Below are 56,097 nucleotides of genomic sequence, written 5' to 3'. Positions count from 1 at the left end.
GCAGGAGATCCGGCGCCTGGCCGAGCCGGTGGGCACCTATGGCATCTGCCAGCCCCTGGATGATGGCCAATGGCGTTATGTGGCCGGCCTGCCAGTGGCCGCCGATGCGCCCCTGGTAGCCGGCATGGTGGAGCTGGAAATCCCCGCCCGCCACTACGCCCGGGTCGAGCACCATGGCACCGTGCAAACCCTGCCGGAAACCTTCCGCGCGGCCTACAGCGAATGGCTGCCCGCCGCTGGCCTGGTGCCCGTCGATGCGGTGGAATTCGAGTACACCGGTGAACGCTTCCTGGGCCCGATGCACCCCGACAGCGTGGTGGAACTGTACATCCCGCTCGACGCCTGAGGCTCTGGCATCGGGGCGACCGCTGGTCACCCTCGATGCGCCCTGTCTTGCCTGTCAGCAAAAGTGCCTCGGATACCGCTATGCTCTGCAGCCATTCCCAGGTTACCGAGCGAAGGTCCGATGAGTTTCCAGGCAGGTGTGTTGAACCAGATATCCGGCATCCGTCATGCGTTTTCGACCCTCGGCGCCGCCCTGCCGGCCAACCTGTTCTTCTGCTCGCAGATCCACAGCGGCGAGGTGGTGGAAGCCAGCACCACGCTGCCCAGCGGAATCATCCGCGGCGATGCGGTACTGACCCGTTCCAGCCGGCCCATTGCCGTGGCCACCGCCGATTGCCTGCCGATCCTGATCAGCAGCGACGACGGTTCCTGGGTCGCGGCTGTCCATGGCGGCTGGAAAGGCCTGCACGGCGGGATCATCGCCAATGTGCTGCAACACTTCGCCAGCAAGGGCATCACCCCACAGCAATTGCGGGTGGCCATCGGCCCGTCGATCAAGCCCTGCTGCTATGAAGTCAGCGCCGACTTCATCGACACCCTGTCCGCCACTCAGGATCCGCTGTGGCCGGCCGCACAGGCACCCTGGAGCCGTGAGCAACCGGCCCCGCTGCTGCCGCCGCAGATTCCGCCACCGCAACCGACCCAGGCCGATTCCCTGTGGTTCGACCTCAGCCGCTATGCCGTGCACTTGCTGCACGCCGCCGGAGTCAGTGATGAACAGATCGAAATCAGCGAACTGTGCACCTACTGCTCGACCCCGACCCTGGCCAGCTATCGGCGACGCGTGCACCGGGGTGAAGCCAAGGCCTTCCAATACTCGTGGATCGGCCGGACATGAGCCTCAAGATTGCTCTGCTTGCGACCACCACCCATGACCTGGAAACCCTGGTGCAGATGCGTATTGCGGCCATGCGCGAAAGTCTTGAGCGCATAGGGCGCTTCGATCCGCAGCGCGCCCGGGAGCGTTTTGTCGCAAGCTTCGCGGCCGAGCGCTGCCACTTCATCCTCAGTGATGGACAGCCCGCGGGCTTCATCCAGAGCGAATCACACGGCGATCATCTGCGTCTGCAACACCTGTATGTCATGCCGTCATTCCAGGGGCGGGGCATCGGTGCCAAGGCCCTGGAGCAGCTTTTGGAACGCTCCGCCAACGAGCAACTACCCATCCACCTGGATGCGTTGCGCGGCAGTGACTCGAATCGTTTTTATCGACGCCTGGGTTTTGTTCAGGTGGGTGAAAGTGAATGGGATATTCACTACGTTCGGCCGGCGGATCCACCCCGGGCCTGAACCCGGTTCCGATCGGCCACCCAGACCACGCTGGTTCTTGGCCGGCAACCTGAGCTAACGTTGCGTCCCCTCTTCAGACCCAACCCAAGGAGTGCCCGTGTCTGAAAACCTCTATGCCCCGCCCCAGGCGGACCTGGCCGCCCCCCTACCACAAGCCAAGCAGCCGCCGTTCTACGTGGTATCCCGGGGCAAGTTCCTCACCCTGTTCATCCTCACTTTCGGTCTCTACCGGGTGTACTGGGCCTACAAGAATTGGAAGCAGTTCAAGCAGGACAGCGGTGGTGAGATGTGGCCGGTGGCCCGGGCGATTTTTGCGATCTTCTTCACCCATGCGCTGTACCGCGAGGCCGATGCCCGGCTCAAGCGCGATGGCCAGGACTTCAAATGGGAGCACGATGGCCTGGCGACCATGTTCGTGGTCGTATCGGTGGCCAGCAATATCCTGGACAGCCTGGCACGCAAGAACATCGGTTATCCGCTGGTGGATATCGCCAACCTGCTGTTGATACCTGCCCTGGCCTGGATCACCTGGCTCGGCCAGCGCGGCCTGAACGCCGCCGCGGGAGATCCCGAAGGCCGCAGCAACGCCCGTTTCACGCCGCTGAACTATGTGTTCATCGTGCTCGGGGCGCTGCTGCTGGCCCTGGCGTGCATCGGGGTGATGCTGCCGCCGGAGTGAGGCGAAGACTCAGGCGCTGACGTAGACCCAGGCCTGGATGCCGGAAGACAAGGTCACGCTGACCCGCTTGTAGTCCGACACCTCGTAGCGATCGGCGGCCGCCAGCTCTTCGGCCGTGATGCGAAACACCCTGCCGGGGATCGGTGCACTGTCCGCCGACCCTGGACGCAAGATCGGGTGGTGGGTCTTGCCACTGCTGGCCAACACCTGCGGGTCGGTGATCTCCACCCAGTGCTGTTCGTAGCCGAGCATGGCGTCAGGGCTGCCCTCCAGCTCGCGCCCGAAGTTGGCCAGTTGCACCGCCTTGTCCTGCAAGGTGCCGTAGGAAAAAAGAAAGACCGATGCTGCTGTTGCCGCACTCATCCGTAATGTCCCGACCAAGGTTGTGATCCGCTTCAGCGGTTGACTTTCAACGCCTGGCGCTGCGCGTGCCGTTCCTGCGCCAGCTCGATCAGCCGGCTGACCAGCTCGCTGTAGGTCATGCCCGCGGCCTGCCACAGCTTGGGGTACATGCTGATGCGCGTGAACCCCGGCAAGGAGTTGACCTCGTTGATCAACACCTGGCCACTGTCGGTGAGAAACACATCGACGCGGGCCAGTCCGGAGCAACCCAGCACCTGGAAGGCCTCGATGGCCAGGGCACGAATCCGCTCGCTGGCGTCAAGGCTGATAGCCGCCGGCACCATCACCTGGGCGGCCTGCTCGTCGATGTACTTGCTGTCATAGGAATAGAAGCCGTTGCCGACCACGATCTCGCCACAACCGCTGGCAATCGGCTGGTCGTTGCCCAGCACTGCGCATTCGATCTCCCGGCCACGCACGGCCGACTCCACCAGCACCTTGTGGTCGTAGCTCAGGGCCAGTTCCACCGCCGCCAGGTACTGGGCCTCGTCCTCCACCTTGCTCACCCCCACGGACGAGCCCTGGTTCGCCGGTTTGACGAACAACGGCAAGCCAAGCGCCGCCTGGGCCTGGGCAAAGCCATGGCGCTCGCGGGTGGCCCGGGTCAAGGTGAGAAATGGCGTCACCTCCAGCCCGGCATCCCGCAGCAGGCGCTTGCTGATGTCCTTGTCCATGCACACCGCCGAGCCCAGCACGTCGGAACCGACGAAGGGCAGGTCTGCCATGCGCAGCAGACCCTGCAGGCAACCGTCTTCGCCCAGGGTGCCGTGGACGATGGGGAAGATCACATCGACATGCCCCAGCAGTTCCTGGCTGGAGGTTTCCACGAGTTGCCCGCTGGCCTTGCCCGGCACCACGGCCAATTCGCGGTTGGACTGGTTGAGGGCGATCAGGGCCGGGTTTTCCTGGTTGATCAAAAAGTTCGAGGTGTCGTTGAGGTGCCAGTGGCCCTGTTTGTCGATACCGATCAGCACCGGTTCGAAACGCGAGCGATCCAGGGCATCGACGACATTGCGCGCCGATTGCAGCGACACCTCATGCTCGGCCGAACGGCCACCAAAGATAATTCCGACCCGCACTTTACTCATGAATGGTTTCCGTATTGAAAGAAGATTCCCGGCCTCAGCCTGGGCTGTAGCGCAGGTGGATCAGCGCCACCCGCTCCTGTTGCTTGTCCTTGCGCTCCTCGATGGCAAAGGGCACGAACCCCAGCTTCGGATAGAGCAACAGCCCCGCCACGTTGCTACTGAAGCACGACAGGGTCACATCGCTGGCCTGGTGCCGGCTGCGGGCGATGTGGATCATCTGCCCGATCAACTGCGCGCCCAGCCCGACACCACGCACCTGCGGGTCGACGATCACGTTACCGATGGTGCAGGTGCCGCCCTGCTCCCAGCGATAGAAATTGGCAAAACCGGCCACCTGCCCATCATGTTCGATCACCGTGGAATCGCAACGCTGGGCGATGGAGTCGCGCAACTGTTCACGGGTCAAGGGCCAGGTGGCCGCGGGAAAGAAGAAAAACAGCTCCTGGGCATCCCGTACGAAACCGCAGATACGCGGGATGTCGGCGTCTGCCACAGGGCGGAAAGTCACGGCCATGTTCGGTCTCCTGCTGGGGACTTGGCGTCCTTGTCAACGTTTGCATCGGGCCGGGTCCAGGCACTGGCCACCCGCACCCGTGGCGCGCAGGGGACGCTACTCCACTCGCTGCGCCCAGGCAACCGCCGACCGGGCCGCAAGCTATGCTCAAGAAACCGGCTGCCACGTCGTCGGAGGGCAATCATGCACGGCTACCTGGTGACCTTCTTCACCCAGCAGAATCGCCGCTACCAGGGTCGGATGCTCGGCGACTGGATCATCGACCTGGCACGCGACATGGGCTTGAGCGGCGCCACCCTGTCCGGCGCGCTCGAGGGCTTCGGTCACTCCCGGCACCTGCATCCGGTGCACTTCTTCGACCTCGCCGACCAGCCCCTGGAAATCCGCCTGGCCATCAGCGAAACCGAATCAACTCGGCTGTTCGAGCGCCTGGCGCAGGAAGACTTCTCGCTGTTCTACACCAGGACGCCCATCGAGTTCGGCCACCTGGGGCGGCAAGCACCACCGCAAATGTCTGATGCATCGGGCGAGACAGCCGGCACGGCCCCGGGTTAACGTGCGCTCTTCGGTTACCTTCTCCAGGATTGCCCCATGGCCGGACCTGCCACCCCCTCCGACTGGGTACACCGCGCCCCGCCCGTCCAGGGACTGGAGCGCATCGAGGCGTACTTCGCCGGCCATGGCTACGACATGCACCGTCACGACACCTACGCCATCGGCCGCACCCTGCGCGGGGTGCAGAGTTTCCAGTACCGCGGCGGCTGGCGCCACAGCTTGCCGGGCGCAACCATGGTGCTGCATCCCGACGAGGCCCACGATGGCGAGGCCGGCACCCACGACGGCTTTCACTACCGCATGCTGTATGTCGAGCCGGCGCTGATCCAGCAGATTCTCGGCGGCCGGCCACTGCCCTTCGTCCATGGCGGGCTGTGCAACGACCCCAGGCTGGGCGCCGCCACCGATGCCCTGCTGCGCGGTGTCGATCAGCCCCTGGACCCACTGGAGCAGGAAGACGCGCTGTTCGAACTGGCCCACGCCCTGAACGATGTTTGTGGGGTCATCACGCCCCGGCGGCCCATGGACTATGTGGCGGCCGAACGGGCTCGCGAATACCTGCACAGCGCCCTCGATCGGACGGTGACCCTGGAAGAACTGGCCACTCATAGCCAGCGCGATCGCTGGAGCCTGTCGCGGGACTTTCGCCTGCTGTTCGGCACCAGCCCCTACCGCTACCTGAGCATGCGCCGCCTGGACCTGGTCCGCGCCCTGCTGGTGCAGGGCCAGCCCCTTTGCGAAGCTGCACTGATCGCCGGCTTTGCCGACCAGAGCCACATGACTCGCCAGTTCCGCCAGGCCTACGGCCTGCCACCGGCACGCTGGCTGAAGATGCTCGGTCGCTGAGCCGCGCACGATCGTTCAAGAATCCCGGCCCGTCGCTGTTTACCCTCGGTGCTCACTCATCACTTCCAAGGCACCGACCATGCACAGCTCCGCATCATCCACCGCGCAAGCCAGCTACCAGAGCATCAACTTCGTACAGAAACTCGGCCTGTTCAGCGAACACTGGACCCCCAAGGTGATCGCCGAGATGAACGACTACCAGTTCAAGATCTCCAAGTTGCAGGGCGAGTTCGTCTGGCACTCCCACGCCGATACCGATGAAACCTTCATCGTCCTCGACGGCCAGCTGTACATCGATTTTCGCGACGGCCGGGTGGCCATCGGCAGCGGCGAGATGTTCGTGGTGCCCAAGGGCGTCGAGCACAGGCCCTGGGCCGAACAGGAGGTCAAGCTGCTGCTGATCGAACCCAAGGGCGTGCTCAACACCGGCGACCAGGGTGGCGAACGCACCGCCCAGAACGACGTCTGGATCTGACCCTCGACGCTGAACCTGGGAGACGGAAAAAGGAATTTCTGCCTCCTCAACGAAGTCAGAACCAGCAACACGTCATCGATCAACTACTCTTGCCGACCAGTGGCGCGTCAAAAACTGTACGTCGGTGCAAAAAGCACAGGTAGAGTGACGCTCTCATTTTTCTGTGCGATGGCTCTAGTGCAGGGACTACAGCCTAGTCCCGGCTTTCGATGACGCCCATGGCGCGTCCATTACCTGTTGCGACCCTTGACTCCTGAATGCCCAAACCGCACCAAGACATCGTCATTTCCCCCCTGCTCCAAGACCTGCGCGCCGCGACCGCAACCCTGCATGTGGCCCTGGAGCAGCGCCTGCCGTTCTTCTCCGAGCATCTGGACGCCGCCTGGTACCGGCGCCTGGTCCAGGCCTACTACGGTTTCTACCAGCCCTTGGAGGCAGCCCTGCATGCCGGCGGGCTGGTCCCGACAGGCTACGAGCTGCAGCTGCGGCGCAAGACCCCAGCCCTGAACGGCGACCTGCTTGCCCTGGGCCTGGGCCAGGCCGAGATCGACAGCCTGCCACGCTGCGGGCAACTGCCACGCCTGGACAGCCCCGGCGCCTGCCTGGGGACGCTCTACGTGCTGGAAGGCGCGACCCTGGGCGGACAGATCCTGCGCCGTGAAATGACCCGCCGCCTGGGGCTGGACGCAGGCAATGGCGGGGCCTTTCTCGATGTCTACGGTGCGGCCACCGGCCGGCGCTGGAAGGATTTTCTCGAGTACCTGGGGCGCCTGCCCAGCCACGCCAGCGCCCGCCAGCCGGTGATCAGCGCTGCGCAATCCACATTTGCCTGCTTCGAGCACTGGCTCGACAGCCGCGAGGTGCTGCTATGACTCCACAAGACTCCCAGGCCTTCGAACAACTGCTGGCCAACTGCGCCAATGAACCCATTCGTTCCCCGGGCGCGATCCAGCCCCACGGCGTGCTGCTGACCCTGTCCGAGCCGCACCTGCACATTCGCCAGATCAGCGCCAACGTCGAGCCCCTGCTGGGCCTGGCTGCCGAACGGGTCATCGACCAGCCCCTGGAAAGCCTCCTGGGGGCCGAACACGCCCAGCGCATTGGCCAACTGCTGCAACTGGAACGCCTGATCGATGCCCCACCGCTGTACCTGGAGCTCAATGGCGCGCGGTTCGAAGTCCTGCTGCATCGGCACCAGGACGTCCTGATCCTGGAACTGGAGCGCCAGCTCGAACAACACAGCTCACCTGAACTCAAGCAACGCACCGAAAACCTCGGACGCCTGCTGCGCCGCCTGCAAACCGCCAAGTCGCTGCAAGAGCTGTACGCCATCAGCGTCAGCGAGATCCAGGCCATGACCGGCTACGACCGGGTGCTGATCTATCGCTTCGAGGAAGAAGGCCACGGCCAGGTGATCGCCGAGGCCACCCGGCCGAGCATGGAAGTGTTCAACGGCCTGTTCTTTCCCGCCTCGGACATTCCCCAGCAGGCCCGCGAGCTGTACCGCAGCAACTGGCTGCGGATCATCCCCGATGCCGACTACCAGCCGGTGCCACTGGTGCCGAGCCTGCGCCCGGACAACGGCCAGGCCCTGGACCTGAGCTTCGCCACCCTGCGCAGCGTGTCGCCGATCCACTGCCAGTACATGAAGAACATGGGCGTGCTGTCATCCATGAGCATCTCGCTGCTCAAGGACGATCAACTCTGGGGCCTGATCAGCTGCGGTAATCGCCAGCCCCTGCATGTACCCCACGAGCTGCGCATTGCCTGCCAGACCATCGGCCAGGTGCTGTCGCTGCAGATCAGCGCCATGGAAGCCCTGGACGTCAGCCGCCAGCGCGAGGAAAAACTCGCCACCCTGGCCAGCCTCAACCAGGTCATGGCCACGGCGTCCGGCAGCGTGTTCGAGGGCCTGGCCCAGGTTCCCGGACAACTGCTGGAACTGACCGGGGCCGGTGGCGTGGCCATCATCGAGGACCGCGCCCTGCACTGCTTCGGCAACTGCCCGCCGGAGGCTGAAATCCGCGCGCTGCACCACTGGTTGCAAGCGTCCGGGCAACCGGTGTTCGCCAGTCATCACCTGGCCAGCGTCTACCCGCCGGCCGCGAGTTATCAACAGGTGGCCAGCGGCGTCCTGGCCATGAGTTTGCCCAAGCCTGTGGATAACGGCGTGCTGTGGTTCCGCCCCGAGGTGAAGGAAAACATCAACTGGAGCGGCAACCCGCAAAAGCCCCTGGACCTGGAAAAGTCCGCTACCGGCCTGCGCCTGCGGCCGCGCACCTCGTTCGAGATCTGGAAGGTGGAAATGGCCGGCATCTCCAGCAAATGGAGCCATGGCGACCGCTTCGCCGCCAACGATCTGCGCCGCTCGGCAGTGGAACACGACCTGGCGCGCCAGGTCGTGCGCGAACAACAAGCCGTGCGCGCCCGGGATGAGCTGGTGGCGGTGGTCTCCCACGACCTGCGCAACCCCATGACCGTGATATCCATGCTCTGCGGCATGATGCAGAAAGCCTTCAGCTCCGATGGCCCGCACACTTCACGGCGGATTTCCTCGGCCATCGACACCATGCAGCAGGCCGCCAGCCGCATGAACAACCTGCTGGAGGACCTGCTCGACACCTCGAAAATCGAAGCCGGGCGCTACCACATCGCCCCGCAGCCGCTGGATGTCAGCCAGATCTTCGAAGAAGCCTATTCGCTGCTGGCGCCCCTGGCGTTGGACAAGGCCATCGACATCAGCTTCCACGCCGAACCGGACCTGAAGATCAGCGCCGACCCCGAGCGGCTGTTCCAGGTGCTGTCGAACCTGGTGGGCAACGCCATCAAGTTCACCCCCAAGCAGGGCAAGGTCGGGGTAGTGGCGATGTCCGACGGCGAGCAGATCGTGTTCAGCGTGCGCGACTCCGGGGAAGGCATCCCGGCCGAACAGCTGCCGTTCATCTTCGACCGCTACTGGACCATGAAGGAAGGCAACCCCAACGGTACCGGCCTGGGCTTGTACATCACCCAGGGGATCGTCCAGGCCCACGGCGGCACGATCCAGGCCCACAGCGAAGTGGGCAAGGGCAGCGAGTTCCGCTTCAGCGTGCCCCGGGCCTGAGGCTCATTCGGCGCCTTCGGCCACCAGCCAGTCATGGAACAACTGGCCGCTGGCCGACAGCCGTCGATGGCGCAAGTGCACCAGGAAATCCGCCTGGCCGGTGCGCAAGGCCCAGTCGCCCACCCGCCGCAACTCGCCCTGGGCTACCCCTTCGCGGGCCATGAAATCCCACCCCAGGCCCACCCCAAGCCCCTGCTGCACGGCACTGAACATCAGGGTCAGCTGATTGAAGCCCAGGGCGCCCGGCGGTGCGTTGTAGTCCAGGCCGAAATGCCGGAACCAGTCCCGCCAGTCGATGCAGTTCCAGGCCGAGGCATCCAGCTGGATCAGTGGCAAGTCGGCCAGTTGCGCAAGCTCGCTGACCTCCGGCAACTCCAGGCGCCGGCTGGCGATGGGATAGACGATCTCGGCGAACAGTGAGGTGGCCATCAGCGACGACCAGTGCCCCGGGCCATACAGGATGCCGAAGTCGTGCTCGGCCACGCTGGACTCGTCCATGTCGTTGTTGGCATGGATGCTCACGGTGATCTCAGGATGCTGCTTGTTGAACGCCAGCAAGCGCGGAAACAGCCAGAACTGCGCCACCGCATGGGTGCATTGCACGGTGATGGTGTTGGCGTCGCGCCCGGCCCGCAAACGCGTGACGCTGCGCAGCAGGGCTTCGAGCTGAGTGCTGACCTCGGCGAACAGCGAGGCGCCGCTGGCCGTGAGTTTCACCCCGCGAGCCTGGCGCTCGAACAGCTCGGTCTTGAGTGACAGTTCCAGGGCGCGGATTTGCTTGCTCACCGCGCTCTGGGTCAGGCACAGCTCGGTGGCGGCCCGGGTGAAGCTGGCATTGCGGCCCACCGCTTCAAACGTCACCAAGGTTTCCAGGGGTGGCAAATGCCGGGCGAATCGACTCATCAGGTATTCCCCAGGAGAATAGGTAGGTGCCTATATATCCTTTGTCCATCCGGTCAGCAATGACTAGCCTGCGCACTTTGCTGAATCCCTGCGAGTGTGTACATGAAACGCGGAGTTGCTTATGCAGTCCTGGCCGGTGCGGTCTGGGGCCTGGCCATTGTAGTGCCCAGCCTGTTGCCGGAGTTCAGCCCGCTGATGCTCAGCTGCGCCCGCTTCACGCTGTACGGCGCATTCTCCCTGTTCCTGGCTGCGCCCCAGGCTCGCGAGTTGCTGCAACGCCTGACCTGGAGCGACGCCCTGCTGCTGGTGAAACTGGCCCTGACCGGCAACCTGATCTACTTCATGCTGCTGGCCAGCGCCATCCAGTGGGCTGGCGTGGCCAGCACGGCGCTGATCGTCGGCCTGCTGCCACTGACCATTACCCTGGCCGGGCGCGGCGATGCCGACGCGATACCGTTGCGCCACCTGCGCTGGCCGCTGCTGCTGGTGTTCGGCGCAATCTGCTGCATCAACCTCGACACCCTGCTCACCGCCCAGGGCGATTCGCCGGAACTGGGCCAGCGTGCCCTGGGCCTGCTCTGTGCCTTCGGTGCCCTGCTGTGCTGGACCTGGTTCGCCAGGGACAACGCGCGCTACCTCAAGAGCAGCCGTTTCGACAGCGGCCAGTGGTCGACCCTGTGGGGCATCACCACCGGCCTGATGAGCGCCCTGGTCTGGCTGCTGGCCCAGGGCCTGGACCTGCCCGGCACCCGGGTCGAGGCCAGCGAACAGCGCTGGATGCTGTTCTGGGGCCTGAGCCTGGCCAGCGCGGTGCTCGGTTCGTGGTTCGGCAATCGCATGTGGAATGCCTCGACCCGGCGCCTGCCGCTGACCCTGAGCGGCCAGTTGATCGTGTTCGAGACCCTGTTCGCCCTGCTCTACGGCTTCATCTGCCTGCAGCACCTGCCCAACCTGCTGCAAGCCAGCGCCGCGCTGCTGTTGCTGGCCGGCGTGCTGTGGGCGGTGCGCCGCCACCTGCCCCAGGCCCACTGACGAGCCTCAGCCCGAGGACACGGAACAGGCCGCCAAAAAGCCCGGTGAACGGGGCAGGCGCAGCGCCAGCAAGCCGCCCAGCAGCGCCAGCAGGGCACTGGCGGCGGTGGCCATCTGGATGCCATGAGCCTGGTTGCCCCCAGGGTCCAGGGTGTTGGCCAGGGACACCAGCAAGGCCAGGCCCAGGGCACCGCCAATCTGCTGGCTGGTAGACGCCACACCTGCCGCCACCCCCTGCTCGGATGCCGCAATGCCCTGCCCCGCCGAGATCCACATGGTGTTCCAGGTCATGCCCTGGCCAATGCTCATGATCACGATCCCCGGCAGCAGGCCGACAAAACCGTCGCTGCCGGGCAATGCCAGGCAGATCATGCCGATCCCCAGGGCCCCGGCCAGCAGGCCACCGACCAGGACCGCCCGCAGGCTGAAACGCCGCAGCGCCCGCTCTCCCAGCCAGATACCAAAGGTGCAGAGCACCGTCGAGGGCAGGAAGGCCAGGCCGCTCTGCAACACGCTGAACTGGTAGACCTGCTGGAAATACAGGCTGAGAAAGTAGTACTGCACGCCGAAACTGCTCATGAACAACGCCGTGATCAGCATCGCCATGCGCAGCTGTGGATAACCCAGCAGGCGCAACGGCATCAACGGATCGTGTCCTCGCTGCTCGATGCGCAGGAACAGCCCGAGCAAGGCCAGTGCCAGCAACAGGCAGGCCAGGGTTGCCGGCGCGCTCCAGCCCCATTCCGGCCCCTGGACGATGGCGAACACCAGCAACGTGCCGCCCAAGGTCACGGCCAGCGCGCCAGGCAGGTCGAACGGGCGGCCATGCTGGCGTGGCGGATCGGCGGGAATCCAGCGCCGGGCCAGCAGTGCGCACGCGCCGGCCAGGGGCACGTTGACCAGGAACACCGCCGCCCAACCCCAGTACTGGGTCAGCACGCCCCCCAGCAGCGCCCCCAGGGCCAGCCCGGCCGCCGACGCCGCGCTCCAGACGGCAAAGGCCCGGTTACGCGCCGGACCTTCGGCGTAGTAGGTATTGATCAGGGCCAGGGTTGCGGGGAACAGCATCGCACCACCCACGCCCTGCACTGCGCGGGCCAGCACCAGCAGCAGGGCACTGCCCCCCAGGCCCCCCGCCAGGGACGCCAGGGCATAGAGCCCCTGGCCGATGATGTAGAAACGCCGCTTGCCCAACAGGTCTGCCGCCCGGCCGCCCAGCAGCAGGAAACCGCCGAAGGCCACGCTGTAGGCACTGACCACCCATTGCAGTTGCTGCGCGGAAAAGCCCAGGTGCTGGCCGATCTCCGGCAGGGCAACGAACACGATGGTGGCGTCCAGGGCAATGATCAACTGGGCAGTGGCCAGCAAGAGCAGCATCCAGCCCGACGGCTTGACTAACGGGGTGGCGGACATCGCGGGAATCCTCGAGTGAAATGATCGGCGGCCAGTTTCATCGATGCGATTTAAATGATAAACAAGCTTATTCCTCTTTCAGTAATGACTTTAATCATGGATCTGAATGCTCTGCGCCTCTTGGTCCGGGTCGCCGAAACCCGCAGTTTCACTCGCGCCGCCGCAGACCTGGGGCTCACCCAATCCGGCCTGTCCCGGGCTATCTCGCGCCTGGAGCAGCAGTTGGGCGTGCGTCTACTGCAACGCAACACCCGCAGCGTCAGCCTGACCCCCGATGGCCAGGTACTGGTGGAACGCGCCGGCCCCTTGCTGGCAGAACTGGCCCAGGCCGAGAACCTGCTGCTGGAACGCCGCAACTCGCCCACCGGGGTGCTGAAGATCAGCACCCCCTCGCTGTTCGGACGCAAGGTGGTGATGCCGGTGATCGGCGGGCTGACCGAGCAGCACCCGGCCCTGAGCATCGAGGCCGTGATGACGGACCGGATAGTGGACATCGTCGACGAAGGCTTCGACGCCGTGCTGCGCACCGGCATCATCCAGGACCAGCGCCTGATCGCCCGAGCACTGCCGCCCCTGCGCTGGGTCACCGTGGCCGCACCGGCCTATCTCGAGCGTCACGGCACGCCCGGGGAGCTGGCGGACCTGCAGCGACACAACTGCCTGGCCGTGCGCAACCTGCGCAGCGGCCGACTGGTGGACTGGCAGTTCATGGACCAGGGCAAGCCTCTGGACCTGGCGGTCCAGGGCCGCCTGATCTTCGATATCGGCGATGCCCTGGTGGACGCGGTGCTCGGGGGGTTCGGCGTGGCCCAGCTGATGGAGTTCGCGGTGCGCGAGGCCCTGGACGATGGCCGCCTGGTGCCGATTCTCCAGGCCCATGGCGGACGCAGCCGCGAGCTGTCGCTGGTCTATCCACCGTCGCGCCAGTGCTCGGCCAAGCTCACGGCGTTCGCCGAGGCCCTGGGCCAGGTGAGCTGGTAAGCCACTGTTAGTCCTCGACCACTACAGGCGCACCCGCTCCAGCAGGAAATCGATGAACACCCGGACCCGCGCCGGCAGATGTCCGCCCCGCCCTATGTAAACCGCGTAGAAGCTTTCCACCGGCGCCTGGTTGAACGACTCCAGCACCGGGACTAAACGGCCCGCCGCCAAGTCATCGGCAATGGTGAACGCCGCCAGTTGCGCCAACCCGACCCCATGCAGCGCCAGATGCCGCAGGGCTTCTCCATCGCTGGCCTGTACTCGGGCCTGGGGTTGCACATGCCCCGAGTGCCAGCCCGGCAGCGCCCGGGCATAGTCGAAGCCCAGCAGGCAATGCCTGGAAAGTTGCTCCAGGGTCTGCGGAGTGCCGCAACGAGCCAGGTAGGCCGGGGAGCCGACGATAAGGCTGCGGGTCTGCCCTAGCTTGCGCGCCACCAACTGCGAATCCGCCAGGGGCCCGGTCCGGATCGCTACATCGGTGTGCTCGCCCAGCAGGTCCACTAGTGCATCGCTGTGGATCAGGTCCAGGGAGACCGCCGGATACCGTTGGACGAACTCGGCCACCAACGGCGCCAGTACATGCAGACCAAAGGAGGCGCTGGTGTTGACCCGCACCCGCCCAGTCGGTGCTCGACCGCTGCTGGCCTCGCCCTCGGCTTCGCGCAGGTCTGCCAACAGGCGCAGGCTGTTGTTGTAGAACCCCAGCCCTTCGGGAGTCAGTTGCAGTTGCCGAGTGGAACGGTTGAGCAGGCGCACTCCCAGCCGCGCCTCGAGCCGGGCCAGCAGCTTGCTCACCGAAGAGGGTGTCACCCGGCGCAGCCTGGCGGCCGCCGACAAGCCTGCGCATTCCACCACGGCGACGAAGGTTTCCATCTCGGCAAATCGGTTGATCTCGCTGCCCGACATATGAATTCAACTCATAGATACTGTTCCACAAGACAGTCTATTTCACGCCAAGGCACAACTCTATGCTGGGGTTCCTTCTTTTCGAGGCACTGGCCATGAGCATTTCCCCTTCTCCTGTGCGGCACCTGCTGGTCATCGGTGGTTACGGTGTCGTCGGTACTGCGGTGGTCGAGCTGTTGGCGGCAACGCCGGGTTGGCGGCTAACCACCGCCGCTCGCCGCAGCCCGCCGACGACCCTGCTCAACGGTAGCCCGGCGCCTGCCCACATCAGCGTCGATCTGATGGACGCCGAGGCCAGTCGGCATGCCTTCGCCGATCTGGGGAGCGTCACCGACCTGGTGTTCTGCGCCTACAGCGAACGCCAGACCATGGCCGCCACTGTCGCCCCGAACCTGGCGCTGCTCGAACACAGTCTCGAGGCCCTGCGCCAGGCCGGGGCACGGCTGGGCCAGGTGGTGCTGATCGGTGGTGGCAAGTCCTATGGCGAACACCTGGGCCCTTACAAGACCCCGGCCAAGGAAAGCGACCCGCGGTTCATGGGCCCGATCTTCTACAACGACCAGGAAGACCTGCTGTGGCACATGGCCGAGCGCCAAGGGTTCACCTGGACCGTGCTGCGTCCGGACGGGGTCATCGGTCCCAGCCTCAATTCGCCGATGAACCTGCTGACCGGCCTGGCCAGCTTCGCCGCCATCAGCCAGGCGCTGCACCTGCCGCTGCGCTTTCCCGGTAGCCTGGGCGCCTGGACGGCCCTGCACCAGGCCACCGACTCCCGGGTACTGGCCCAGGCGGTGCTGTGGGCCCTGCAATCGCCCAACGCCCGACAGCAAGTGTTCAACGTCACCAACGGCGATCATTTTCGCTGGCAGCAACTCTGGCCCGAGATCGCCGGATTCTTCGGCCTGGACAGCGCAGTGCCGCAGCCGATGAACCTGGAGTTGCAGATGGCCGACAAGGCCGCCCTGTGGCAAAGCCTCGTCAGGGATCACGGACTGCGCCAGACGCCCTGGGAGCAGATGGCCGCATGGCCTTTTGTCGATGGTTGGCTCAACGCCGGGTACGACATGGTGCAAAGCACCATCAAGATCCGCCAGGCGGGGTTCCAGGGCTGCATCGACAGTCACCAGAGTGTCCTCGAGCAACTGCAGCGCCTGCGCGACTACCGGCTGATCCCCTGACTCACAGAGCGTCGGCCAAAGGCAGCTGGCGACCGTCGACACTGTCGCCGATGGCCAGGAAATGCCCACCCGCCACATGGTGCAGAGTGCGCAGTCGATCATGGCCGTCGAAATGCCAGCGGCCCTCGCTGAACACCCGCGAGTCGGCCTGGGCGGCAATCACTTCGCCGAGGAACAGGTCGTATTGCTGGTGATTATGCGGTTCGGGCAGCAGCCGGCATTCCAGCCAGGCCACGCAGCCCTCCAGCAGCGGCGCCGCCAGGCTCTGGCCGGAGAACGTCGCCAGGCCATAGGCGGTGAACTTGTCGCGACCAGCCTGGTTCAGTTCCAGGCCGGAGCTGTTGCCCAGGCTCTGGGTGATATCGACCTGGGCGACACAGGGCACGTTGAGCACGAAGCTGCCGGAAGCTTCCAGCAGTTGCCGGGTCCAGGTGGTCTTGTCGAGCACCACCGCGACTTTCGGTGGCTGGAAATCCAGCGGCATGGCCCAGGCCGCCGCCATGACATTGCGCTGCCCGTCATGGGCGGCGCTGACCAATACGGTGGGACCGTGGTTGAGTAGACGATAGGCCTTGACCAGGGGGACCGAACGGCGAAATGCGGGCATGGCAGGCTCCTGAAAAAAAGCGATTGTAGCGCCATCGTCGATGGTGGCAGGCACGCCGATTGGGCGAATTTCCTGGATGATCCGTCCAGCCCCCGGCGGCTTATCCGCAGCGCGCCAGACACTAGACTCAGGGTTCATTTCAAGCGTTGAAGGATGCACACCATGGTCGACCATTCCCTGAATGACAAAGTCGTGCTGATCGCCGGTGGGGTGAAGAACCTCGGCGGCCTGATTGCCCGCGACCTCGCCCGCCACGGCGCCCGGGCCGTAGCCGTGCACTACAACAGCGACGCCAGCCACACCGATGCCCAGGCGACCCTTGCAGCGCTCGAGGAACTGGGGGTCCAGGCCCACGCCTGGCAAGCCGACCTGACCAGCGCCGACGCCGTAGAGCGTCTGTTCAACGAGGTCAGGGCGCGCTTCGGCAAGATCGACATCGCCATCAACACGGTGGGCAAGGTCCTGAAGAAACCCATCGTCGAGATCAGCGAGGAGGAGTACGACCAGATGTTCGCGGTCAACGCCAAGAGCGCCTTCTTTTTCATCAAGGAGGCCGGCAAGCACCTGGAAGACAACGGCAAGCTGGTGACCCTGGTGACGTCGCTGCTGGGCGCCTTCACGCCGTTCTATGCCGCCTATGGCGGGTCCAAGGCCCCGGTGGAACATTTCACCCGGGCGGCTGCCAAGGAGTTCGGCACCCGGGGCATCTCGGTGACCGCCGTGGGGCCGGGGCCGATGGACACACCATTCTTCTACCCGGCCGAAGGTGCCGACGCCGTGGCCTATCACCGGAGCGCCGCGGCGCTGTCGCCATCGAGCAAGACCGGCCTCACCGACATCGAGGACGTGGTGCCCTTCATCCGCCACCTGGTGACCGAGGGCTGGTGGATCACCGGCCAGACCTTGCTGATCAACGGCGGCTATACCACCAAGTAATCCGCTCGTCCAAGGGGTACATTGGCCTGCCGGACCGCCGCGACGGTCCGCCCCCAGGCATTGCCGAACCAGGACAGTGGTGACCATGGATAAACTTGAGCAGTACCGGGTGTTCATCCAGGTGGCCGACATGGGCAGCTTCATCAAGGCCGCCCATGTCCTGGAGTTGCCCAGGGCCACGGTGTCGTCGGCGGTGCAACAGCTGGAAACCGGCCTCGGCACTCGCCTGCTGCACCGCACCACGCGCCAGGTACAACTGACCGCCGATGGCGCCATTCTGCTGGAACGGGCGCGGCGCCTGCTGGCTGATGCAGCGGAACTCAACCAGCTGTTTCATCATCGCCAGGTGGATGTCAGCGGCCGCCTGAACATCGACGTGCCCAGCCGGATCGCCCGCCGCCTCATCGTCCCCGCGCTGCCCCAGTGGCTGGCGCAGTACCCCGGCCTGCAACTGGCCCTGGGCGCCTGCGACCGCAGCATCGACCTGGTCCAGGAAGGCGTCGATTGCGCGATCCGCGTCGGCAGCCTGGCCGACAGCAGCCTGATCGCCCGCCCCCTCGGGCAACTGGCGCTGATCAACTGCGCCAGCCCCGCCTACCTTGCCAGCCACGGCGAGCCCCATGGCCCCCAGGACCTGCAGAACGGCCAGTGGATGATCGGCTACGCCTCCCCGGATACCGGCCGCGAACAACCCTGGGAATACCTGCTCGAAGGTCGCGAGCACCTGGTGGGGCTGCCTAGCCGAGTGATCGTCAACAACGTGGAAAACTACATCGCTTGCTGTCGCCAGGGACTGGGCCTGATTCAGGTCCCGCGTTTCGATGTGCAGCACTTGCTGGACCGTGGCGAGCTGGTGCAAGTGCTGCACCAGTTGCCCGTGGCACCCATGGATATCTGCGCGCTCTACCCCGATCGGCGCCACCGCTCGCGTCGCCTCAATGTGTTCATCGAATGGTTCGCCGAACTGATCCGGCCGCACTTGCAGTCATGACCGGCAGGCTTGCCCAACTGCGGTGAATCATGAGATGAAAGCGCCCCCAACGGATTGAGGTACCCGGACCATGGCGCACCTGCTGATCGCCGCTCCCCAGCTCGACGACCTGAATGACCTGCTGAGCTTCGAGGAGGAAAACCGCGCATTCTTCGAGGCCTCGATCAACGCCCGTCTTCCTGGCTACTACTCCAGCGAAGGCGTCGCCGAGGCGATCGTCCAGGCGCAACAGGACGCCGAGGCGGATCGGGGCTATCAGTTCTTGATTCGCGAAGAAGGACTGCTGGTGGGACGCATCAACCTGCACCGGGTCCAGCGCCCCTACTTCAATTGCGCCGAACTGGGCTACCGGGTCGGTGCCCGCTTCACCGGCCGGGGCATCGCCAGGGCGGCGGTGTCCCAGGTGTTGCAGCGGGCCTTCGGCGAGCTGCGCCTGAGCCGTATCGAAGCCAATGCCCGACCGGAGAACCTCGGCTCGATCCGCGTGCTCGAGACCTCCGGGTTTTCCCGCTATGGCCACTCACGCCGCAGCTTCCTGCTCCACGGCCAGTGGTTCGATCGCCTGCACTACGAGTGCCACGTGCCGTTGCAGCCCTGACCTGGGGGGCACCCATCGCATCGACGGGCGCCCTTGGCAAGGCAAGGCTCAGGTCGACAACTGGTTGGCGAACTGCCCCACTGCGCTGACCACCTTCTGCGCACCGTCCTGGATTTCAACGATCACCGTGCCGGCCTCCGCCGCCAGGGCCAGACCCTGTTCGGCCCGCTGCTTGCCCTCGGCCATCAGCTCCACCGCCGTCCGGGCCATGTCCTGGTTCTGGCGCACCACGCCGACGATCTCATCGGTGGCATTGCTGGTGCGCGAAGCCAGTTGCCGGACCTCGTCGGCCACCACCGCGAAGCCACGGCCCTGCTCACCGGCTCGGGCCGCTTCGATGGCGGCGTTGAGCGCCAGCAGGTTGGTCTGCTCGGCAATTCCGCTGATGGTCTTGACGATGCTCGCGATCACCAGGGACTGCTCGCTCAGGGCCTCGATGCCATTGCCCGCGTCCTGCATGTGCCTGGCCAGGTCCTGCATCACCGTCACCGCCTCGGTCACCACCGTGGTGCCACGCTGGGCGCAGGTGTCGGTCTGCAGCGAGGTGTTGTAGGCAATGCTTGCGGCCTCGGCCACCGCCAGCTCCTGGTTCACCTGGTCGGTGATCACGGTGGCGAACTTCACCACCTTGTAGAGCTTGTTGTTGGCATCGAGCACCGGGTTGTACGAAGCCTCCAGCCACACCACCCGACCATGGGCATCGATGCGCTTGAAGCGCTCGGCGATGAACTCGCCGGCGTTCAGGCGCCGCCAGAACTCCTGGTAGGCCGCGCTGTTGTACTCCTCCGGCTCGCAGAACATGCGGTGATGCTTGCCCTTGATCTGCGCCAGGCTGTAGCCCATGCCGGCGAGGAAACGCTCGTTGGCGTTCAGGACGTTGCCATTGAGGTCGAACTCGATCACGGCGGTGGAACGCACCAGGGCGCCGATCAGGTTCTCGTGCTCGCGGGACGCCTCGATGGTGCGAGTCAGGTCGCTGGAGAAAATCGCGAAGTACTTGATCCGTCCCTCGGAATCGCGCACTGGCTGGGAGATCGAACGCAGCCAGGCTTCCTGGCCATTGCCACGCAGCAGGCGCACGGCCCCGGCAAAGTGCTCGCCCCGGGTCAGGGTGTTCTTGAACCGCCGGTGGAACTCATCCTGCTTGACGTGGGCCGGGACGAGGTCTTCCAGAGGCCGCCCCACCAGGTCGCCGCTCCTGTAGAGCATTTCCTGGGCGAAGTTGTGGTTGACCGATTGAATCCGTCCATCGGCGCCCAGGTTGATCACGAGCATCTCGCTTTCAAGGCTTTCCTTCACTTGCTGAAGGCTCGACAGTTCTTCTCGAAGAGTCGCCAACTCTTGCTTCAAGCGTTTATTGAACATGGGGATGCACCGGGGGACTGAAAAAATAGGCTGCTTTGGGCCTAACATCGGCCCTGAAATTCATTTCTTAATAGCCGCCTGGAGTTGTCCGACGAAAATAATTCAATGGACGCCAGGGCCCCATAAAACGGGGCTTTGGCCGGGGATTGTGCGTCCGCCGGCAACGGGTATAGTGCGATTTCGCGAAATTCACTGGCGATCGACGGAGTTGGACCATGGATGCATCACGCAAGGCACTTTTCCTTCAAGCCGCAGCACAGGTCGGCCACAGTTTCGAAGGCGAGATGCGCATTGGCGGCAACTACGTGACGGCAGTACGGAACGGTGACGAGGTCTACGTCAGCGGGCAAATCCCGCGGGTGGACAACACCGTAATGGTGGTGGGCCGGGTCGGCGCCGAAACCTCACTGGAACAGGGCCGGCACGCGGCGCAGATCTGCACTTTGAGGGCCCTGGCGATTCTCGAGCAGACGCTGGGCGATCTTGAGCGAATCAAGCGCATCCTGCGGATCAATGTCTACGTCCAGAGCGCGGCGGACTTCACCCAGCAGAGCGAAGTGGCGGACGGTGCCTCGGAGATCCTGTATTCGGTGTTTGCCGAAGCCGGCGTGCATACCCGAACCTCGATCGGGGTTTATCAGTTGCCCAAGAACGCTTCGGTGGAGGTCGACATGATCGTGGCCCTGCACCCCGGATCAGCGCCGGACTGAGCGACACGCTGCCGACCGGGCCTGCGCGTGGGCCCGGCCAGCAGCGGCGGACAGGACAGGATATCGACCCGCCATGGCTCAACTGCCATTGGTACGGCACTGGCCCATGACCTGGTACTCGATGGTCCTGAGCTGGCCAGTGGAGTCTTCGTAGGTCATGCGTGAAGGCACCACCTGGCAAGACTTGATCGGCGGGGTGACGCTGACCACCCGGACGATGTCCAGCTTCATGCCGTAGCTGTAGTTCTGCACCACTGGCGCCTCCTTGCCCTGCTTCATGGCATAGCGCTGCATGGCCTTTTCATTTTCCAGCATGGCCCGGGCAAAGGTGCGGTCACCGCCGCCTTCGGCCAGGGCCAGGGTGGACATGGCCAGCAGCAGCGCGGCGATGGTCAGTTTGAGCGGTTTCATGATCGTCTCCTCGTTCGGTTGATGCCTACGAGGATAAAAAACCGACCCTGTCAGAATGATCGCTAGCGCATTACTTATCTGTAAGGCGCTCTTCGCACGCCCGGGCTGCAGCGGGCGACCCCCGTCCCACAAGGGCTACAGCCCGCCTGGACGACTACCTGTCAGGCACTTTCTTGCGCAATTGTAATCGCCGGGTCACCCCGTCGTTATCTGCGGTTTGCAACTATCGACAACGGTTTCCAGGGCACCCCACGCCCTGGCGGCCAACCCCATAAGAACGCCTCAGGCGACATAAAAATCGATAGCTGCACACTCAGGAGCGCCCACCCATGCGTATCAACCCTCCTCTGTCCCTGTCCGTGCTCGTCACGGCACTGGGGCTCGGTCCCATGGTGGCGACAGCCGCCGAGGAACGTCCCGAAGGCTTTATCGAAGGCAGCAGCCTCAACGTGCTGCTGCGCAACTACTACTTCAATCGCGACGATCGCAAGGGCCAGTCCAGCCCCACCGGCAACGGCTACTCCGAAACCTGGGCCCAGGCCGTGATCGGCAAGTTCGAATCCGGCTTCACCCAGGGCACCGTGGGTTTTGGCCTCGATGCCTTCGTCATGCAGGCCTTCAAGCTTGATGCCGGCACCGGACGCAGTGGCGGCAAAGGCTCATTCGGCATGATGCCGGTGAACGGCGCCAACGAACCGCTCGACAGCTATGGCAAGGTCGGTGGAGCGGCAAAACTGCGGGTCATGGATACCGTGGTCAAAGTCGGCGACGTGTTCCCCATGACGCCCGTGGTCCACTACGGCGATTCGCGCCTGATGCCGCAGAGCTTTCGCGGCTTCACCCTGGAGAACACCAGCATCAGCGACCTGAAGCTGCAGGGCGGGCGCCTGCATGCCATGAGCCAGCCGAACCAGAGCAGCTTGCGCGACGGTTTTGTCACCTTCTACAAGGGCAAAGTGGACTCGCCCTGGGTCGGCTACTTCGGTGGCGACTACCAACTCAACCCCAACCTCAGCTTCAGCCTCTATGGCAGCCGCCTCAAGGACGCTTGGGACCAGCGCTACTTCGGTGTCTCCGGCAAGTACCCGCTGTCCAGCGAGTTCACCCTGTTCAGCGCCTTCAACTACTACAACGTGGTGGACGAGGGCAGGAAACAGCTGGGTGACTTGAACAACAATATCTGGAGCGCCAAGGTCGGCGCCACCTTTGGCGCCCACACCCTGGCCCTGTCCCATCAACGCAACAATGGCAGCAACCCCTTCGACTACCTGCGGCAATCGGACTCGATCTTCCTCGACAACTCGGTCCAGTACAGCGACTTCAACGCGCCCAAGGAGCGCTCCTGGATGCTGCGCTACGACCTGGACATGCAGACCCTGGGGGTCCCTGGACTGACGTTCATGGCCCGCTACGGGCGCGGTCGGGGCGCCGACTACAGCGGCGCCAACGCGATGTACATGCAGCGCGACGCCGCGGGCGACCCGTTGACCGGCCAGCGCCGCTGGGAACGGGACATCGAGGCCAAGTACGTGTTCCAGAGCGGGCAGCTCAAGGACCTGTCGTTGCGCATCCGCCAGGCCACTGTGCGCTCCAGCCGGTTCGAGTCGGACCTGGAGGAATTCCGGCTGATCGTCGAGTACCCCCTCGCCCTGCTCTGAGGGCCCTGGCCGGGCAGGTTGCGGCCTGCCCGGTGTTAAAACTTCTTCACAGACTCTTGTCTTTCAGAACTGTAATATCGGCCTCACCTTCTCGTTAGGTTGAGCTCCTTATACTCCCGAACATACTCGGATCCGCGGTGTTCTTCCCTGCGGCCGGCCTGTCAGGAGAGACCTCATGCACCCAAGCCAACTGTTGTTGATCGGCCTTCTGGCCACTGCCTGCTCCGCCGCGTGGGCGGCTGATGGCAGTGAACGCCCGCAACAAGCCCGCGACGCCTTCCTGGCCAGCCAGGAACAGATACACGGCGAGCCCGACCAGCCGACCCGGACCGTCGCCACCGATGCGCCTGCAACACCCAGCCAGGCCGGCGAAGATATTTGACGCCACTGGCCACAGAGCACATTCATCTCTTGAAGCGTTTTTCATGATGCTCCTTTGGAAAGAGATGAATTTTCAGCGCCCCATCGGGGCGCTTTTTTTTGCCTTGCCGGCGCCCCCGCCGATCGCGTTGTTCGCAAAACCTGAATATGACCTGTAGCCGCTGTCGAGCCACGGCGAGGCTGCGCCAAGGTCCGCAGGACCTTCATCTACTGCCATTGCGAGCCTGCGGCAGCGGCTACACGAAGCTGGCGGACACAGACGCTAACCGGATACATCTGTTAACAGCCCCGGACAAGGCTAGGTTGAAACGAATCGTTCAACCTGAGGGAGCACAAGGGAATGTGGGGCCGACCTGATGGTTATCGCCTGTTCAAGGGGCGACGTTCGGAGATTGGCAGGATCTACTCGGTGACGGTTGTTACTGAGCACCGACGCAGGGTATTCGATGATTTCCATCTCGGCCGCCTGGTGGTCGAGCAACTCAGAGCCCAGCACGATGCAGGCCTGACCCGAACCCTGGCCTGGGTTGTGATGCCCGACCACCTGCATTGGTTGTTCCAACTGCGAAAGTGCTCGTTGGACGAAGCGTTGTGTCGGCTCAAGTCCAGAAGCGGGCGCAACATCAATCTGCACCTGAGCAACCGTGGCCGCCTCTGGCAGAAGGGCTACTTCAAGCAAGCCGTGCGGCGGGAAGAGAACCTTAAAGCGATTGCTCGCTACATCATTCTCAACCCGGTCCGTGCCGGTCTGGTCCAGCGGGTCGGCGACTACCCACTTTGGGATGCGGCCTGGCTCTGACCTGTAGCCGCTGCCGAGCCTGCGAGGCTGCGACAAGGCCCGCAGGGCCTTCAGCGATCGACCGAGCCCCCTGTCGCGGCCGCTGCGCGCCCGTGCGCGGCCAGCGGCAGCGGCTACACCAAGCCTCACGGCCCAGCGGCAACAGGTATCAGTCCTCCCGGCGGTAGGCCCATTGGTACAGCGCAGGCAACACCAGCAGGGTGAGGACGGTGGACGACAGGATGCCGCCGATCACCACCGTGGCCAGGGGCCGCTGCACTTCGGCGCCGGTGCCAGTGGCCAGGGCCATGGGCACGAAACCCAGGGATGCCACCAGCGCCGTCATCAGCACCGGGCGCAGGCGCGTCAGGGCGCCCTCGCGAATGGCCACGGGCAGCGACCGCCCTTCCTCTCGCAGGTTGCGGATGAACGCGATCATCACCAGGCCGTTGAGCACCGCCACCCCCGACAAGGCGATGAAACCGACCCCCGCGGAGATCGACAGCGGAATGTCCCGCAACCACAGGGCCATGATCCCGCCGGTCAATGCGAAGGGAATGCCGGTGAACACCAGCAGCCCGTCCTTGAGGTTGTTGAACATCATGAACAACAGGCCGAACACCAGCAGCAACGCCACCGGCACGACCACCTGCAGGCGTCGGGACGCTTCCTGCAACTGTTCGAACTGGCCACCCCAGGTGGTCCAGTACCCCGCCGGGACCTTCACCTTGTCGGTGATCAGGGTCGCGGCCTCTTCGACAAAGGAGCCAATATCGCGGCCACGCACGTTGGCACTGACGATCACCAGGCGCTTGCCGTTTTCCCGGCTGATCTGGTTGGGCCCCAGGACCAGGTCGAGGCTGGCCACCTCCGACAGGGCGATGAAGCCGATCTGCCCGTTGACGCTGCCCGCCGTCGGCGGGATCGGGATCAGCAGCCGCGACAGTCCCTCGATGTCGGTACGCAATTGGTCGGACAGGCGCACCACCATGTCGAAGCGCCGGTCGCCCTCGTACAGGGTGCCCGCCTGGCGCCCGCCCACGGCCACGGCAATGGTGTCCTGCACATCCCCGACGTTCAGGCCGAAGCGTGCGGCCTTGTCGCGGTCGATGTTGATGGTCAGCACCGGCAGGCCGGAGGTCTGCTCGACCTTGACCTCCGAAGCACCGGACAGGCCCTGCAAGGCGCTGGCGATCTCGTTGGCGGTCTTGTTCAGCACCGTCATGTCGTCACCGAAGACCTTGACCGCCACATCGCTGCGCACCCCGGAAATCAGTTCGTTGAAGCGCAGCTGGATCGGCTGCGAGAGCTCGTAGGCACTGCCGGGCACCTGGGCACTGGCACGCTGGATATCGGCGATCAGCGCCTCCCGCGACTTGCCCGGATCAGGCCACTGCGCCTTGGGCTTGAGCATCACGTAGCTGTCGGAAATGTTCGGCGGCATCGGGTCCGAGGCGATCTCCGCGGTGCCGGTCCGGGCGAACACCCGCTCCACTTCCGGCACCTGGGCCAACAGGGTCTTTTCCAGGCGCTGCTGCATGTCCACCGATTGGGTCAGGCTGGTGCCCGGCACTCGCAGGGCCTGCAGGGCGAAGTCGCCCTCGCTGAGGCTGGGGATGAATTCACTGCCCATGCGGCTGGCCACCAGGCCGCTGCCCAGCAGGATCGCCCCGGCCAGGGCAAACGTCAGCCCGCGACGCTGCATCACCCAGTCCAGCACCGGCGCGTAGCCGCGCTTGGCGTTGCGCATCAGCAGGTTTTCCTCTTCCTTGACCTTGCCGGTGACGAACAGCGCGATGGCGGCCGGGACGAAGGTCACCGAGAGAATCATCGCCCCCAGCAGGGCCATGACCACGGTGAATGCCATGGGGTGGAACATCTTCCCGGCCACCCCGGTGAGGGCGAAGATCGGCAGGTACACCACCATGATGATCAACTGGCCGAAGATCAGCGCGCGCCGGGCTTCCTTGGCTGCGGCAAAGACTTCGTGCAGGCGCTCGGAGCGGGTCAGCATGCGCCCGTGGTGCTGCTGCGCATGGGCCAGCCGGCGGATGGCGTTCTCGACGATCACCACTGCGCCGTCGACGATGATCCCGAAGTCCAGGGCCCCGAGGCTCATGAGGTTGGCACTGACCTTGTTGCTGGACATGCCGGTGAAGGTGAACAGCATCGACAGCGGGATCACCAGGGCGGTGATCAGCGCCGCGCGGATATTGCCCAGGAACAGGAACAGAATCACGATCACCAGCAGCGCGCCCTCGAAGAGGTTCTTCTTCACCGTGGCGATGGCTTTCTCCACCAGGTTGGTGCGGTCGTACACCGTGACCGCCACCACCCCTTCAGGCAACGTGCGATTGATCTCCTCAAGCCGCTTGGCCACCGCCTGGGAGACCGTACGGCTGTTCTCGCCGATCAGCATGAACACCGTGCCCAGCACCACTTCCCGGCCGTTCTCGGTGGCCGCGCCGGTGCGCAGTTCACGACCGATGTCCACCTGGGCCACGTTGCGCACGCGGATCGGCGTGCCGTCGCTGCTGCTGATGACAATGTTGGCGATGTCCTCGATCGAGGCCAACTGCCCCGGGGCGCGGATCAGCAGTTGCTCGCCGCTGCGCTCGATGTAACCGGCACCGACGTTGGCATTGTTGCGTTCCAGGGCCGTCACCAGGTCGGTCAGGGTCAAGCGGTAGGCCGCCAGGCGCTTGGGGTCCGGGGCGATCTGGTACTCCTTGGCGAAGCCGCCGATGGTGTTGATCTCGGCCACGCCGGGAACGTTGCGCAACTGCGGCTTGATGATCCAGTCCTGGATCACCCGCAGGTCGGTCGGCGTATAGGGGCTGCCATCTTCCTTGCGTGCGCCTTCCTCCGCCTCCACGGTCCAGAGGAAGATTTCCCCCAGCCCGGTGGAGATCGGCCCCATCTGCGCCTCCACGCCTTCGGGCAGTTGTTCGCGAGCCACTTGCAGGCGCTCGTTGACCAGCTGCCGGGCAAAGAACACATCGGTGCCGTCCTTGAAGATCACCGTCACCTGGGACAAGCCCGAACGCGACAGCGAGCGGGTCTGCTGCAAGCCGGGCAACCCGGCCATGGCGGTCTCGATGGGAAAGGTGATGCGCTGTTCGGTCTCGAGTGGCGAGAATCCTGGCGCCGCGGAGTTGATCTGCACCTGGACGTTGGTGATGTCGGGTACGGCATCGATCGGCAGTTTCTGGTAGCTGGCAATGCCGACGCCGGCCATCAGCAGGACCGCCAGCAGGACGATGATGCGCTGCTCGATGGCGAATTGAATGATGCGTTCAAACATGGAAAGTCACTCTCCGCTGTGGCCTGTCAATGAGCATGCTCGGCCGAGCCCTTGCCCAGTTCGGACTTGAGGGTGAAGCTGCCGCGAGTCGCGACCTGGGCACCTGCGGCCAGGCCTTCGCGGATCTCGATGAAACCGTTCTGGCGGGTGCCCGGCACCACCGGCGTGGCCTGGAAGCCCTCGCCCACGCGGACGAACACCGAAGGCCGATCCTCCACGGTCTGGATCGCCTCCTCAGGCACGCTGACCGGCACCTCGACAGCTTCGGTGGCCACCTCGACCGCCACGAACAGTCCCGGGCGCCAGGCGTCCTTGGGATTGGCCAGGGTCACCCGGACCGTGGCGGTGCGGCTCTGCTCTCCCAGCAGGTTGCCGACATAGGCCACCTGCCCGCGGACCTGGGTGCCCAGCTCGCTGGAGCTGACGTTCACAGACTGGCCGACCCTGACCTTGTCCAGGTCCTTGGGGAATACGCCGAACGTGGCCCACACCCGGGACAGATCGGACAGGGTGAAGGCGGCCGTGGTCTCGCCCACCACCTCGCCGACACTGAGGTGTTTTTCCACCACCACGCCGTCGAATGGCGCGCGCATTTCATAACGATTGCCACCTGCCAGCTGGGCGCTGCCACTCAGGGCGGCCATCTTCTGCCGGGCATTGCCCAGGGCAATCTCGGCTTCCTGCAAGGCCTGGCGCGCCAGCAGGTAATCCTGCTCGGCGGAGATCTGGCCGACCCACAATTGGCGCTCACGTTCAAAGGTGGTGCGGGCCAGTTCCACCCGTCGTCCGGCGGCCGCCAGTTCGCTGCGCTGCTCGGAGACCTGCTGGCTGGCGATCACCGCCAGCAGGTCGCCACGCTTGACCGACTGGCCGAGGTTGGCCTTTACCGACTCCACTACGCCTGCGGCACGCGGCACGATGTGCGAGGTGCGGTCTTCGTCGAAGCGGATTTCTCCCGGCAGGCTGAGCAGGCGATCGAGGCGCCGCGGGCCAGCCTCGGCCAGCTCGATCCCGGCTGCCTCGATCTGCTTGGCATCGAGTTCCACCAGGCCCTCGTGCCCCTCCTCGCCATGCCCTTGCTCACCATGACCGGGCTCTTCTCCCGCCTTCGCCGGAACCTTGTCCGCGGCCGGCGGCGGGGTGACAGACAGGCCAGGTAGCAACGAGGCCGCCAGCCCCAGGCCGACCACCACCACGGTGGCCACAACAAGGCTGCGTTTTTTGTCCATGAATGCTCCTGAAAATGTCGAGGCTCGGCGGCGCAGGCGCGGCCTCACGAAGTAGACGGAAAGAAAAATTCACCCAGGGCCCGGTGCAGTTCGTGCACGCACCAGTGCCGTGGCGGCTCGTCGCTGCCAGCTGGCGACACCCGGCCGCAGTCGCTGAACAGCAGCAACAGGGCGAAACAGGCAAGGCCCCTCAGCCAGGCTTTCACCAACGACTGAGGTCGCCATAGATACGCTCGATCCGGACCCAGGCCTCGGTGGTCTGCGCCACTGCGACCAGGTACTGGTTGCGGGCACCGATCAGCGTGCGCTGAGCATCCAGGACCTCGAGGAAGCTGAACTTGCCCATCTCGAAGCCGCGGGTGGCACTGTCCACCGCACTCTGGGCGGCCGGCAGGATGGTCTGGTTGAACGACTGCACTTCACGCCGGGCGGTCTCCCATTGCTCCCGGGCCTGACGGGTCTCGGTACGCAGGCGCAGTTCGGCGGCGTTGCGCAGGTCCCGGGCCTGGTCGGCACGGCGCGCGGCGGACAGCACATTGCCCTGGTTGCGGTTGAACAACGGCAAGGGCATCGACAGCCCGACCAGGTTGATCCGTTCTTTCTTGCTGCCGTCTTCGTTATTGGTGGCGTCGTACTGGCTGCCGATGCTGATGTCCAGGTCGGGAATGCGCTGGGCCTTTTCCAGGCCCAGGGACGCCTCACGCTGGACGATCTCCTGTTCCGCCAGGCGCAGCTCGGCAGTCTGGGGCAGCCGGTTTAGCAGCTGGGTCGACGCCGGCAGCGCCATCATGGCCCCGGCCGGTTCCTGCACGGCGGAAAAGTCCGAGCCGGAGCTACCCGTGACCCTGGCCAGTTGCCGATAGGCGTTGTCCTGCTCCAACTGGCCGCGATTGAACTCCAGGCGGATCTCTGCCAATTGCACCTGGGCACGGGTGGCTTCCACCGGCGACGCCTTGCCGGCGCCGACCCGCCCCTGGGCCACGGCAAGGCCGCGCTCGGCCAGCGCCAGGGAGCGCCCAGCCAGTTGCGTACGTTCCTGGGCCCGCAGCGCTGCGTAGTAGGCCTCCAGTACGTCAGCCCGCAGCTGGTTGCGTCGCCGTTCCAGTTCCAGGTCCGCCAGTTTCTGGCCCTGGCTGGCCAGTTCTACCCGCGCACCCCGCTTGCCACCCAACTCCAGGGTCTGGCTGAGCTTGACCGAAGTGGTGCTCTGTCCCCGCTTGGTGTTCTCGACATCCGTCGACAGCACTGGATTGGGAATCAGCCCGGCCTGCTGGCGGGCGCCCTGGGCGATATCGATCTCCCAGCGGGCGGCAGCCAGCTCGGGGTTGTTGGCGAAGGCCCTGGCCAGGGCACTGTCCAGGCTCAGCAGCGGTTGTTCGGCGGCGCTCGCGGCTTGACCGGCCAGGGTCAGCAACACGGCCGTGCAGCAGACCCTTGCAGCCCGGGCGCAGATTCTCGGGAGATTCGGCATGACAGGTTCCGACCTATACAGAAACGAAGTCTTTGCGCGGGCACGGCGATATATACCGGTACATAGGCGGGGGTTAATCAACCGATATGAATTGCAGTACTGCGCTTATCGACAGGGAAACATTCAATATCGGCCAACTGTAACTTTCAGCGCTTATCAGCAGGGTGGCGCAAGAATTACAAATCTGTAATCAAGAGCCCTGGCCCGGGCTTCTGTATTAACATCACGTCCTTCAAGGCCATACCTGACGCTGCATCCATAGTTAAATGCCAACAACTTCAAAGACCACACGTTATATATAAACGACAACTTCCCCATAACTAGAACAACAACTTCCCAGCGTTTGTCGACACCTCCCCTACCAGCAGAGAGCTCCCTGAACATGCGTATCCTGGTTATCGAAGACGAACTCAAGACTGCCGACTACCTGCAACAGGGACTGACCGAAAGTGGTTATGTGGTGGATTGCGCCAACAGCGGCGCCGATGGCCTGTACCTGACTCGCCAGCACGCTTACGACCTAGTGATTCTGGACGTCAACCTGCCGCAGATCGACGGCTGGGGCGTGCTGAACCAGATCCGCCAATACAGCAATACCCGGGTCATGATGCTCAGCGCCCAGGCCCGGCTGGCGGACAAGATCCGTGGCCTGGACCTGGGGGCCGACGATTACCTGGTCAAACCGTTCGCCTTTCCCGAGTTGCTGGCCCGGGTTCGCACCTTGATGCGTCGCAGCGAACAGTCGCCAGTGCCCGACGTGCTGCGGGTGGCCGACCTGGAGCTGGATCAGGGACGGCACCGGGCATTTCGCGGCAAGCAGCGCATCGACCTGACCACCAAGGAGTTCGCCCTGCTGCATCTGCTGATGCGCCAGAGCGGCGTGGTGCTGTCACGGACCCAGATCATCTCCTTTGTCTGGGACATGAATTTCGACTGCGACACGAATGTGGTGGAAGTCTCGATCCGCCGCTTGCGGGCCAAGATCGACGACCCTTTCGAGCGCAAGCTGATCCATACCTTGCGCGGTGTCGGCTACGTCCTCGAAGAGCGCGACTGACGTCGGCGCCAGCCGGCACTCAATGGTCGTGCGCCTGCTCATGGAACCCCGCCTGCTCCACCTGCAAGGTCACATGGGCGATCTCGAATCGCTCCTGCACCAGCTCCGTGACCTCGGCCAGGATCGCCTGTTCGTCACGCCCCTGCAGTTGCACCACCAGGTGTGCGCTGAGCACGTTCTTGCCGCTGGTCAGGGCCCATACATGCAGGTCGTGCACGTCGCCAACCCCGGGCACCGAGCGAATGCCCTGCTCCACCTGGTCGATGTCGATGCCTTCGGGAACGCCTTGCAGCAGCACATTGGTGCTTTCCCTGAGCAGGGTCCAGGTCCTGGGCAGCACCCACAAGCCGATGGCCGCGGCCACCAGCGAATCGACCCAGCCCCAGCCGGTGTACATGAGCACCAGGGCGGCGATGATCACTCCCAGTGAACCGAGCATGTCGCTCCAGACTTCCAGGTAGGCGCCCTTGACGTTGAGGCTCTCGCTGCTGCCGGAGGCCAACAGAGCCATGGAGATCAGGTTGACGATCAACCCCAGCACGGCAATCACCAGCATTCCGGTGGACTGGATCTCGGCCGGCGCCTGCAGGCGTTGCCAGGCTTCGAACAGGATGTAGAAGGCCACCACGAACAACAGCAGGGCATTGAACGCCGCGGCGAGGATCTCGAAACGGGCGTAGCCGAACGTGCGCTTGCGGTCCGCCGGGCGCTTGGCGACCTGGATCGCCACCAGGGAAATCGCCAGCGCCAGGGTGTCGGTGAGCATGTGCGCGGCATCCGACAGCAGCGCCAGGCTGCCGGTGACGAAGGCTCCGATGACCTCGGCGATCATGAAGCTGCCGGTCAGTCCCAGGGCCATCCACAACTTGCGTTCGTGCCCGGCCCGTACCTGTCCGTGACTGTGCCCTGCGCCCATGGAGCCTCCTGCAATGTGGTGGAAAACCTCGGCCTGATGATAGTCCGGATGCAGGCCGGGCAGATCAGGCCGGACAAATTGTCATCGGACTGTTATCTGCCGGTTATCCAGCGACCTGCGCGTAGCCACTGGTCCGTGCGGCCCTGTCACTTCTGTGCAAGCCGGGGAACTGTAGAATGCGCGTTTCATTCTCAGCCCAAGGGATCGCCATGCCTCGCCAGCCCCGGATCTTCGCTTCTGTCATCGCCGTGCTGCTCGCAGCCGGTGGCTGGATGCCAGCGCAGGCCGCAGCGCTGGACTGCACGCACATCGAATCCAGCCAGCAGGTCGATCGCTGCGCCCAGCAGGACAAGGAACAGGCCGATAGCGGCCTCAACCAGCGCTACCAGGCACTGCTGGACAGGGCTCACCAGCACTATCCCGGCAACCTGGCACAGGAGCAGGAATACCTGGGCAAGCTCAGGAACGCCCAGCGCGCCTGGATCAAATACCGAGACAGCACCTGTGTGCTGGAGGCGGTCGATGTGGAGCCGGGCAAACCGGCCCACGCCACCTTGATCAATCGTTGCGTGACGCGCTTGAGCAACGAACGCAGCCACTACCTGGACCAGTTGCTGGCCGAGTGACGGCCACCCGGCATACGGGCAGGCTCAGCAGCAGCCGGCTTCCTGGACGCGCGGCTGCCGGGCTTCCCCGACCCGTGTACCGAAATAACCGGCACTGGCCACCCCGACCGCCCCCATCACCGCGCAGTAGATCACGCAGACCCAAGGACTCCAGGGCATCAGCGCGATCAGCAATAGCGGCGTGGTGCTGGCCCAGAGGGCATAGGCGATGTTGTAGGTGAAGGAAATCCCCGACACCCGGATGCGCGCCGGGAACAGCCCGACCATCACCGAAGGCACCGCGCCGACCACGCCGCAGCCCAGGCCGGCGATGGCGTAGGCCAGGCCGATCCAGGCACCGCCACTGATCAGGCAGCCATAGAGCACCGCGATGCCCAGGGGCAGCAGCAGGCTGTAGAGCATCACCGTGCGCCAAGCGCCCAGGCGGTCGACGATCAGGCCCGCCAGGATGCAGCCGATATTGAGGAAGACGATGCCCAAGCTGCTCAGGGCGAAGGTATGGCTGGCGCTCATGCCGAAGCTCTTCTGCATCAGGGTCGGGGTGATGACCACGAACACCACCACCGCCGACGTCAGCACGCAGGTCAGGATCAGCGCCGGCAGGATCGCCAGCCGGTGTTCTCGCAGCACCGTGCGCAGGGGCAGTTCGCTGGCATCCTCGCGCTGCTGTTGCAGGGCCATGAACACCGGGGTCTCGGCCAGCCAACGGCGCAACCAGACGCCGATCACGCCGAACACCCCGCCCAGCAGGAAGGGGTAGCGCCAGGCGTGGTCGAGGATTTCTTCAGGGCTGAAGACCTGGGCCAGCAGAGTCGCGGTCAACGCCCCCAGCAGGTAGCCGAAGGTCAGCCCGGCCTGGAGAAAGCCCAGGGCATAACCCCGATGGGCGCGCGGCGCATGCTCGGCGACGAATACCCAGGCGCTGGGCACCTCGCCGCCCACCGCGGCGCCTTGCAGTACCCGCAGGACCAGCAGCAGCAAGGGCGCGAAGTAACCGATCTGGGCATAGGTCGGCATGCTGCCGATCAGCAGGCACGGCAGCGCCATCATCAGGATGCTCAGGCTGAACACCTTCTTGCGTCCCAGCCGGTCGGCGAAGTGGGCCATGAGGATGCCGCCCAGGGGCCTGGCCAGGTAACCGGTGACAAAAATCCCGAAACTCTGCAGGAGCCGCAGCCACTCGGGCATTTCCGGCGGGAAGAACAGCTGGCTCAGGGTCAGGGCGAAAAATACGAAGATGATGAAGTCGTAGATTTCCAGGGCCCCGCCCAGGGCGGCCAGGCCCAGGGTCTTGTAGTCGGCGCGGGAAAAGCGCGCCGTCGATTCGCTGGCAAGGGTCATGAAGGCAACTCGGGTGGCACAAGGCAAGGGCGCCATGGTCTACGCAAAAGCCCAGGGGAACAACCCGTTGCGACGTGGGGGCGGACTCAGTTGCCCCTGGCCATGGCGATGGCGGCCTGGATCGCCGCGCGGGCCTGGGGGCTGTTCTTCCAGCAGCTGGAGCCCACCAGGGACGAGGCCCGGGTGACGATATCCAGTGCATTGGCGTCGGCCAGCTGGGCCAGGGAAACGATGCCCATCTGCTCCAGGCGACCCACCACCGTGGGGCCAACACCCTTGACCTTGAGCAATGCGGCGCGTTCTTCGGAGGAAAATGACATGTGCGTTCAATCCTTTGCAGTCCGTGGCAATTGCCGCATTCTTGCACAGTTCTCGGCCGCCTCAGCCTGGGGCAGCCGACCTCCTTATAAACATAAGAAATCCGAGGTACTCACGTGGCCGCTGATATTCAAGATAGCCGCTCCGCCCGCTTCGCCCTGCGCTGTTCGAACTGGGCCGAGCGCTGGTTTCCCGATTCCTGGGTATTCGCCGCACTGGCGGTGATCATCGTCGCACTGGCCACCCTGGCCATGGGTGCCAAGCCCACCGACGCCGCCATGGCGTTTGGTGACGGGTTCTGGAGCCTGATTCCCTTCACCATGCAGATGGCCTTCGTGGTCATTGGCGGTTATGTAGTGGCCAGCTCACCACCGGCGGTGAAGCTGATCGACAAGCTGGCGCGCATTCCCAGGAACGGCCGCTCGGCGGTGGCCTGGGTGGCGCTGATTTCCATGGTCGCCTCGCTGCTCAACTGGGGCCTGTCCCTGGTGTTCGGCGGCCTGCTGGTACGGGCCCTGGCCCGACGTACCGAGCTGCGCATGGATTACCGCGCCGCCGGCGCCGCGGCCTACCTGGGCCTGGGGGCCGTCTGGGCCCTGGGCCTGTCGTCTTCCGCTGCGCAGTTGCAAGCCAACCCGGGCAGCCTGCCACCGTCGATCCTGGCCATCACCGGGGTGATTCCCTTCACCCAGACCATCTTCCTCTGGCAGTCGGGCATCTTGCTGCTGGCCCTGGTGGTGGTTTCGCTGATCGTCGCCTACGCCACCGCACCCGGCCCCAACAGCGCTCGGGATGCCCAGGCCTGTGGCGTCGATCCCAGCTTCAGCCTGCCCAAGCCGCAGCCGCGCACCCGGCCCGGTGAATGGCTGGAACACAGCCCGCTGCTGACCATTCTCCTGGCCTTGCTGGCCGCCGGCTGGCTGTACCACGAATTCGCCACCAAACCGGCGATCACCGCGATTTCCGGACTCAACACCTACAACTTCCTGTTCCTGATGACCGGTGCCCTGCTGCACTGGCGCCCGCGCAGCTTCCTCGACGCCGTGGCCCGGGCAGTGCCGACCACCACCGGGGTGCTGATCCAGTTCCCGCTGTATGGTTCGATCGCCGCACTGATGACCGTGGTCAAGGGTGTGGATGGCCAAACCCTGGCCCACCACATCTCGACCTTCTTCGTGCAGATCGCTTCCCACGACACCTATGCCCTGTTGATGGGGCTGTACTCGGCGGTGCTCGGCTTCTTCATCCCTTCGGGCGGGGGCAAGTGGATCATCGAGGCGCCCTATGTGATGCAGGTGGCCAACGACCTGCAGTACCACCTGGGCTGGGCGGTGCAGATCTACAACGCGGCCGAAGCCCTGCCGAACCTGATCAACCCCTTCTATATGCTGCCGCTGCTGGGCGTGCTGGGGCTGAAGGCACGGGACCTGATCGGTTTCTCCTTCGTCCAGTTGCTGGTGCACGCGCCCCTGGTGCTGGTGCTGCTCTGGGCCCTGGGAACGACCCTGGCCTACCTACCGCCGATGATTCCCTGACATAGCCACATCCGCTGCATAGCGTAATGCTGTTCAGTTAAGCGAGGGGATCCCCTGTAGGAGCAGCCGATCGACGCTCGATTGCTCGCGATGGTCGTTAACGGTAGCGCGTGTTTACTGGATAAACGCGGCGCCCTGAAGACCATCGCGGGCAAGCCTCGCTCCTACCATTTCCTTAATCGCAGATTTATCCAGGACCAAGACAGCCAGGCCATGCCGCATTCCTGTAGCCTTTGCGTCATATTCGGTTGTTACCGTGCGACCGAAATACTTTGTAACGAATCCTCAGAGAGCCGAGCAAGGACCCCAGATGAGCGACGACACCGACCTGCGCGACACCCCCGAATCCGCCACTGACCAGCCTACCGATACCAGCCGCCGCCGCTTCCTCGGCGGCGTTGCGGTTCTGGGGGTAGGTGCCACCCTGAGCGCCTGCGGCCAGCCCGGCGAACCAGGAGGCAAGCCACCGGTGGAGCGCCCCTTGTCCCCGACCGAACTGGACAAGGCGCTGCAGGAGCAGGTGAAGAACGTAGTGGTACTGTTCGCCGAGAACCGCAGCTTCAACAACCTGTTCGCCAACTTTCCCGGGGTGGAAAAACCGCTCTCGGCCCTCAAGCCCGAAGACTTCCAGCAGCGCGATCGCGACGGCAACCTGTTGCAGAAACTGCCACCGATCTGGGGCGGCATTCTCCAGGTGGGCCCGCAGACCCTGGACGGCATCACCTACCCGGTGGAAACCCAGTTCCAGGAAAACCTGCCCAATGCGCCCTTCGCCCTCAAGGGCCCCAGTGGCGAGGACCTGCCGCTGGGCTTGGTGACCCGCGACCTGTGGCACGTGTTCTACCAGAACCAGATGCAGATCAACGGCGGCAAGAACGACAGCTTCGTCGCCTGGGCCGACTCCGGCGCCCTGACCATGGGCCACTACGCCCAGACCCGCTACTCCCTGCGTCTCTGGGATGTGGCTCGGGAGTTCGTGCTCTGCGACAACTTCTTCCAGGGGGCATTCGGTGGCTCGTTCCTCAACCACCAGTACCTGATCAGCGCCAAGGTGCCGTTCTACCCGGATGCCGCCAACTCGGTGGCCAAGCCGCAGATCGCCACCTTGCAGGGCGACGATCCCAAGGGCACCCGCCTCAAGCCCCTGGACAAGTCCCCGGCCAGTGCCATGGACGGTGCGCCGCAGTTCGGTCCCAGCGCCCTGACCCCGGACGGTTACGCCGTCAATACCATGGCCCCGCCCTACTGGCCGACCTGGATCCGCGATCCGGAGCGCCCGGACTACGCCAAGCCCGACCTGCCCAGCGTACTGGTGCCCCAGACCCACGAACACATCGGCGACAAGCTTTCGAAGAAGAACGTCGACTGGGCCTGGTACGGCGGCGCCTGGCAGGCGACCCTGGAGCAGTTCAAGGATTCCGGCGGGATTCCCAAGATCCCCAACTTCCAGTACCACCACCAGCCCTTCAACTACTTCGTGCGCCAGGGCCCGGAAAACCCCGCCGAGCGTGCCAAGCGCCTGCGTGACGGTGGCCTGGGGGATGAGTCGAGCACCAACAAGTTCTTCGCCGACGCCGAGGCCGGCAAACTGCCGGCGGTGACCTTCTACAAGCCCCAGGGCAACCTCAACCTGCACGCCGGTTATGCCGACGTGGCCGCCGGCGACCGGCATATCGACCGAGCATTGAAAGTGCTGCAGGAAAGCCCGCAGTGGAAAAACATGGTGGTGATCGTCACCGTCGACGAAAACGGCGGCTGGTGGGACCACGTGGCACCGCCCCAGGGCGATCGCTGGGGACCGGGTACGCGGATTCCGGCGCTGGTGGTTTCGCCATTCGCGCGCAAGGGCACGGTGGACCACACGGTCTACGACACGGCCTCGATCCTGCGGTTGATCACCCGGGTGTTCCAGCTGGAAACCCTGGACGGCATCAAGGAACGTGACCAGGCGATGATCGCCCGTGGCCAGAAACCCATGGGCGACCTGACCAACGCCCTGCACTTCAAGGCCTGAGCACGCTCGCTGGCGCTGCGCCGGGGAGCGCCAGCGCCGGGTTGCACCGTTCCCGGGCAGGCACGGGTCGTCCAGATGGCGGCCTGGCTGCTGATCACCATCATGCTAGCCATGTGACATCATTCTCTTTACCCATTCCCCCGCCGGGTAATATCCTGCGCGCCTCTTTTCGTTTCAGCCGTTTACGCTCGCCAAGGAGTTCGTCGTCATGATCGTAGGCATCGACCTGGGAACCACCAACAGCCTGGTCGCGGTCTGGCGCGAAACCGCCAGCGAACTGGTGCCCAATGCCCTGGGCCAGTTGCTGACTCCCAGCGTGGTGGGCCTGGACGACGAAGGCCGGGTCCTGGTGGGCCAGGCCGCCAAGGAACGCCTGCATACCCATCCGCACCTGACCACCGCGCTGTTCAAGCGCTACATGGGCAGTGCCACCGAAGTACGCCTGGGCGAGCGCTCCTGGCGTCCGGAAGAGCTTTCGGCGCTGGTGCTCAAGAGCCTCAAGGACGATGTCGAGCGCGCCTATGGCGAACCGGTGGTAGAAGCCGTGATCAGCGTGCCGGCCTACTTCAGCGATGCCCAGCGCAAGGCCACGCGGATCGCCGGCGAGCTGGCCGGGCTCAAGGTCGAGAAACTGGTCAACGAACCCACCGCCGCCGCCCTGGCCTACGGCCTGCACCAGCGCGACAAGGAGACTTCGTTCCTGGTCTTCGACCTGGGCGGCGGCACCTTCGACGTGTCGATCCTGGAGTTGTTCGACGGGGTCATGGAGGTCCGCGCCAGCGCGGGCGACAACTTCCTGGGCGGCGAAGACTTCGACAGCCTGCTGCTGGAGCATTTTCTCGCACAGCAGGTCCAGGCTGCGGATTTCCCCGAGCGCCAGAGCGTGCTCCAGGCCCTGCGCCGCGAGGCCGAGCGCGTGCGGCGCGCCCTGGGCCAGGACAGCAGCGCCGAATTCTGCTTGCGGGTGGACGGCCGGCAGTGGACCCAGACCATCACCCAGGCGCAGTTGGCGACCCTCTGCGCTCCGCTGCTGGAGCGCCTGCGCCTGCCCATCGAACGGGCCCTGCGCGATGCACGGATTCGTGTCAGCGACCTGGATGAGATCCTCCTGGTGGGCGGAGCCAGTCGCATGCCCCTGGTGCGCAAGCTGGCGGCCGGCCTGTTCGGACGGTTTCCCTCGATCACCCTCGACCCGGATCAGGTGGTGGCCCAGGGCGCCGCGGTGCAGGCCGCGCTCAAGGCGCGCTGTGCGGCCCTGGAAGAAGTGGTGCTGACCGACGTCTGCTCCTACACCCTGGGCATCGAGACCACCCAACAGCACGGCAACCAGTTCGAGAGCGGGCACTACTTGCCGATCATCGAGCGTAACAGCGTGGTGCCGGTGAGCCGGGTCAAGACCGTGCAGACCCTGCACGACAACCAGGACCACGTCATGCTGAAGATTTTCCAGGGCGAGAGCCGCCTGGTGCGCGACAACGTCGCCCTGGGCCAGCTGGAGATCAAGGTGCCCAAGCGCCCGGCCGGCGAGGTCTCGCTGGACGTGCGCTTCACCTATGACATCAACGGCCTGCTGGAAGCCCAGGTGACCATTCCCCTGACAGGGGACAGCCACTCGCTGGTGATCGAGAACAACCCGGGCGTGCTGGCCCCCGAAGAAATCCGCGAGCGCCTGCAGGCCCTGGCCCAATTCAAGGTTCACCCGCGGGACCAGCAGGTCAACACCTTGCTCAGCGCTCGCCTGGAACGCCTCTACCAGGAAAGCCTGGGGGAATTGCGCGAACAGGCGGGCTACTGGGCCGGTCAGTTCCAGCAAGTGCTGGAGACCCAGGACGAGCGGCAGATCCGCGAAGTGCGCAACCAGCTCAACGAGCACCTTCAGCGCCTGGAAAACGGCCACTGGCACTAAGGGAGCCGCGACATGGATTGCTGGTCGGTGCTGGAACTGTCATCGGATGCCGATGAACGCGAGATCAAGCGCAGCTACGCTCGGCAGTTGAAAAACACCCGCCCCGATGCGGATGCCGAGGGCTTCCAGCGCTTGCGCGAGGCCTACGAGCGCGCCCTGCAGCTGGCCCGCTGGCGGCAAGAGGAAACGGCGCCGGCGCCTGCCTCGGCGGACATCCGGCCCACTGGCAACCTGCAGCAATGGTCAAGCCTGGTCGAACTGTCCCCAGCAAGCGTCCAGCCCCTCGCACCGCCTCCTGTGCCTGTGCCTGTGCCCGTGCCCGCTCCGGTACCGGTGCTCTGGTCGTTGCTGGACAACCTGGGCGCCGACAACCTGCCACACCGCTGGCAACTGGCCCAGCAGCAGGCCTGCACCGAACCGTTCCTCACACGCCTGCTGGCGATCTGCTGCGAATCACCCGGACAGCACCTGGCGATGATCGACTGGGCAGTGGCGAACCTGGACTGGCTGACGCCCTGGCAACGTCCGCCCATGACGGCCCAGCAGGAGGCCGTGCTGGTGCCAGGCATGCTCCAGAAGTACCGCCGGGAACTCGAGGGACTGCTGGAAGCGGGCCAGGAGCAGGCATTCCTGGAGCGCCTGGCCGATCATTGCGCGCGCCCCTGGTTGCAGGTCTTCGATCATCGCCAGCATTGGCAGGGCGAGGTGCTCGAGGTGTTGCACCAGCAGCCCTGGCAGGCGCCCTTGTTCGAAGGTGTATGCCAACTGTTCGGCTGGGACGACAGCCGCGGCATGATCCCCGCCCCCCAGTGGATGTGGCAGGCGCTGGTTGAACGCCATACGCAGGAAGCCTTTTACCAGGGCCTGCTGGCCAAGGCAGCCAAGACCACGGACACCTCACCCGAGGCGGCCGCCGCGCGCTTGTTCCTGACGCCACAGTCCTGGCGCCGCCTGGTCGCCCAGGTCCGGCACTTCGAAGACACGCACTGGCAGGCCTGCCTGCAGCTGTCACAGACCCTCGCGTCGCGCTTCCCGACGCTGGTGGAACGCTTGCCCCGGCAAGACCTGCTGTTCTGGAGAGCGCTGGTCCCAAGGTTGATCGGGGTGGACAACTGGATTCGCTGCAGTGTCGGCAGCGGCCTGGCCCTGGGCCTGTACTTCATGCCCAAGCCAGGCTACGGCCCGGAACTGGCACTGGTGGTCGGGCTGGTCTGCTGCGCCATGCTGGGGATTCTCGGCATGATCCTGCTCAGCACCTGGCAGCAGGCGATCGTCCACTTGCTGTTGCCGGACCTGTGGCTGACCGAGCGCCTGGTGCCCAGGCGCCTGAACCCGCGGTATTACTGGCTGGTACTGCGCCACGGGGTGCCACATCTGGTGATGCTGGCACTGTTCGGTTTCTGGCTGGGCGGGCTGGGTGTGCTGGGCTATCTGGGCTTCGTCCTGATAGGCCTGCTGCACTCGCGGCGCATCGGCCAGGCGAACCCGCAGTACTGTGCCAGGCACCCTTGGCTCGGAGCCTTGCACTGGAATCACTTCAGCCCATGGCAGCCGGTGTACCTGGTGCTCATGGTGATGATCGTCCGCGTCTGCCAGATCCACGGCCTGGGGTTTCCCCTGACCAGCCTGATCCCGGGCTAGGGCCATCGTCTGACCAGGCGAAGGATATTTTTTCAGGGCTGGCTGTCGCTGTGCCCGGTGCTGTTCCAGTATGTCTTGACCCCCTCCGATGGGGTTCACGCTGAAAAGGATCTGAGCATGTTGAAAATCGCAGGACTGACCCTCGCGCTGACCGCCGCTGCACTGAGTTCCACCGTCATGGCCGACGTCGAGGTCGATCTGGGCAGCCCGCAGCGGGTGACCCGGCTCTTCGCCTACCCCAACAATTGCAACGTCATCTGCTATCGCGACTGGAGCCTGGAGCAGACCGTGGCGCACTACCTGACCCAGAGCGTGCAGCGCGACGGGTATGCCGACGCCAAGGTCAGCGTCAAGACGGCAGGCGACAGGGTCCTGGCCTCGCTTAGCGGGGTCCCGGCCGGCTACGACAAGCCGCTGAGCGCCTTGCTGGACGCCGGCGACCTGGCCTACAAGGGCGCCAGCCAGCTCAACAGCGAGGGCAAGTGGGCCTACAGCTGGTACCTGTTCCTGCCGTTGGGCATGGCCCTGGACAATCGCAAGAGCGTCGAACTCCTGCACTTCCCGCCGGACTATTCCCTGACCCAGGCCCAGGATTACCTGGAATCGGCTACCACCGACCGCTGGGCCACCCTGCTCACCGCCAACGGCATCGCCGCCGCGCAAACCCCGGCCTACCAGACCATCGTCGACATCGCCCCGATCGCCGCACCGTCCAATGCCGGCAAGGACCTGGAGGGTGTGTACAGCTACTTCAACACCTACCAGACCACCATGGTCAAGCAGGTCAGCCAGAACGCCAGTGGCGCGGCCCTGCCGATGGTGGCCTTCGGCGCACCGGTGCGCAGCTGGCTCAAGCAGCAGTACGGGGTGACGGTGAGTGTGCTGGGCCTGGCGCAGATCAGTCCCAGCGAGGGGCTCAAGGTGCCGGTGCTGGGCTCCAACCACCCCAGCTACATTTGGTATGCGTCGGACCCGGCCAACTACGACGACGATGAGGCCAAGGCCGACGCGGCGGGGCTGAAGGTGATGGGCCAGGACCTGAGTGCCGCTTGCTGGCAGGCCGGCATGGGTAGCAAGCCGGGCAGCGATCCGAAGACGCAGCTCGATAGCTGCACCCAGACCTGGCAGGTCACGCAGAAGGTCGAGACCTGCGAGATGTTCTACACCTCGATCCGCAAGCTGGATGAACAACAGGCCGCGGCCAAGTGCACCAGCGCGCCGGTCAAGAGCCAGTTGCAGCAGCTCAAATCCCCAGCTCCTGCGCCCAGCACCGAGGTGCCGCACCTGTAGGACGCCTGCAGCGCTGACACCGGCCCAGCCTGTGTCGGCGCTACAGGGCCGGGTACATCAGGGCGTGCCCACCGGGCGCAGGCGATACTGCGGCGGCAATTGCTCAGGGCCGCTGATGGTGGTGTTCAGGCTTTTCCAGCGGCCGTCCTTGATCCCGTAGATGCAGCCATGGATCGACAGGCTCTGCCCGCGATGCCAGGCGTTCTGCACGATGCTGGTATGGCCGACGTTAGCCACTTGCTGGATCACGTTCAGCTCGCACAGGCGGTCGACTCGCTCCTCTTCGGAGGTCAGCTCGCCCAATGCCTCGCGGTGCTCGTAGTACAGGTCGCGGATCGAACGCAGCCAGCCATCGATCAGGCCCAGCTGGCGATCCTGCATCGAGGCGCGCACACCGCCACAGCCATAGTGGCCGGTGACCAGGATGTGCTTGACCTTGAGTACGTCCACGGCGTACTGGATCACCGACAGGCAATTGAGGTCGGTGTGCAGCACCACGTTGGCCACATTGCGGTGCACGAACAGATCGCCCGGCAGCATGCCGACGATCTCGTTGGCAGGCACTCGTGCATCCGAACAGCCGATCCACAGGTATTCCGGCGTCTGCTGGCGAGCCAATTTGGAGAAGAACTCCGGATCCTGCTGCTTGATCGCCTCGGCCCAACGCTCGTTGTTATCAATCAGGTCTTGTAGTTCGTTCATGCTGTGAAGCCTCAGGAATGATGCGCAGGTTTGACAGACGACCTCCGGTCGGGGTCACGCGTGATGTCGCAGATACCGGTCATCCCATGCCGGGGAATCTTCAGGGTGGGGCTCGGTCCACCCCTTACGAGTCCTGAAGCATGAGGATTGACCATGACTGAATCACGACGTCCCTACACCGCGCCGCAGCCCGAGCCCATCGACGATGACCAGGATCGCATGGGCTCCATGCAGGAGCTGCATTTCGATGACGAAGTGTCCGGTCCCGGGAACGACGACACCCGCACCGAGGACGGCTCCGGCAATGACGACCTGAGCCCGGAAATTCTGACCCCGCAAGACGGCGCTCGCTCTGTCCGGGAGAAAGGGGCTAGCCGGCCCGCCGACTGGGACCTGAGTATCGTCGATGATTCGCAGATCGGTGCAGGCAGCGGTCTGGATGAGGCTGAACTGGCTCGCCGCCGACCGCTGGACGGCAAGCCCTGAAGAAGGCTCAGTCGACCAGGGTACAGGCCATGACCAGAGCGTCTTCGCGCCCGCCTACCGCCGGGTAGTAGTCGCGGCGGCGCCCGACTTCATTGAAGCCATAGCGCTCGTAAAGCCGATAGGCGGTCTGATTGCTGGAGCGCACCTCCAGGAAGCATTCGCGTGCGTCCTTCTCGTAAGCGCGCTTCATCAGGGCCTCGAGCAGGTGCAAGCCAAGGCCACGGCCCTGGTTTTCCGGCTTGACGGTGATGTTCAGCAGGTGGGCTTCGTCGATGATCACCTGGATCACCCCGTGCCCGACTTGCTGGCTGCCCTCGAACATCAGCCAGACTTCATAGGATTTGAAGGCATCCATGAAAATGCCGCGAGTCCAGGGGTGGCTGAACGCGGCATATTCGATTTTCAGGATGGTATCCAGATCCGCCTCGGTAGCCAGGCGAAAGGTCAACGCGTCACTCATCGATACTTTTACTCATCAGTGCTTTTCCAGCGAGCCATCAACCGACGCATCGCTTGCCAGACATCCGCCTTGCGCTGCGGCTCTTCCATCAACAGTTCCAGCCCGGGCAAGGCCCAGGCCGAGCCCAGGCCTTCGACCTGAAGTTCGCGGTTGTAGGCTTCGGCGTTGGCCTCACCGGCAAAACGCACTGCCGGCAGGCCGATCAGCCACAGGCAGGCACAGGGTTGTTCTTCTATTCGCACACCAACGAAGGCCTGGACGAAATCCCGGGCGGCCTCGGGGCCCTGGTCCAGGCTGCCCCGGGTCAGCCGCGGCCAGCGCACCGGTTCGGCGAGGATTTGCGGGCTGTCCGGCAGGCCGGCGGCGCGCAGCATGTCCTTGAGCAGCAGGTAGGCCGGGTCACGGCTCTGGAAGGCCTCGCCAGTGGGCAACTCCACCAGCAGCAGGCAACGCCCGGCCCGCAGGAGCTGCAGGGCGAAGCGCGGTGGCGGTACCACCGGGGCCTTGACCACCGGAGCAGCGTCCTCGTCCTCGACAACCGGTTTGGTGGCCGGACGAGCAGATGCCGCAGCAGGACGCGGCACTTCGATTTTCGGGCGCTCGACGGTCCGTGCCGCGGGGGTTGCCGCAGCCCTGGCCTCGGCGACAGGCGCAGGCGGCGCCTCCACTACCGGCTCCGGCAGGGCCAGCAACTCGGGACGCGAGGGGGCGGCAAAGGGCAATTCGCTGCGCGGCAACCAACTGACCACCTGCATGGCGGACAGATAAGCGCGACGACGGGACTCGATAAGCAAGGGTCGGCCACTTGTGGATAACTGAGGTGGGGGATTCTACCGTCCTTCGCCGAAGATCGCCCGCAGTTGATGCAGCGCAAAAGCGACAGTCCGTCTCTTAGCTGGGTCAGGGGGTGAATCGTCGCCCCCCTGATGCAGTACAATCGCCGCTTTTCATTGCCAACCAGCCGGCCATTCCGATGATCGAACCCAAGCGCGTCTTGCGCGCCCTCGCCGAACACTGGGCACTTCTGGAGCCACTGTGCGAGCACTTCGACCAAGGCACCCTGAGTCTTGCCGAACTGCGTTCACAACTGGCCACCCAGCAACTGGACAGTACGCCCCAGGACATCACCCACCTGCTGGACGTATGGATACGCCTGGACATCCTGGTCCCGGTGGCGAAAAGCCCGAACCGCTTCGAGCTCAACGCGCAGATCCACGACTTCCTTGCCTACCTGCGGCGTGAACACCGCCTGGGCCTGTGCCTGGAGATCGAAGCCTACCTGCGCCACCTGGAGCGCCTGGCGGGTTACATCCAGGATGCCTTCGACATCCGCGACGGCCACGACCTGGCCCGCCAGCTGCGCTTGCTGGACATGCGGGTGCGCGATGTCCTGAAGAAACTCGCCAACGACGAACAGGCCCTGGTGGCGGTGGCCGAACGGGCCAAGACCAGCGACCGGCAGATCCCCCTGCGCCAGCGCTACGCCGAGGTGCTGGCCACCTGGGACGAATACGTCGAGCCGATGATCCAGCTGGTGAACGCCGATGGCGCTTTCGAACAGGGCGTGCGCAAGGTCGAGAACGTGCTGTTGCGCATGCTCACCGAACAGCAGCGCCTGGGCCACCTGGTGGACGACGACATGCTGCTGCGCACCCACGCGCGGATCCTGGAGATGCAGACCAGCGCCCAGCTGACCCTGCGCCATGCCCGGGAACTGCTGCTGCCGCTGCGCGAGGAGGCCCGCCGGCACAACGCCGTGACCCGTGGCGCCGCCCTGGCCCTGTCGGTCATCCGGCGCAAGGGCATCGACGCGGTGCCCCAGGCGGCGATGCCGATGTTCACCCGCCCGCAAAGCACCTTCCTCGGCAGCTCCGGCCAGGTGGAGGCTTATGTCTACGCCCTGGCCCGCTTCGAGCCCAAGCCGGCGCGCTTCCCCAAGGCCCACAAGACCCACAAGGGCCTGGCTCCCAAGGCGCCACGCACGGTCCGGGAAATGCTCGAACGCTGCGAGAACGCGCTGCCGATGCCGGACCTGATGAGCTGGCTGCTGGACCAGGAACCGGACGGCGCCACGGACGAGCTGCTGTACTGGTTCTCCCGCCTGTCCCGGGAAAAACGCTTCAAGCGCGAGCGCCTCGAACGCCGCGAATACCACACCCAGGAGCACCAGGTCAGCCTGCGCTCCTTCGCCCTGCTCTTGGCTCGCGACGACCAGCCCGAGCAAACTGCGAGTAATGCCAATGCATCTTGATCTTTCCGAACTGTCCCAGCTGGCGCCGATCTTTCGCGAGCTGTTCAAGGGCTACCACGTCAGCCGCCGCGATCCGGAGCTGTATGCCCAGCTGTCGAACTTCCAGGACCAGTACCGCACCCTGTTCAAGGCCCTGGGATTCGAGCTGGTGTGCGATACCCGCGGCTTCTATTACTTCGTACCGGACAACGCCGCCGCACAGGTGAACAAGACCGCCCAGCGCCTGGCGCTGTTCACCTTCATCCTGGTGGAACACCTGGCCGACCAGGGCCGCGATCCGATCGCCGTGCTCGACGGCGGCAGCCTGGGCCGCGACGAACTGCCCTCGCTGCTGGACAAGTACCGTGACCTGTTCATCCAGGCCGAGGTACAGACCCAGGAAGAGCTGGAAGAAAAGATCATGCGCCGCATGACCCAGCTGGGCTTCGCCCTGGAGGAACCGGGGATCTACCGCTTCCTGCCGCCGATGCACCGCTTCCTCGATGTCTGTCTTTCCGTTCAGCAGGACCGCGACCTGGCCGCCAGCCTGCACAGCGTGCTGCCACTACCGACCCCGGTGCTGGTGGACCACGACAGCGACGAGAAACTGCTGCAAACCGATGACCCGCTGGACCTGAGCGAATTCGACGAGTCCGAGGAAAGTGAAGAAGACGCGCTGGCCCGGGCCATCGCCGAAGAACAGGAGCTCGACGCATGAGCAAGGAACGCTACGGCATCCGCCGCTTTGCCCTTTTGAACACCGCCGGTTACAGCCTGGGCCTGTTCCCGCTGGAAGAACCGCTGTCGGTCTACGGCGCCAACAACCTGGGCAAGTCGGCGTCGATCAACGCCCTGCAATTCCCGATCCTGGCGCGCATGTCGGACATGAGTTTCGGCAAGTACAGCCTGGAACAGTCCCGACGCTTCTACTTCGCCTCCGACACCAGCTACATCCTGGTGGAAGTCTCGCTGCCCCACGGCCCTCACGTGATCGGGGTCTCCGGACGCGGTCCGGGCGGCGGCTTCGGCCACCAGTTCTTCGCCTACGCCGGGCAACTGGACCTGGCGCACTACCAGAAGGACGACACCTGCCTGCGCCAGAAGGAGCTGTTCACCAACCTGGAACGCAATGGCCTGAAGGCCTACGAGCTCAAGCCCGATGAGCTGCGGCGCCTGCTGGTCGGCGGCCATACCTCGATTCCCCTGGACCTGACCCTGATCCCGCTGCGCTCCACCAGCGAGCAGAGCCTCAAGACCTTCCGTGCCCTGTTCATCAACCTGCTGCACATGCGCGAGATCACCGCGGCCAAGCTCAAGCAGCTGTTCCTCGACGCCTTCGAGCACAGCCTGCGTTCGGGCAGCGTCGACTACATCGCTGCGTGCGACGAAGCCTTCCGCGACGTGCGACGCATGGAGCAGGACTACAACTCCCTGGTGGCTGCCGGCCCCCTGGTGGAGGCCCTGGCCAACGGCGTGAAGCAGCGGGACATCCTGCGTGGCAAGCTGCATCGCCTGTCACCGCTGCTGGACTCGCTGCTGGGCACCTGGTCGGACTATGCCGGCGCCCGCAAGGAAGAGCTGACCATCCAGGCCGAGCACTACCGCAACGAGCAGGACGCGCTGCAGAACGACCAGCGCAGCAGCACCCAGGAAATGATGCGCCTGGAGCGGGAAATCACCGGCACCCAGCGCTGGCTGGGCGAGCTCTCGGTACTCAAGCACCGCTTCGCCCTGGTGGACGACGTCAAGGTCCTGGAACAGCAACTGCTGGCCGCCAAGGATGCCCACGACGAGCTGGCCGGCGCCCTGGCCCAGTCCCGTCAGTTCTCCGCCGAAGACCTGGAAGAGCGCCTGCGGGACCTGGAAAAACGCCTGAAATCGGTCAAGCAGCAGCTCGATAACGCCGACAACAACAGCTATGCACGCCTGCGCGAGGAGTTCTCCCAGCAGGATGTAGAGCGCCTGATGCGCCTGTTCAACAGCGCGCTGTTCAGCTTGCCCCTGGGTGAACATGGCATCGCCCTGGACGACGATGGCGAGTGGGTGAAGTCGGTGGAGCTGATCCTCGACGGCTTCAAGGGCGAGCGTTTCGAAGTTCCCGGGCTGACCATCGACATCTCGCACATCGAGCCACCGGCGTTGCAGGCCCTGGCTGACCGTGCGGCCCTGCGCGACCAGAAAGAGCGCCTGGAAAAAGAGCTCAAGCAGCTCAAGACCCAGGCCGCCGTGGCTGCCGACCGCGCCGCGAGCAAGACCCAGACCGAAGCCCTGTACCAGCAGGTACTGGATGCGCAGAAGGCCCTGGAAGACTTCCGTCGTACCCAGACCCTGAACGCCGAGGAAGGCGAGAAGCTGGAACAGCTGGCACAGATGGAAGCCGCCCAGGACGAACTCAAGCGCTCCAGCGACGCCTTCACCGAACGCGTCCAGCAGCTGTCGGCCAAACTGCAATTGGTGGGTCGCCAGATCAGCGACATGGAGGCCAAGCAGCGCACCCTCGACGATGCCCTGCGCCGTCGCCAGTTGCTGCCGGCAGACCTGCCATTCGGCACACCATTCATGGACCCGGTGGACGATTCCATGGACAACCTGCTGCCCCTGCTCAACGACTACCAGGACAGCTGGCAGGGCCTGCAGCGGGTCGACGGCCAGATCGAGGCACTGTATGCCCAGGTGCGCCTCAAGGGCGTGGCCAAGTTCGACAGCGAGGACGATGTCGAGCGTCGCCTGCAACTGTTGATCAACGCCTATTCGCACCGTACTGAAGAAGCCCTGACTCTGGGCAAGGCCCGCCGCGCCGCGGTGACCGATATCGCCCGGACCCTGCGCAATATCCGCAGCGACTACGACAGCCTGGAACACCAGCTGGCGCTGTTCAACCGCGAGATCAACAAGCGCCAGGTCTCCAACCTGCAGAGCTTCCGTATCGTCCTGGCACCGAACAAGGAAGCGCTCAAGCATATCGACCAGATCATCCACAGCGCCGGCCAGTACGAAGAAGGCGAGACCCTGTCGGTGTTCGACTTGAGCCAGAGCGCCGAGCAGGACAACAAGAACGAGGAGGCCAAGGAGTACCTGGCACGGCTGGTAGCGGCCAACCATAACCAGCTGGGGCTCAAGGACCTGTTCGAGCTGGCGTTCGAGATCACCAAGGTCAACGGCCAGCCGGTGATCCATACCGACATCGATGGCGCGGCGTCCAACGGCACCACCATGACCATCAAGGCGCTGACCAACATGTACTTGTTGCTGCACTTGATGGACCGCGACCAGGCCGGGCGCATCCGCCTGCCCTACTACCTCGACGAGGCGGCGGACATCGACGAGCGCAACCAGGCGGCGCTGCTGGAAACCAGCCTGCAACTGGGCTTCGTGCCGATCCTGGCCAGTGTGAAGCCCCAGGTCTCGGCCCAGGTGGCCATCGACCTGGAAGGTGGCAGCGGCCCGAACGGCATCTACATCGATGAAGCGGACTGGAAATTCATCCGTCGTCATGACCGGGTCGAGGCGGTGCTGAACGAGCAGGCCGAAGTGCAGAAGGAACTGGACGAGGCCTGATTTCACCGGCTGCAAAGCAAAAAGGCCGCCCTCGCAAGAGGGCGGCCTTTTTCATTGCGCCTGCCAACCCGGCTATTTCACCTGGGAGGCCGCGGGCTTGGTGCCAAGGGGGATCTTCGGCGCCCAGGTCAGCCATTCATCCTCGAACTTGTCGAACAGCGGGAATGTCTGCTCGGGGCGCGCCGGGTTGCCCATGCGCTCGCCATCCGGCGTGGCGAAAGCGATACCTCCCTGGATCAGCGTCTCCAGGGACTCGGTACGCACCGTCGCGCCCTTGAACAAACCGAAGTCCATGCCAAAGCCACTGCTGTTCCAGAAGCGCGTGCCGCCACGCACCAAAGGAGCATATTTAGGCTCGATGAGGACGTGGATCAGTACCCGGTCAGCGGTCTGCCCCAGCTCGTAGCCGGTGACCTTGCCCACGGTCACCTCACGATAGGTGACCGGCACGCCGATCTTCAGCGAGCCACGGCGAGCGGCGCTCAGCACCAGGCTCAGGCCAGGCTCCTGGACACTGTCCTGCGGCGGTTGTGGCAAGGCCACGAAGCTGGTCTGCACCCCCTGGTTCTTCAGTGCAGGCTGGACCTCGATGTACTGGCCTGTCACCAGGGTCTCCAGATTCGAGGTTTTCATCAGGCCCAGCTCAGGCTTGACTACCCAGAATTGGCTGCCGACCCGGGCGATACGTTCGGGCACTTCGGTAATCCGCGCCTTGAGCATCACCGACTGCATGTCAGGGCTCAGGGTCACTTCTTCCAACTTGCCCACGTCCAGCCCCTTGAAGCGTACCGGGGTGCCAGCGCGCAGACCGTCGGCACGCTCGACGCGGATCTGGACCACCGTGCCGTGCTGCGTCGCCTCTTCCTGGTTGGCGAACAGGCGGAACCGGGGGATGCGTTTTTTCAGCGGCACATTGGCCACCGGAGTCTCGAAGGCAATACCGCCGGCCATGAGGCTTTGCAGTGATTCGCTCTTGATCTGGATGCCCCCGGTCAGGCCACCGGTGAGGGTGATGCCGCTGACGTTCCAGAAACGTGTCGAACCGTTGATCAGCCCTTCGTACTCTTTCTCGATGTGGACGCCGATCACCAGTTGCTTGCGGGTATGGGAGAACTGATAACTCTGCACGGCCCCGACCTTGACCTGCTTGTAGAGGATCGGGCTGCCAACATCCAGGGAGCCGAGATTGTCGGTGAACAACACCATGTGCAGGCCCGGTGTACGCAAGTCCAGCGGCGGCGCCTTGGCCCGAGCCTCGAACTCACGCTGCGGCGCCGCGCCCTTGTCCCCCGGGCGAACGGCGATGTAGTTGCCCTTGAGCAGCGCTTCCAGGCCGGTAATGCCTGCCAGGGTGATAGAGGGCTTGACGGTCCAGAACTGGGTCCCCTGGACCAGATAATCTTCGGCCAGTGGGTCGAGGGTCAGCTCGGCCGTGGCGCTGGTCAGGTCGGCATCGACCTTGAGGGCCTTCAGGCTACCGACCTGGATGCCCTTGTACATCACTGGCGTGTGCCCGGCCTGCAAGCCCTCGAAGTCGCTGAGCTTGACCTTGACCCGGATGCCAGCCTGGGCGGCGTCGAAATCCTCATAGAGGCGAAATGGCAGGCTCGGATCGGTGGGTGGACTGTCCTTGCGGTTCTCCGGGGTAGCGAAGGCAATGCCGCCGGCGACGATGCTGGCCAGGGATTCGCTGCGGATCTTGAGCCCGCTCAGATTGGCGTCGACGCTGATGCCGCTGGCGTTCCAGAAACGCGTGTGCTTGCGCACCAGGCTGGCGTAGGTCGGCTCGATGTAGACCTTGAGTTCGACGGTGCTCTGATCTTCGGAGAGCAGGTAGCTCTTGATCTGACCGACCTGGATCTGCTTGTAGAACACCGGGCTGCCACGAGTCAGGGAACCCAGGCGGTCAGCCTTGATGACCAGGTGCAGGCCTGGCTTGGCATCGGACAGCGGAGGCTCTTCGACCAGGGCCGTGAACTTGCGTGTCGGCTCTCCACCTTCTCCTGGGCTGACAGCGATGTAGTTGCCGGACACCAGGGTCTCCAAACCGGTAATACCTGCCAGGCTGACGCTTGGCTTGACCAGCCAGAAGCGCGTGTTGGTCCGCAGGTACTGCTCGACGTCCTTGTTCATCTCGACGGTGGCGACTACACCCTTGTTGCTGCCCTGGTCATCCAGGTCGAGGGACTTGACCTTGCCCACGGGCATGCCCTTGTAGAACACTTCGGTCTTTTTGACCTGGACGCCTTCGCCGCTTTCGAAGCGCAGCTGGATCTCGATCCCGGTTTCGCTGTAGGCCCGCCAGCCCAGCCAGCCGCCGATGATCAGGGCAATCAGGGGCAGAACCCAGATAGCCGACCAATTGGAGGCCGGGCGGGTTTTGGCAGTTGGCAAATCACTCATGGTCGTCGTCCGACTCCGTGTTGTCCCAGATCAGTCGGGGATCGAAGGTTATCGCAGCCAGCATGGTGAGGATTACCACGCTGGCAAAGGCGACCGCACCGAGGTTGGCCTCGATGCTGGCCAGCCGGCCAAAGTTGACCACCGCCACCAGGATGGCGATGACGAAGATATCCAGCATCGACCAGCGGCCGATGAACTCGATAAACCGATACATGACGATGCGTTGCCGGGCCGACAGGGGCTGGTGGCGCTGTACCGAGAACAGTAACAGGGCAATCCCCACCAACTTGAAAGTCGGCACCAGGATGCTGGCGACAAAGACCACCGTGGCAATGGGAATCATGCCGTGCTGCACCAGCTGAATGACACCCGACATGATAGTGCTGGGGCTGCCCTGTCCCAGGGCACTGACGGTCATGATCGGCAGTACGTTGGCTGGGATATAAAGGATGGCGGCCGTGATCAGCAGAGCCCAGGTGCGCAGGATGCTGTTGGGGCGACGGGCATGGACCCTGGCGCCACAACGGCTGCAGGCCTGCCCGTCACTGTCGGTCTGTTGAGGATTCAACTCGTGGCATTCGGTGCAAATCAGAATGCCTGCATCAATCGCCCGCATGCACGTCTTCTCCGGATAACGCTTGCCAGATCTGGTGTGGCGACATCACCACCTCCAGCCAGACCTGTATCAATAACAGTGCGATGAAACACACCAGGCCCAACCCCACGGCAATGGACGCCATGTCAGCCAGCTTGACGATCGCCACCAGTACGCCCATGAGGTAGACCTCGAGCATGCCCCAGTCACGCAGGTGGTGATAGACACGGTAGAGCAGCAAACCGTAGCTGCGACCGATATTCCAGCGAATGCTCAGCAGGACCAGCAGCTGGCAGACCAGCTTCAGCAAAGGGATGCCCATGCTGCAGAGGAACACCACCACCGCGACGCCTTGCATGCCGGTATCGAACAGGCCCACTACTCCACTCCAGACCGTATCGTCGGAAGTCTGTCCCATCAGATCGAGCTGCATGATGGGCAGGAAGTTGGCCGGCACGTAGAGCAACAAGGCGGCAAGCACCAAGGCCAGGCTACGCTGGACGACATTGTGCCGATGGGCGTAGAGCTCGTAGCCACAGCGCGGGCATTGGGCCTTCTCGCCATGGGCAAGCTTGGGCTTGCGCATCAGCAAGTCGCACTCATGACAGGCGACCAGCTCATCCAGCGGCAATTCCGATACCCCGGAGGTATCAACCGGATCCAGCATAGAGGGCTCGGGAAATGAGGGAAATGACCGCTATTCTAATATTCCAGTTTGAAAATAACTGTGCAAATTTGTGCCAGGATCAAAATGGTTTTTCGCGCACAAAGACAAAACCCCAACTGCTTTCGCAATTGGGGTTTCGGAATTTAATCTTGACGATGACCTACTCTCACATGGGGAAACCCCACACTACCATCGGCGATGCATCGTTTCACTACTGAGTTCGGGATGGGATCAGGTGGTTCCAACGCTCTATGGTCGTCAAGAAATTCTGGAGCCGATCCGTTGCTTATGCAACGAGCCAGCAAATGGGTATGTAATAGGTTTGGTTTGTGCTTCAAACTTTCGGTCTGTCATCTTCACACACCGCAATCTGGCCTCTTTCGAGTTCGCAAATTGCTTGGGTGTTATATGGTCAAGCCTCACGGGCAATTAGTATTGGTTAGCTCAACGCCTCACAGCGCTTACACACCCAACCTATCAACGTCGTAGTCTTCGACGGCCCTTTAGGGGATTCAAGATCCCAGTGAGATCTCATCTTGAGGCAAGTTTCCCGCTTAGATGCTTTCAGCGGTTATCTTTTCCGAACATAGCTACCCGGCAATGCCACTGGCGTGACAACCGGAACACCAGAGGTTCGTCCACTCCGGTCCTCTCGTACTAGGAGCAGCCCCTCTCAAATCTCAAACGTCCACGGCAGATAGGGACCGAACTGTCTCACGACGTTCTAAACCCAGCTCGCGTACCACTTTAAATGGCGAACAGCCATACCCTTGGGACCGGCTTCAGCCCCAGGATGTGATGAGCCGACATCGAGGTGCCAAACACCGCCGTCGATATGAACTCTTGGGCGGTATCAGCCTGTTATCCCCGGAGTACCTTTTATCCGTTGAGCGATGGCCCTTCCATACAGAACCACCGGATCACTAAGACCTACTTTCGTACCTGCTCGACGTGTTTGTCTCGCAGTCAAGCGCGCTTTTGCCTTTATACTCTACGACCGATTTCCGACCGGTCTGAGCGCACCTTCGTACTCCTCCGTTACTCTTTAGGAGGAGACCGCCCCAGTCAAACTACCCACCATACACTGTCCTCGATCCGGATAACGGACCTGAGTTAGAACCTCAAGATTGCCAGGGTGGTATTTCAAGGATGGCTCCATGAGAACTGGCGTCCCCACTTCAAAGCCTCCCACCTATCCTACACAAGCAAGCTCAAAGTCCAGTGCAAAGCTATAGTAAAGGTTCACGGGGTCTTTCCGTCTAGCCGCGGATACACTGCATCTTCACAGCGATTTCAATTTCACTGAGTCTCGGGTGGAGACAGCGCCGCCATCGTTACGCCATTCGTGCAGGTCGGAACTTACCCGACAAGGAATTTCGCTACCTTAGGACCGTTATAGTTACGGCCGCCGTTTACCGGGGCTTCGATCAAGAGCTTCGCTTGCGCTAACCCCATCAATTAACCTTCCGGCACCGGGCAGGCGTCACACCCTATACGTCCACTTTCGTGTTTGCAGAGTGCTGTGTTTTTAATAAACAGTCGCAGCGGCCTGGTATCTTCGACCGGCATGGGCTTACGGAGCAAGTCCTTCACCCTCACCGGCGCACCTTCTCCCGAAGTTACGGTGCCATTTTGCCTAGTTCCTTCACCCGAGTTCTCTCAAGCGCCTTGGTATTCTCTACCCAACCACCTGTGTCGGTTTGGGGTACGGTTCCTAGTTATCTGAAGCTTAGAAGCTTTTCTTGGAAGCATGGCATCAACCACTTCGTCGCCTAAAGGCAACTCGTCATCAGCTCTCGGCCTTAAGATCCCGGATTTACCTAAGATCTCAGCCTACCACCTTAAACTTGGACAACCAACGCCAAGCTGGCCTAGCCTTCTCCGTCCCTCCATCGCAATAACTAGAAGTACAGGAATATTAACCTGTTTTCCATCGACTACGCTTTTCAGCCTCGCCTTAGGGACCGACTAACCCTGCGTCGATTAACGTTGCGCAGGAAACCTTGGTCTTTCGGCGTGGGAGTTTTTCACTCCCATTGTCGTTACTCATGTCAGCATTCGCACTTCTGATACCTCCAGCAAGCTTCTCAACTCACCTTCACAGGCTTACAGAACGCTCCTCTACCGCATCACTTACGTGATACCCGTAGCTTCGGTGTATGGTTTGAGCCCCGTTACATCTTCCGCGCAGGCCGACTCGACT

The 56,097-nt window shown here is 64.0% G+C and carries 50 protein-coding genes, 2 rRNA genes and 2 pseudogenes (2 of these 54 cut by a window edge); 30 read left to right on the top strand and 24 right to left on the bottom strand.

Annotated elements, in window-relative coordinates:
- The 4 genes from LGQ10_RS24340 to LGQ10_RS24325 form a co-directional block, all read left to right on the top strand.
- Positions 1-346, top strand: the end of a protein-coding gene (locus tag LGQ10_RS24340; RefSeq protein ID WP_226523439.1) for a MerR family transcriptional regulator. 467 nt of this gene lie to the left of the window's left edge; only the last 346 of its 813 coding nucleotides appear in the window; its start codon lies beyond the left edge, outside the window; the stop codon is at positions 344-346.
- Positions 347-466: 120 nt separating this feature from the next.
- Positions 467-1,183 carry a polyphenol oxidase family protein gene (locus tag LGQ10_RS24335; protein ID WP_058435203.1) on the top strand — a complete coding sequence of 239 codons (717 nt, stop codon included), beginning with the start codon at positions 467-469 and terminating at the stop codon, positions 1,181-1,183.
- Entirely contained in the window at positions 1,180-1,635 is a 456-nt protein-coding gene (locus LGQ10_RS24330; RefSeq protein ID WP_226523438.1) for a GNAT family N-acetyltransferase, read from the top strand. The genes LGQ10_RS24335 and LGQ10_RS24330 overlap by 4 nt, the downstream gene beginning before the upstream one ends.
- Before the next feature lie 97 nt (positions 1,636-1,732).
- Positions 1,733-2,314: a hypothetical protein gene (locus tag LGQ10_RS24325; RefSeq protein WP_058435205.1), complete on the top strand. Its 582-nt coding sequence runs from the start codon at positions 1,733-1,735 to the stop codon at positions 2,312-2,314.
- A 9-nt stretch (positions 2,315-2,323) separates the two neighbouring features.
- Here the strand turns inward: LGQ10_RS24325 and LGQ10_RS24320 are convergent, their stop codons facing one another.
- The 3 genes from LGQ10_RS24320 to LGQ10_RS24310 are packed head-to-tail and all read right to left on the bottom strand — an operon-like array spanning position 2,324 to position 4,318.
- The gene (locus tag LGQ10_RS24320) at positions 2,324-2,677 is read right to left on the bottom strand and encodes a gamma-glutamylcyclotransferase family protein (protein ID WP_226523437.1); all 354 of its coding nucleotides are present in this window, start codon (positions 2,675-2,677) and stop codon (positions 2,324-2,326) included.
- 32 nt (positions 2,678-2,709) lie between these two features.
- Positions 2,710-3,804, bottom strand: a complete 1,095-nt coding sequence (gene ddlA / locus LGQ10_RS24315; protein ID WP_226523436.1) for a D-alanine--D-alanine ligase — start codon at positions 3,802-3,804, stop codon at positions 2,710-2,712.
- 34 nt (positions 3,805-3,838) lie between these two features.
- On the bottom strand, positions 3,839-4,318 hold the full coding sequence (locus LGQ10_RS24310; protein ID WP_058435208.1) for a GNAT family N-acetyltransferase: 480 nt from the start codon (positions 4,316-4,318) through the stop codon (positions 3,839-3,841).
- Positions 4,319-4,501: 183 nt separating this feature from the next.
- Between LGQ10_RS24310 and LGQ10_RS24305 the strand changes: the two genes are divergently transcribed.
- The 5 genes from LGQ10_RS24305 (at position 4,502) to LGQ10_RS24285 (ending at position 9,297) form a co-directional block, all read left to right on the top strand.
- Positions 4,502-4,873: a DUF190 domain-containing protein gene (locus tag LGQ10_RS24305; RefSeq protein ID WP_058435209.1), complete on the top strand. Its 372-nt coding sequence runs from the start codon at positions 4,502-4,504 to the stop codon at positions 4,871-4,873.
- Positions 4,874-4,909: 36 nt separating this feature from the next.
- Entirely contained in the window at positions 4,910-5,719 is an 810-nt protein-coding gene (locus LGQ10_RS24300) for an AraC family transcriptional regulator (protein ID WP_226523435.1), read from the top strand.
- A 79-nt stretch (positions 5,720-5,798) separates the two neighbouring features.
- Positions 5,799-6,194 carry a cupin domain-containing protein gene (locus LGQ10_RS24295; RefSeq protein WP_058433786.1) on the top strand — a complete coding sequence of 132 codons (396 nt, stop codon included), beginning with the start codon at positions 5,799-5,801 and terminating at the stop codon, positions 6,192-6,194.
- Between the two features lie 257 nt (positions 6,195-6,451).
- Positions 6,452-7,066 carry a biliverdin-producing heme oxygenase gene (locus tag LGQ10_RS24290; protein ID WP_226523434.1) on the top strand — a complete coding sequence of 205 codons (615 nt, stop codon included), beginning with the start codon at positions 6,452-6,454 and terminating at the stop codon, positions 7,064-7,066.
- Positions 7,063-9,297 carry an ATP-binding protein gene (locus LGQ10_RS24285; protein WP_226523433.1) on the top strand — a complete coding sequence of 745 codons (2,235 nt, stop codon included), beginning with the start codon at positions 7,063-7,065 and terminating at the stop codon, positions 9,295-9,297. The genes LGQ10_RS24290 and LGQ10_RS24285 overlap by 4 nt, the downstream gene beginning before the upstream one ends.
- A 3-nt stretch (positions 9,298-9,300) precedes the next feature.
- On the opposite strand, the gene LGQ10_RS24280 is transcribed toward LGQ10_RS24285, so the two are convergent.
- The gene (locus LGQ10_RS24280) at positions 9,301-10,200 is read right to left on the bottom strand and encodes a LysR substrate-binding domain-containing protein (protein WP_058435645.1); all 900 of its coding nucleotides are present in this window, start codon (positions 10,198-10,200) and stop codon (positions 9,301-9,303) included.
- A gap of 102 nt (positions 10,201-10,302) precedes the next feature.
- Here LGQ10_RS24280 and LGQ10_RS24275 point away from each other — a divergent pair, with 102 nt between their 5' ends.
- A complete protein-coding gene (locus LGQ10_RS24275) occupies positions 10,303-11,232 on the top strand; it encodes a DMT family transporter (protein WP_226523432.1) in 930 nt (309 codons plus the stop codon).
- Between the two features lie 6 nt (positions 11,233-11,238).
- Here LGQ10_RS24275 and LGQ10_RS24270 read toward each other — a convergent pair whose 3' ends face one another.
- The gene (locus tag LGQ10_RS24270) at positions 11,239-12,645 is read right to left on the bottom strand and encodes an MFS transporter (protein WP_226523431.1); all 1,407 of its coding nucleotides are present in this window, start codon (positions 12,643-12,645) and stop codon (positions 11,239-11,241) included.
- Positions 12,646-12,741: 96 nt separating this feature from the next.
- Between LGQ10_RS24270 and LGQ10_RS24265 the strand changes: the two genes are divergently transcribed.
- A complete protein-coding gene (locus LGQ10_RS24265) occupies positions 12,742-13,626 on the top strand; it encodes a LysR family transcriptional regulator (protein WP_226523430.1) in 885 nt (294 codons plus the stop codon).
- Positions 13,627-13,647: 21 nt separating this feature from the next.
- On the opposite strand, the gene LGQ10_RS24260 is transcribed toward LGQ10_RS24265, so the two are convergent.
- Positions 13,648-14,532: a LysR family transcriptional regulator gene (locus tag LGQ10_RS24260; protein ID WP_226523429.1), complete on the bottom strand. Its 885-nt coding sequence runs from the start codon at positions 14,530-14,532 to the stop codon at positions 13,648-13,650.
- A gap of 95 nt (positions 14,533-14,627) precedes the next feature.
- Between LGQ10_RS24260 and LGQ10_RS24255 the strand changes: the two genes are divergently transcribed.
- Entirely contained in the window at positions 14,628-15,710 is a 1,083-nt protein-coding gene (locus LGQ10_RS24255; protein WP_226523428.1) for an SDR family oxidoreductase, read from the top strand.
- Between the two features lies 1 nt (position 15,711).
- On the opposite strand, the gene LGQ10_RS24250 is transcribed toward LGQ10_RS24255, so the two are convergent.
- Positions 15,712-16,317 (bottom strand): flavin reductase family protein, encoded by a 606-nt coding sequence (locus LGQ10_RS24250; RefSeq protein ID WP_226523427.1) that lies wholly within the window; start codon positions 16,315-16,317, stop codon positions 15,712-15,714.
- Between the two features lie 162 nt (positions 16,318-16,479).
- On the opposite strand from LGQ10_RS24250, the gene LGQ10_RS24245 reads away from it, so the two are divergent.
- The 3 genes from LGQ10_RS24245 (at position 16,480) to LGQ10_RS24235 (ending at position 18,842) form a co-directional block, all read left to right on the top strand.
- Positions 16,480-17,253, top strand: coding sequence for an SDR family oxidoreductase (locus LGQ10_RS24245; protein WP_226523426.1), 774 nt, complete (start codon positions 16,480-16,482; stop codon positions 17,251-17,253).
- Between the two features lie 85 nt (positions 17,254-17,338).
- Positions 17,339-18,244, top strand: coding sequence for a LysR family transcriptional regulator (locus LGQ10_RS24240; protein WP_226523425.1), 906 nt, complete (start codon positions 17,339-17,341; stop codon positions 18,242-18,244).
- A gap of 70 nt (positions 18,245-18,314) precedes the next feature.
- Complete coding sequence (locus LGQ10_RS24235; RefSeq protein ID WP_226523424.1) at positions 18,315-18,842, top strand: GNAT family N-acetyltransferase; 528 nt, start codon at positions 18,315-18,317, stop codon at positions 18,840-18,842.
- Between the two features lie 48 nt (positions 18,843-18,890).
- Here the strand turns inward: LGQ10_RS24235 and LGQ10_RS31650 are convergent.
- Together LGQ10_RS31650 and LGQ10_RS31645 are read right to left on the bottom strand one after the other, a co-directional pair.
- A pseudogene (locus tag LGQ10_RS31650) lies at positions 18,891-19,319 on the bottom strand (methyl-accepting chemotaxis protein); the annotation flags it as partial.
- Positions 19,320-19,484: 165 nt separating this feature from the next.
- Positions 19,485-20,117, bottom strand: a pseudogene (locus LGQ10_RS31645) (PAS domain-containing protein); the annotation flags it as partial.
- 305 nt (positions 20,118-20,422) lie between these two features.
- Here LGQ10_RS31645 and LGQ10_RS24220 point away from each other — a divergent pair.
- A complete protein-coding gene (locus LGQ10_RS24220) occupies positions 20,423-20,917 on the top strand; it encodes a RidA family protein (RefSeq protein ID WP_058438387.1) in 495 nt (164 codons plus the stop codon).
- 78 nt (positions 20,918-20,995) lie between these two features.
- Here LGQ10_RS24220 and LGQ10_RS24215 read toward each other — a convergent pair whose 3' ends face one another.
- The gene (locus tag LGQ10_RS24215; protein WP_058438389.1) at positions 20,996-21,328 is read right to left on the bottom strand and encodes a DUF2790 domain-containing protein; all 333 of its coding nucleotides are present in this window, start codon (positions 21,326-21,328) and stop codon (positions 20,996-20,998) included.
- 329 nt (positions 21,329-21,657) lie between these two features.
- Between LGQ10_RS24215 and LGQ10_RS24210 the strand changes: the two genes are divergently transcribed.
- From LGQ10_RS24210 to LGQ10_RS24200, 3 genes are all read left to right on the top strand, one after another.
- Complete coding sequence (locus tag LGQ10_RS24210) at positions 21,658-22,986, top strand: OprD family porin (protein WP_226523423.1); 1,329 nt, start codon at positions 21,658-21,660, stop codon at positions 22,984-22,986.
- Positions 22,987-23,161: 175 nt separating this feature from the next.
- A complete protein-coding gene (locus LGQ10_RS24205) occupies positions 23,162-23,368 on the top strand; it encodes a hypothetical protein (RefSeq protein WP_058437256.1) in 207 nt (68 codons plus the stop codon).
- 339 nt (positions 23,369-23,707) lie between these two features.
- On the top strand, positions 23,708-24,166 hold the full coding sequence (locus tag LGQ10_RS24200) for an REP-associated tyrosine transposase (RefSeq protein ID WP_226523422.1): 459 nt from the start codon (positions 23,708-23,710) through the stop codon (positions 24,164-24,166).
- Between the two features lie 148 nt (positions 24,167-24,314).
- Here the strand turns inward: LGQ10_RS24200 and LGQ10_RS24195 are convergent, their stop codons facing one another.
- The 3 genes from LGQ10_RS24195 to LGQ10_RS24185 form a co-directional block, all read right to left on the bottom strand.
- Complete coding sequence (locus LGQ10_RS24195; protein WP_226523421.1) at positions 24,315-27,449, bottom strand: CusA/CzcA family heavy metal efflux RND transporter; 3,135 nt, start codon at positions 27,447-27,449, stop codon at positions 24,315-24,317.
- A 26-nt stretch (positions 27,450-27,475) separates the two neighbouring features.
- A complete protein-coding gene (locus LGQ10_RS24190) occupies positions 27,476-28,678 on the bottom strand; it encodes an efflux RND transporter periplasmic adaptor subunit (RefSeq protein WP_226523420.1) in 1,203 nt (400 codons plus the stop codon).
- 202 nt (positions 28,679-28,880) lie between these two features.
- Positions 28,881-30,149 (bottom strand): TolC family protein, encoded by a 1,269-nt coding sequence (locus LGQ10_RS24185; protein ID WP_058434722.1) that lies wholly within the window; start codon positions 30,147-30,149, stop codon positions 28,881-28,883.
- A gap of 382 nt (positions 30,150-30,531) precedes the next feature.
- Between LGQ10_RS24185 and LGQ10_RS24180 the strand changes: the two genes are divergently transcribed.
- Positions 30,532-31,206, top strand: a complete 675-nt coding sequence (locus tag LGQ10_RS24180; RefSeq protein WP_058434721.1) for a heavy metal response regulator transcription factor — start codon at positions 30,532-30,534, stop codon at positions 31,204-31,206.
- Positions 31,207-31,225: 19 nt separating this feature from the next.
- Here the strand turns inward: LGQ10_RS24180 and LGQ10_RS24175 are convergent, their stop codons facing one another.
- The gene (locus LGQ10_RS24175) at positions 31,226-32,122 is read right to left on the bottom strand and encodes a cation diffusion facilitator family transporter (RefSeq protein WP_226523419.1); all 897 of its coding nucleotides are present in this window, start codon (positions 32,120-32,122) and stop codon (positions 31,226-31,228) included.
- Between the two features lie 209 nt (positions 32,123-32,331).
- Between LGQ10_RS24175 and LGQ10_RS24170 the strand changes: the two genes are divergently transcribed.
- Positions 32,332-32,748 carry a lysozyme inhibitor LprI family protein gene (locus tag LGQ10_RS24170; protein WP_058434719.1) on the top strand — a complete coding sequence of 139 codons (417 nt, stop codon included), beginning with the start codon at positions 32,332-32,334 and terminating at the stop codon, positions 32,746-32,748.
- A 24-nt stretch (positions 32,749-32,772) separates the two neighbouring features.
- Here LGQ10_RS24170 and LGQ10_RS24165 read toward each other — a convergent pair whose 3' ends face one another.
- Positions 32,773-34,089, bottom strand: a complete 1,317-nt coding sequence (locus LGQ10_RS24165) for an MFS transporter (RefSeq protein WP_058434718.1) — start codon at positions 34,087-34,089, stop codon at positions 32,773-32,775.
- An 86-nt stretch (positions 34,090-34,175) separates the two neighbouring features.
- Positions 34,176-34,409 carry a hypothetical protein gene (locus LGQ10_RS24160; RefSeq protein ID WP_058433910.1) on the bottom strand — a complete coding sequence of 78 codons (234 nt, stop codon included), beginning with the start codon at positions 34,407-34,409 and terminating at the stop codon, positions 34,176-34,178.
- Between the two features lie 114 nt (positions 34,410-34,523).
- On the opposite strand from LGQ10_RS24160, the gene LGQ10_RS24155 reads away from it, so the two are divergent.
- The 5 genes from LGQ10_RS24155 to LGQ10_RS24135 all read left to right on the top strand — a co-directional run bounded on the left by LGQ10_RS24155 (position 34,524) and on the right by LGQ10_RS24135 (position 42,793).
- The gene (locus tag LGQ10_RS24155; RefSeq protein ID WP_226523418.1) at positions 34,524-35,942 is read left to right on the top strand and encodes a short-chain fatty acid transporter; all 1,419 of its coding nucleotides are present in this window, start codon (positions 34,524-34,526) and stop codon (positions 35,940-35,942) included.
- 310 nt (positions 35,943-36,252) lie between these two features.
- Positions 36,253-37,956, top strand: a complete 1,704-nt coding sequence (locus tag LGQ10_RS24150; protein WP_226523417.1) for an acid phosphatase — start codon at positions 36,253-36,255, stop codon at positions 37,954-37,956.
- A gap of 208 nt (positions 37,957-38,164) precedes the next feature.
- Entirely contained in the window at positions 38,165-39,862 is a 1,698-nt protein-coding gene (locus LGQ10_RS24145) for a molecular chaperone HscC (protein WP_226523416.1), read from the top strand.
- Positions 39,863-39,874: 12 nt separating this feature from the next.
- The gene (locus LGQ10_RS24140) at positions 39,875-41,503 is read left to right on the top strand and encodes a J domain-containing protein (protein WP_226523415.1); all 1,629 of its coding nucleotides are present in this window, start codon (positions 39,875-39,877) and stop codon (positions 41,501-41,503) included.
- Positions 41,504-41,620: 117 nt separating this feature from the next.
- Positions 41,621-42,793, top strand: a complete 1,173-nt coding sequence (locus LGQ10_RS24135; protein WP_226523414.1) for a hypothetical protein — start codon at positions 41,621-41,623, stop codon at positions 42,791-42,793.
- A gap of 57 nt (positions 42,794-42,850) precedes the next feature.
- Here LGQ10_RS24135 and can read toward each other — a convergent pair whose 3' ends face one another.
- Positions 42,851-43,495: a carbonate dehydratase gene (gene can, locus LGQ10_RS24130; RefSeq protein WP_058433575.1), complete on the bottom strand. Its 645-nt coding sequence runs from the start codon at positions 43,493-43,495 to the stop codon at positions 42,851-42,853.
- A gap of 153 nt (positions 43,496-43,648) precedes the next feature.
- Here can and LGQ10_RS24125 point away from each other — a divergent pair, with 153 nt between their 5' ends.
- Complete coding sequence (locus LGQ10_RS24125; protein WP_226523413.1) at positions 43,649-43,981, top strand: serine kinase/phosphatase; 333 nt, start codon at positions 43,649-43,651, stop codon at positions 43,979-43,981.
- 7 nt (positions 43,982-43,988) lie between these two features.
- On the opposite strand, the gene rimI is transcribed toward LGQ10_RS24125, so the two are convergent.
- Together rimI and LGQ10_RS24115 are read right to left on the bottom strand one after the other, a co-directional pair.
- Complete coding sequence (gene rimI, locus LGQ10_RS24120) at positions 43,989-44,441, bottom strand: ribosomal protein S18-alanine N-acetyltransferase (protein ID WP_226523412.1); 453 nt, start codon at positions 44,439-44,441, stop codon at positions 43,989-43,991.
- A gap of 8 nt (positions 44,442-44,449) precedes the next feature.
- The gene (locus LGQ10_RS24115) at positions 44,450-45,235 is read right to left on the bottom strand and encodes an energy transducer TonB (RefSeq protein WP_226523411.1); all 786 of its coding nucleotides are present in this window, start codon (positions 45,233-45,235) and stop codon (positions 44,450-44,452) included.
- A 179-nt stretch (positions 45,236-45,414) separates the two neighbouring features.
- Between LGQ10_RS24115 and mksB the strand changes: the two genes are divergently transcribed.
- From mksB to mksF, 3 genes are read left to right on the top strand one after another with little or no spacing between them, the layout of a single operon-like run.
- Positions 45,415-46,692 (top strand): Mks condensin complex protein MksB, encoded by a 1,278-nt coding sequence (gene mksB / locus LGQ10_RS24110; RefSeq protein ID WP_226523410.1) that lies wholly within the window; start codon positions 45,415-45,417, stop codon positions 46,690-46,692.
- Entirely contained in the window at positions 46,682-47,389 is a 708-nt protein-coding gene (gene mksE / locus LGQ10_RS24105; RefSeq protein WP_058435382.1) for an Mks condensin complex protein MksE, read from the top strand. Before mksB ends, mksE begins: the two co-directional genes overlap by 11 nt.
- The gene (gene mksF / locus LGQ10_RS24100) at positions 47,386-50,229 is read left to right on the top strand and encodes an Mks condensin complex protein MksF (RefSeq protein WP_226523409.1); all 2,844 of its coding nucleotides are present in this window, start codon (positions 47,386-47,388) and stop codon (positions 50,227-50,229) included. The genes mksE and mksF overlap by 4 nt, the downstream gene beginning before the upstream one ends.
- A gap of 72 nt (positions 50,230-50,301) precedes the next feature.
- Here the strand turns inward: mksF and LGQ10_RS24095 are convergent, their stop codons facing one another.
- The 5 genes from LGQ10_RS24095 to LGQ10_RS24075 all read right to left on the bottom strand — a co-directional run.
- The gene (locus LGQ10_RS24095; protein ID WP_226523408.1) at positions 50,302-52,632 is read right to left on the bottom strand and encodes a PqiB family protein; all 2,331 of its coding nucleotides are present in this window, start codon (positions 52,630-52,632) and stop codon (positions 50,302-50,304) included.
- Complete coding sequence (locus LGQ10_RS24090) at positions 52,625-53,248, bottom strand: paraquat-inducible protein A (RefSeq protein ID WP_058438056.1); 624 nt, start codon at positions 53,246-53,248, stop codon at positions 52,625-52,627. The genes LGQ10_RS24095 and LGQ10_RS24090 overlap by 8 nt, the downstream gene beginning before the upstream one ends.
- Positions 53,235-53,894: a paraquat-inducible protein A gene (locus LGQ10_RS24085; RefSeq protein WP_226523407.1), complete on the bottom strand. Its 660-nt coding sequence runs from the start codon at positions 53,892-53,894 to the stop codon at positions 53,235-53,237. The genes LGQ10_RS24090 and LGQ10_RS24085 overlap by 14 nt, the downstream gene beginning before the upstream one ends.
- Positions 53,895-54,041: 147 nt before the next feature.
- Positions 54,042-54,157 (bottom strand): 5S ribosomal RNA (rrf, locus tag LGQ10_RS24080).
- Between the two features lie 145 nt (positions 54,158-54,302).
- Positions 54,303-56,097 (bottom strand): 23S ribosomal RNA (locus LGQ10_RS24075) (it continues 1,096 nt past the right edge of the window).

Origin of the sequence: Pseudomonas sp. L5B5 (assembly GCF_020520285.1) — a bacterium.
In the GTDB taxonomy this organism is placed as follows: Bacteria; Pseudomonadota; Gammaproteobacteria; order Pseudomonadales; family Pseudomonadaceae; genus Aquipseudomonas.
This window is presented reverse-complemented; position numbering and strand designations above follow the sequence as displayed.

Excerpts from the sequence above, each read along its gene's own strand:
- LGQ10_RS24335 (WP_058435203.1), top strand. The coding sequence starts at position 467 with ATGAGTTTCCAGGCAGGTGTGTTGAACCAGATATCCGGCATCCGTCAT.
- LGQ10_RS24330 (WP_226523438.1), top strand. The coding sequence starts at position 1,180 with ATGAGCCTCAAGATTGCTCTGCTTGCGACCACCACCCATGACCTGGAA.
- LGQ10_RS24320 (WP_226523437.1), bottom strand. The coding sequence starts at position 2,677 with ATGAGTGCGGCAACAGCAGCATCGGTCTTTCTTTTTTCCTACGGCACC.
- ddlA (WP_226523436.1), bottom strand. The coding sequence starts at position 3,804 with ATGAGTAAAGTGCGGGTCGGAATTATCTTTGGTGGCCGTTCGGCCGAG.
- LGQ10_RS24310 (WP_058435208.1), bottom strand. The coding sequence starts at position 4,318 with ATGGCCGTGACTTTCCGCCCTGTGGCAGACGCCGACATCCCGCGTATC.
- LGQ10_RS24305 (WP_058435209.1), top strand. The coding sequence starts at position 4,502 with ATGCACGGCTACCTGGTGACCTTCTTCACCCAGCAGAATCGCCGCTAC.
- LGQ10_RS24300 (WP_226523435.1), top strand. The coding sequence starts at position 4,910 with ATGGCCGGACCTGCCACCCCCTCCGACTGGGTACACCGCGCCCCGCCC.
- LGQ10_RS24295 (WP_058433786.1), top strand. The coding sequence starts at position 5,799 with ATGCACAGCTCCGCATCATCCACCGCGCAAGCCAGCTACCAGAGCATC.
- LGQ10_RS24290 (WP_226523434.1), top strand. The coding sequence starts at position 6,452 with ATGCCCAAACCGCACCAAGACATCGTCATTTCCCCCCTGCTCCAAGAC.
- LGQ10_RS24285 (WP_226523433.1), top strand. The coding sequence starts at position 7,063 with ATGACTCCACAAGACTCCCAGGCCTTCGAACAACTGCTGGCCAACTGC.
- LGQ10_RS24280 (WP_058435645.1), bottom strand. The coding sequence starts at position 10,200 with ATGAGTCGATTCGCCCGGCATTTGCCACCCCTGGAAACCTTGGTGACG.
- LGQ10_RS24275 (WP_226523432.1), top strand. The coding sequence starts at position 10,303 with ATGAAACGCGGAGTTGCTTATGCAGTCCTGGCCGGTGCGGTCTGGGGC.
- LGQ10_RS24270 (WP_226523431.1), bottom strand. The coding sequence starts at position 12,645 with ATGTCCGCCACCCCGTTAGTCAAGCCGTCGGGCTGGATGCTGCTCTTG.
- LGQ10_RS24265 (WP_226523430.1), top strand. The coding sequence starts at position 12,742 with ATGGATCTGAATGCTCTGCGCCTCTTGGTCCGGGTCGCCGAAACCCGC.
- LGQ10_RS24260 (WP_226523429.1), bottom strand. The coding sequence starts at position 14,532 with ATGTCGGGCAGCGAGATCAACCGATTTGCCGAGATGGAAACCTTCGTC.
- LGQ10_RS24255 (WP_226523428.1), top strand. The coding sequence starts at position 14,628 with ATGAGCATTTCCCCTTCTCCTGTGCGGCACCTGCTGGTCATCGGTGGT.
- LGQ10_RS24250 (WP_226523427.1), bottom strand. The coding sequence starts at position 16,317 with ATGCCCGCATTTCGCCGTTCGGTCCCCCTGGTCAAGGCCTATCGTCTA.
- LGQ10_RS24245 (WP_226523426.1), top strand. The coding sequence starts at position 16,480 with ATGGTCGACCATTCCCTGAATGACAAAGTCGTGCTGATCGCCGGTGGG.
- LGQ10_RS24240 (WP_226523425.1), top strand. The coding sequence starts at position 17,339 with ATGGATAAACTTGAGCAGTACCGGGTGTTCATCCAGGTGGCCGACATG.
- LGQ10_RS24235 (WP_226523424.1), top strand. The coding sequence starts at position 18,315 with ATGGCGCACCTGCTGATCGCCGCTCCCCAGCTCGACGACCTGAATGAC.
- LGQ10_RS24220 (WP_058438387.1), top strand. The coding sequence starts at position 20,423 with ATGGATGCATCACGCAAGGCACTTTTCCTTCAAGCCGCAGCACAGGTC.
- LGQ10_RS24215 (WP_058438389.1), bottom strand. The coding sequence starts at position 21,328 with ATGAAACCGCTCAAACTGACCATCGCCGCGCTGCTGCTGGCCATGTCC.
- LGQ10_RS24210 (WP_226523423.1), top strand. The coding sequence starts at position 21,658 with ATGCGTATCAACCCTCCTCTGTCCCTGTCCGTGCTCGTCACGGCACTG.
- LGQ10_RS24205 (WP_058437256.1), top strand. The coding sequence starts at position 23,162 with ATGCACCCAAGCCAACTGTTGTTGATCGGCCTTCTGGCCACTGCCTGC.
- LGQ10_RS24200 (WP_226523422.1), top strand. The coding sequence starts at position 23,708 with ATGTGGGGCCGACCTGATGGTTATCGCCTGTTCAAGGGGCGACGTTCG.
- LGQ10_RS24195 (WP_226523421.1), bottom strand. The coding sequence starts at position 27,449 with ATGTTTGAACGCATCATTCAATTCGCCATCGAGCAGCGCATCATCGTC.
- LGQ10_RS24190 (WP_226523420.1), bottom strand. The coding sequence starts at position 28,678 with ATGGACAAAAAACGCAGCCTTGTTGTGGCCACCGTGGTGGTGGTCGGC.
- LGQ10_RS24185 (WP_058434722.1), bottom strand. The coding sequence starts at position 30,149 with ATGCCGAATCTCCCGAGAATCTGCGCCCGGGCTGCAAGGGTCTGCTGC.
- LGQ10_RS24180 (WP_058434721.1), top strand. The coding sequence starts at position 30,532 with ATGCGTATCCTGGTTATCGAAGACGAACTCAAGACTGCCGACTACCTG.
- LGQ10_RS24175 (WP_226523419.1), bottom strand. The coding sequence starts at position 32,122 with ATGGGCGCAGGGCACAGTCACGGACAGGTACGGGCCGGGCACGAACGC.
- LGQ10_RS24170 (WP_058434719.1), top strand. The coding sequence starts at position 32,332 with ATGCCTCGCCAGCCCCGGATCTTCGCTTCTGTCATCGCCGTGCTGCTC.
- LGQ10_RS24165 (WP_058434718.1), bottom strand. The coding sequence starts at position 34,089 with ATGACCCTTGCCAGCGAATCGACGGCGCGCTTTTCCCGCGCCGACTAC.
- LGQ10_RS24160 (WP_058433910.1), bottom strand. The coding sequence starts at position 34,409 with ATGTCATTTTCCTCCGAAGAACGCGCCGCATTGCTCAAGGTCAAGGGT.
- LGQ10_RS24150 (WP_226523417.1), top strand. The coding sequence starts at position 36,253 with ATGAGCGACGACACCGACCTGCGCGACACCCCCGAATCCGCCACTGAC.
- LGQ10_RS24145 (WP_226523416.1), top strand. The coding sequence starts at position 38,165 with ATGATCGTAGGCATCGACCTGGGAACCACCAACAGCCTGGTCGCGGTC.
- LGQ10_RS24140 (WP_226523415.1), top strand. The coding sequence starts at position 39,875 with ATGGATTGCTGGTCGGTGCTGGAACTGTCATCGGATGCCGATGAACGC.
- LGQ10_RS24135 (WP_226523414.1), top strand. The coding sequence starts at position 41,621 with ATGTTGAAAATCGCAGGACTGACCCTCGCGCTGACCGCCGCTGCACTG.
- can (WP_058433575.1), bottom strand. The coding sequence starts at position 43,495 with ATGAACGAACTACAAGACCTGATTGATAACAACGAGCGTTGGGCCGAG.
- LGQ10_RS24125 (WP_226523413.1), top strand. The coding sequence starts at position 43,649 with ATGACTGAATCACGACGTCCCTACACCGCGCCGCAGCCCGAGCCCATC.
- rimI (WP_226523412.1), bottom strand. The coding sequence starts at position 44,441 with ATGAGTGACGCGTTGACCTTTCGCCTGGCTACCGAGGCGGATCTGGAT.
- mksB (WP_226523410.1), top strand. The coding sequence starts at position 45,415 with ATGATCGAACCCAAGCGCGTCTTGCGCGCCCTCGCCGAACACTGGGCA.
- mksE (WP_058435382.1), top strand. The coding sequence starts at position 46,682 with ATGCATCTTGATCTTTCCGAACTGTCCCAGCTGGCGCCGATCTTTCGC.
- mksF (WP_226523409.1), top strand. The coding sequence starts at position 47,386 with ATGAGCAAGGAACGCTACGGCATCCGCCGCTTTGCCCTTTTGAACACC.
- LGQ10_RS24095 (WP_226523408.1), bottom strand. The coding sequence starts at position 52,632 with ATGAGTGATTTGCCAACTGCCAAAACCCGCCCGGCCTCCAATTGGTCG.
- LGQ10_RS24090 (WP_058438056.1), bottom strand. The coding sequence starts at position 53,248 with ATGCGGGCGATTGATGCAGGCATTCTGATTTGCACCGAATGCCACGAG.
- LGQ10_RS24085 (WP_226523407.1), bottom strand. The coding sequence starts at position 53,894 with ATGCTGGATCCGGTTGATACCTCCGGGGTATCGGAATTGCCGCTGGAT.